Here is a 54,119-nt window from a genome sequence, read left to right as displayed (position 1 = left end):
CCGCCGCCTTAGCCCTGGCCGCCAGATCGGGATCGGCCCGCGTGCCGATGATAATAGGGACCGTTCCGCCGTCTGGGAGCTGCACTTCCAGCCGGGTCTGCCACTCGGCTTTCAAATCGCGGGCGGCCCAGCCGAGTTCTGGGGCGTTTCCGATGAGCTTGAGGCCCAGCCCTGTCAGCGGCAATGTTCCGGCGGGAAACTCAACCTTTTGCGGGGCCGGAATCAGCACCTTGCCCGGCACGGCGGCCAGCGCGTCCGGCACGGCAGTCAGGGGTGCTGCGGTCAGCGCGGCGGGCGCGGCCAGGGCGGGGGAGAGCAGCAGGGCGGTGAGGAGAACGGCTTGCCTGCTCCTGTTCCAGCTCACAGACTGGCGTTCCACGCCTTCACGATGTCGTCGAGCGCCGCTTTGGCCGTCTTCTGGCCCAGCATGGCTGCCTCGACATTGTCCTTGAAGACCTTGTTGAGCTTGGAGGCGTCGGGGTAAATCAGCGTCAGGTCCTTGGCTTTTTTCAGCTCCTTGCTGCTCACCAGCCGTCCCTGATCGGTGGCGTTGGGGCCGCCCGCCTTGAAGTACTTGTCGCCGCTGGCCTTCACCGTCGAGGGAAAGGTCGTCTGGGTGACCTTGGAAAAGGCCAGCTGGTTGGCGTCGTTGGTCAGAAAGAGGGCCAGTTGCTGCGCCAGCGCCTTATCTTTGACGCCTTTGGGCACCACCATGCCCATCAGCGGCGTGTGAATGACGTTTCCAGCGATATTGATCGGATACGGCGCGACTTTGGTGAGGTCATACACCGCTTTGTTGTCGTTGGCGACCCGCAAAATAAACTGTGGCCCGGTGATCAGCATGGCCAGCTTTCCCGCCGAGTAGAGTTCGGTGGCCCCCACATAGCCCCGGCGCAGGGTATCTTCAGGAATGTAGTCTTTCTTGTAAAGGTCAATGTACGTTTGCAGCAGCTGAATGTGTTTGTCGGAATTGAAGACGGCCTTGGCCTTGTCAGGACTCAGAATTGGTAGGCCCGCTTCCTGAAACAGAGACAGCAGACCGGTGCCGTTGATGTTGGGCATGAAGCCGTACATCCCGGTCTTGTCCTTGATCTGCTTGGCGGCGGCGATCATGGTCTGAATGGTCAGGGGGGGTTTGTTGGGGTCGAGTCCAGCCTTCTTGAAGATGTCTGTGTTGTAGGCGACGACTTTGGGTGCCCAGTACCAGGGCGTGCCGTAGACCTTGTTGTCGAAGGTGAAGGTCGAGAGCGGCGAGGCGAAGTAGAGCTTTTTCTGGGTGTCGCTGAGGGTCATGGCTTCCAGCGCGCCCTGCTGCACCATCTTGACGGCCATGTCGCTGCTGAGATTCACCACGGCGGGCGGGCGGCCAGCGGCGACGGCGGCCAGCAACTTCTGCTCGATGGCGGTGGCGGGCACGTCCACCCATTTGACGTCCGTATTCGGGTTGGCCTTCTCGAAGGCGGCGGCCAGGCGGTTCATCTCGTCGTTGAAGAGCGGCGCGAGCGAGATCGTCCAGAATTCCAGGGTGGTTTTCTGGGCACTGGCGGCGGAGATGCCCAGCAGGGCGGCGGTCATCAGCAAGGTCTTGGTCATTTCGGCTCCCCCGGACAAGGCCGGACTGTACTTGGCTCAAAGTTTCTGAGGAGTCAATTTAGCCTGTCTTTAGCTGGCAATGGTAAGAGGCTCAGTCAGCTGTCCCAATGAAGCCGCACTCACTGGGGAGGGCTGGCCGTCAGGTGCCCGGCTTGCACGGCGCTGTATTCCCTCATCTGTCCGGTCTCGGGGTCGAGCGACACTATGGTGTAGGCCGTGTTGCCGTGACGAAACAGCCCGCGCCGCATTGCCTCGCGCGGCGAAAGACCGCTGAGGGCGCACAGCAGGGCGCTGAGGGTCAGGCCGTGCGACACCGCGATGACCAGCTCGCCGCCGCGCCGGGGCCGGGCGTCCCCGAACCAGGCCATGGTCCGCGCCGTTGTCTCGGCAAAGCTCTCGCCGCCGGGCGGGTGCAGTGCGCCGAAATCCTGGGTCCAGGCCTGCTCGAATACAGAATTCTCGGCCAGCAACTCGCTCAGGAGGCGGCCCTTGTAGTCGCCGAACGACTGCTCACGCAGCCGGGCATCGGTCACCACCGCTGTGCCGAGCGCCCCGGCCACCGCGCCTGCCGTCTGCTGGGCGCGCGTCAGATCGCTGGCCCAGATCTGGCTGGGAGGGCGGGCCAGCTGCCCGCTCCGAAACTGATCAGCGAGGTGGTCGGCCAGTTGCCGCGCCTGTGCCTGGCTTTCCTCATCAAGCGGCACCTCCGAGCGGCCCTGAATTTTCCCGGCTCGGTTGTGGGCGGTGCGGCCATGCCGGATCAGCAGCAGGGTGGCCGCCTGGCTCTGGGTGGTCCGAGGCTGAATGGTCTGGAGCTGGGGTCCGCTCACGGCACGATCCGCGTTCCGGCCTCGCCCGCTGCGGCCTGGCGCAATACGCCCGCCTGCATGCCGCTGGCGATGGTGGCGTAGGTTGCCCCGCGCGTGAGGGCCTCCAGGGCGGCGCGCACCTTGGGCAGCATTCCGCCCGCGATCCAGCCCTCGGCCATACCCGCCTCGGCCTCGGCGCGGCTGAGCTGCTCCAGCCGGGAGGCGGGGTCGGGAAACCGGCGGTATACCCCGTCCACGTCGGTCAGGAAGATGACGCCCTCGCCCAGCGCCCCGGCCACCGCGCCTGCCGCAGTGTCGGCGTTGACGTTGAGCGCCTCGCCGTGTGCGTCTACGGCCACGCAGCCCACCACCGGCGTCAGGTTCACACCGATCAGGGTCCGCAGCAGTTCGGCGTTCACGCTGACGATTCTGCCGACCCGGCCCAGCTCGCCGCCCAGCGGTTCGGCCACCAGCAGCCGCGAGTCGTGGCCGAGCAGCCCCAGCGCGCCGCCGATCTCATACGACAGCTCCTTGTTGAGCTGGCCCAGCGCCATTGCGATGATCTGCATGGCGGCGGGCGTGGTGACGCGCAGGCCGCGCACGAACTCGCTCTTGATGCCGCGCAGGGCCAGCTCGCGCTCGATGACCGGGCCGCCGCCGTGGACGACCACCAGCGGCTGCTCGCGGCCCAGGGCGGCCAGTTCACGCGCCACCGTCCGGCGCAGTTCGGGACTTTTCATGGCGTTGCCGCCGTACTTGACGATCATGCCGCCCAGGATAATGCGCCGCTGCCCGTGACTGACTGATGGGCTTTTGGCTTGTGAGTTACTTGCCGGACGCCACAGGCAGCGGCTGGTCTGGCCGCGCCTGCCTGTGCAGCGGCTTGGCGTACCAGGTCATGACCGGGCGGGCGTCGGTGGCGAAGGCGAAGCCCAGGCGCTCCCAGAACTTCACGGCCCGCTTGTTGTCGCCCAGCACACTGGCCAGCAGCCGCTCGCTGTGCGGTAGGCGCTTCTCCAGGTCGCGCACCACCTGCCGCCCCAGGCCGCGCGACTGCGCGTCACCCCGGATCATCAGCAGGTTGATGGTCACGTCGCCCGCCTGCGGGTAGTCGAGCTTGTAGTCGAGGCTGCCCACCAGTTCTTCTCCCTGGTAAAGCAGTTCCAGGCGGCGGCGCGGATCGTAGAGCGCCGTCTCGATGTCGCGGGTGACTTCCTGCAGTGACGGCACCGGACAGCCCAGCAGGGCGAAATAGCCGGGGGTGGCCCGGTACAGGTCGTGGAGGAGTGGTGCGCTCGGCAGCGCCATCGGTTGAACCTTCAAGGAATCATACCTTCCCTTTCCGCGCAGGCTTTTGAGGTGGCCGCCGCAGAAGATGTGTGCTTCGTTCTCTTTGATGCTTCCGTCAGCATACCTGCCCCCACCTGACAGAAAAGTGAACCGCCCTGCCAGACGCTGGGGCGGCAGCGGTCTCGCCATCCGGCAGGTCCGGCGTGGGCCGTGCTGAACTGAACAAAGCTGCTCCCCTGCCCCTGCTAGCATCCCGACATGACGGCCCCGCTTGCAGACATACCGACCCCAGATCCCTCCGACCAGCGCGGCTTTTATGCCCGCCGCCTCGCCGGGCGCACCCCCGAGCATCCCGGCGCGGTGCTGGCCCCGATGGCCGGGTACAGTGACGCCCCGATGCGCCAGCTTTCCGCTGAGGCCGGGGCGTTGTGGACCGTGTCCGAGATGATCAGTTCGCGCGGCCTGGTGCTGGGCAACGAGGACGAGGACCTGATCATCGGTAAGCCCTACCCCGGCGAGCAGGGCCGGGTGGTGCAGCTCTTCGGGGCCGACCCCGGCATTCTGGCCGAGGCGTCGCAGCGGGTGGCTGGGTGGTTTAACCCCGCTGCGATTGACCTCAACATGGGCTGCCCGGTCCCCAAGGTGCGCGGTAAGGGCGGAGCCTGCCTGCTGCAAACGCCGGAAGTCGCCTACGAACTGATCTCGGCCATGCGCGCCGCCGTGCCGCTGGACGTGAGCGCCAAGATCCGGCTGGGCTTCGACACCAACCGCGCCGTGGAGGTCGCGCAGGGCCTGGAAGCAGCGGGGGTCAGCCTGATCACCGTGCACGGCCGCACCTCCAAACAACGCTACGCCGGCGAGGCCGACTGGGACGCCATCGCCGAGGTTGCGGGCAGTGTCGGGGTGCCGGTGATCGGCAGCGGCGACGTGCTCAGTGCGGCTCAGGCCCGAGAGCGCCTTCGGACCGGGGTGGCCGCCGTGATGATCGGGCGCGGCGCGGTGGGGCAGCCCTGGGTGTTTACCGAACTCAGTGACCCCGCTTTCCGGCCCCCCGACGCGGCCTGGCGGGCGGCCACGGCGCTGCGCCACACCCGGCTCAACGCCCAGTGGTACGGCGAGTGGCGCGGCATCAAGCAGATGCGTAAGGTGCTGCCACGCTACCTGGCAGGCACCGCGCTGATGGAAGGCGAATTGCGCGACGCCCTGGTGCGCCTGGAAACCTTGCCCGAGGCGGAGGCGCTGCTGACTCCTCTGACTGACCAGCTTCTCACTGACCGGCCTCTGGCTGACCGTAGGGTCGCCTCACGGCCCGGCGCGGGCGAGTATGCTCTAATTACTCCATGAATGTCCGCGAATATTACACCTACCTTGCTGCCGCCCGTGAGCAATTGTGGAATTTTCTGCGGGCCTTGCCTGAGCAGGATCTGAATGCCGCCCTGATCGACGGCGACCGTTTTCACAACATCAAAGACCTGCTGCTGCACGTCATCGATATCGAAGACCACTGGGTCCACGTCATCGCACGCGGCGACGGCCTGGAGGCCAGCGCCTTCAAGCACGACTGGGTCAGGCCGCAGGCCGAGCAGTACCAGCTCGGATGGATTCTGGATTACGGCAAGGCGGTGCAGCGGCGCACCCAGCAGTTTCTGGAGACCACCCCGGACCTGAACGAGGCCATCAAGCTGGTGCAGGACGACCCGGCCTCGGCCACCGTCACGCTCGACCAACTGATGTGGTATGTGATGACCCACGAGGTGCGCCACACGGCCCAGATCGCCCTGCTGGTTCGTCAGCTCGGGCACATTCCGCCCTGGCTCGACTACCTGCGCTTCGTACGGCCCCAGACGCCGGAAATCGTGCTCAGCGACGAAGGCCTGGGCCTCGACGACGAGTAAAGCTCGAATAAAACGACGGTCGCAGGCTGATCTCCCGGCCAGAGACATTCGGCTGTGCAGGGGCCGCAGGCGAGCGGTATGCTGATGGGATGTCGGCCACGCTGAATCCCGAACCGCTGCAATCTCCATCCGTTTCAGAGTGTTCCGCCGCGGCCAGTGATCATGCCGCCAGTGCCACCGCGCCGATCAGCCCGGCCACCGGCCCGGCCCGGCGTGGCCTGCTGATCGTCATGACCGGCGCTTCGGGCGTGGGCAAGGGCACCCTGCGCGAGAGGTGGCTCAGGGATCAGAACGTCTTCTACTCGATGTCGTGGACCACCCGCGAGGCGCGGCCCGGCGAGCGCCCCGGCCTCGATTACCATTTTGTCAGCGCCGACCAGTTCGAGGCCCACGCCCAGGCGGGCGGATTTCTGGAACACGCCGAATTTGTCGGCAACCGCTACGGCACTCCCAGAGGTCCTATCGACGAGGCGCTCTCGCGCGGACAGGACGTGATTCTGGAAATCGAGGTGCTGGGGGCCATGCAGGTGGCCGACCAGTCCAGCGAGGCGGTGCTGGTGTTCATCATGCCCCCGAGCCTCACCGAGCTGCGCCGCCGTCTGGAAGGCCGGGCTACCGAAACGCCTGAGCGCATCGAGCGGCGGCTGGAGCGTGCCCGTGAGGAAATTCTGGAGGCCCGCCACTTCCGCTATGTGGTGGTCAACGACGACCTGGACCGGGCGGTGGACGATTTGCGCGCCATTCAACGCGCCGAGCGCCTCAAGGCTGAGCGCCTGAGCGACGCGGTGTTGCAGGGCATCGTGGCCGAGTGAGGGCCGCGCGGGTGATGCGGTGAACGGGTGACGCAGTGAAGTTGCTGATTCTGGGCGGCACCCAGTTTATCGGGAAACACCTGACCCAGGCGGCGCTGCTGGCCGGGTATCAGGTGACGGTGTTCAACCGGGGCCGCTCGCCCGACGATCTGCCGCAGCAGGTCGAGCGCCTGCGCGGTGACCGTGACCAGGGTGTCGCGGGTCTCAGCGCCCTGATGGGGCAACACTGGGACGCCTGCTTCGATGTCAGCGGCTACACACCCCGCCAGGTGCGGGCCAGCGCCGGGGCATTGCAGGGGCGGGTGGGGCGCTACGTCTATGTCAGCTCGCGGGCCGTCTACGCCGAGCCGTGCGGGCTGCCGATCACCGAGGCCAGCCCGTTGCAAGCTCCCGCCGCCGAGGACATCACCCAGATTGACGGCGAGACCTACGGCCCGCTCAAGGTCGCCTGCGAGGAAATCGTTCAGGGTCTTTACGCTGACGCCTGCACGGTCCTGCGTCCCCAGATCGTGGTGGGGCCGCACGACCCCACCCGGCGTTACCCGTACTGGGCCGAGCGGGCCTTGCTGGGCGGTGTGATGCTGGCTCCCGGCGACGGCACTGATCATCTGCAAGTCATTGACGTGCGCGATGTGGCCCGCTTTGCGCTGAGGGTGGTGGAGGCAGACCTTGATGGTGTCTTCAACCTGGCTGGCCCGCGCCTGACCTGGACCGACTTTTTGCGGATTTGCGGGGCGGGCCAGCCAGCCACCGCTCAGGTGCGCTGGATCGACATTCAGATGTTGCGTCAGCACTTCCCGGATGCTGAGGAACTCAGCCTGTATGTGGCTGAGAATGGCCCCCACGCCGGGCGCATGAACGTCAGTAACGTGCGGGCCGTGCGGGCGGGCCTGACCCTGACCGACCCGGCCACCACGGCGCGCGACACACAGGCCTGGAGTTGCCACCAGAAGTTGCCGTATGCACTGACGCCCGAGGGCGAAGCGGCGCTACTCGGCCAGCTCTGACGGCAGAATCACCGTTACTCCATCTTCATCGCCATGACGCTGCTGCCCGCGTCCACATACACGACCTGCCCGGTGATGCCGCTGGCGAGGTCACTCAGCAAGAAGAGCCCCAGCTTGCCGACTTCCTGCGAGGTGGCGTTGCGCCCCAACGGCGCGGCCTTGGCGGCCTGGTCGTACATGGTCGAGAAGCCGGGGATGCTGCGGGCGGCAATGGTCCGCATCGGCCCGGCACTGATGGTGTTGACACGCACACCCCTCCCGCCCAGCTCGGCGGCGAGGTAGCGGGTGGCAGCTTCCAGGGCCGCTTTCGCCACGCCCATCACGTTGTACTTGGGCACCACCTTCTGCGAGGCGTGGTAGGTCAGGCTGATGACGCTGCCGCCTTCATTAAGCAGCGGTTCGGCGTGGCGGCAGATGCTCACCAGGGTGTAGGCGCTGACCGACAGGGCGGTGTTCCAGTCTGCGGGCGTGGTGTCGAGGAATCTGCCCTCCATCGCCTCGCGCGGCGCGTAGGCAATCGAGTGGACCACCGCGTCCAGCGTGCCGAACTCTGCCTTGACGGCGGCAAACAGGGCGGTCAGGTCGTCCTCGCTGGTGGCGTCGGCCTGCCGGAGCAGCGTGCCGGGATAGTCCCTGGTCAGCTTTTCGAGTTCGGGTTTCAGGCGCTCGCCCTGGTAGCTGAAGGCCACCCGAGCGCCCGCCGTCAGCAGTTGCTCGGCAATCGCCCAGCCGAGGCTGCGGGCATTGGCGACGCCCATCACCAGTGCCGTTTTGCCGCTCAGATCAATTGAAATCATACCCAGAGTGTAGCGGGCCAGACACAGTTCAGGAGCGTAAGTGTTTTGGCAGACGCGCCCCGCTAGGCTGGAGGGATGAGTGCCCTCCTCCGGCCCGCCCACTCCCGCCGTCCATGACCCGCACCCTGTCCAGTTTGAGCCGTGCCAGTGCTGAGGGCGGCGTCGGCCAGCCGGATGCCGGACTGAGCGCCCTGGTTGCCGCCACCCTGGCGCAGCTCGACCGGGTGATTCTGGGCAAGTCCGGACAGGTCAGATTGTCGCTGGCCTGCTTGCTGGCGGGCGGTCACCTGCTGCTCGAAGATGTGCCGGGCGTCGGCAAGACCACCCTGGCGCAGGCCATCGCTGCCAGCCTGGGGCTGCATTTCTCGCGGCTGCAATTTACCAGTGACCTGCTGCCCGCCGATCTGCTGGGCGTCAGCATCTACGAACCCGCCGCCCGCGAGTTCCGCTTTCACGAGGGGCCGGTGTTTACCCAGCTGCTGCTGGCCGACGAGATCAACCGCGCCACCCCCAAGACCCAGTCGGCCCTCCTGGAAGCGATGGAGGAGCGGCAGGTCAGCGAGGGCGGCACCACCCGGCCGCTGCCCTCGCCCTTTTTCGTGATCGCCACCCAGAATCCGGCCTCGCAACTCGGCACCTTCGCGTTGCCCGAGTCGCAGCTGGATAGGTTTTTGATGACCGTCTCGCTGGGCTACCCCGATCCCCGTGCTGAGCGAGAGCTGCTGCTGGCCGGGGGCCGCCGCGACGCCGCGCGTGAACTCAGCGCCGTGCTGACCCCGCACGCGCTGCTGGCCGCCCAGGAGTCGGCGGCGGCGGTGCACGTCTCGGGTGCGCTGGCCGACTACGTGCTGGCGCTGATCACCGCCTCGCGCGCCCATCCCGATGTGCAGGCGGGCCTGAGTCCGCGCGCGGCGCTGGGACTGCTGGCGGCAGCGCGGGCCTGGGCCTGGCTCGCAGGGCGCGCCCATGTGCTGCCCGAGGACGTGCAGGCGGTGTTCGGCAGCGTGGCCGCCCACCGCTTGCTGGGCCGCGCCACCGGAGCGCCGAGTCCGGCGGTGGCTGCGCAACTGCTGGGCGTGGTGGCGATTCCCTGAGCTGCCGGGCCGCCTGGATGATGAAGCGGTAGCGGAGGCTGGCTGCACCGGCTTTCATCCGTCTTTGCTTTGATAGTGCTTATGAACCGGGCCGCGCACCTCACCTTTCCGGCCCGCTCAAGGAGCTAAACACCATGACCGACCACCCACCCACCCCCGACGCCGAAACGCTCGCCTTCCTCCAGTCGGTCTTTGAACTCGTCCGCGCCGGGGATGCCGATCAGCTTGGGCCGCTGCTCGACCAGGGGCTGCCCGCCAACCTGCTCAACCAGAAGGGCGACAGCTTGCTGATGCTGGCCAGCTATCATGGCCACCTGGAGGCCACCCGGCAGCTGCTGGAACACGGGGCCGACCCCGAACGCGCCAACGATCAGGGCCAGACCCCGCTCGTCGGCGCGGCGTTTAAGGGCAATCTGGAGATGGCCGAGCTGCTGCTGGATCACGGAGCCGACACTGAGACGGCAGGTCCTGGCGGCAAGACCGCACTGATGATGGCCGCCATGTTCAACCGCACCGAGATGGTGGGCTGGCTTCTCTCGCGCGGCGCGAACCTGCATGCCCGCGACGTGGGCGGCCTGTCGGTGGCCGACGCCGCCCGGCTGATGGGTGCGCAGGACACGGCTGCCCAGCTCGACGCCTTGCTCAGTCAGGCTCCATAACCCCGATCCCCCACCGAGGATGACCCCATGACCCCGACCCTATGACGCAGCGCCCCGCTTCTCTCCCTCCGTCCAGCGGCCTGCGCGAACGCCTCAGCGGGTGGGCCAGTGACGACGGCAACGCCGACCAGGGCCTGGGCATCACGGTGGCCCCCGCCACCCACTTCTCGAAGGGGCCGCGCGTGTACCCGACCCGCTTTGGCGCGGGGTTTCTGTTCACGGCGCTGCTGACCCTGATCGGCTGCGTCAACTATCAGCTCAGCCTTGGGTATCTGGTGACCTTCCTGATGCTGGGGCTGTGGGTGTCAGGTGCGGTGGCGGCCTCGCGCAGCCTCAGCGGCCTGAGACTCAGTGCCGCGCCGCCGGACACCGCCTGGGCCGGGGAAGAAGCGGCCTTTGCGGTCAGGGTGCAAAACCCCTCGGACCAGGCCCGTGCCCGGCTGCGCCTGCGTGCCCACCGCCCGCGCTCGGCGACCATCACGCTGCTCGACGTGGCGGCGCAGGCCGAGACCACCGCGCCGGTCATGATCGCGGCTCCCCGGCGCGGCCCGCTCACGTTGCCGCGTCTGCGGCTGGAGGGCCGCGACGCCCTGGGCCTGTGGCGCGGCGTGACCTACCCGCTGCTGAGCGCCGAGGCGCTGATCTACCCGGCTCCTGAAGCGGACGCGCCGCCGCTGCCGGGCACGCGGGCCAGTGAGGGCAGCGGGGCGAAGCGGGCGGCGGGCCAGGAAGAGTTTGCGGGTGTCCGGCCCTACCTGCCCGGCGACGCGCCCCGGCAGGTGGCCTGGCGGCACTCGGCCCGCACCGGCGACCTCCATACCAAAGTCTTCGACGTGCCGCTCAGCCTGACCCTGTGCCTGGACTACGCCGAGTTGCGTGGCCTGGACCCCGAGGCCCGCTACTCGCGTCTGAGCGCCTGGGTGCGGCAAGCCCGCCAGCACGACGTCCGCTACCGCCTGGAACTGCCAGACCGGATGGTGGAGGAGGGGAGCGGCGAGGCCCACTCGCGCCGCGCCCTGAATGCCCTGGCCCTCTCGCAACCGTCTGTCTCACAAGCGGCCCGGCAAGGCGATCAACCGAACGGCCTGCCCGAGCGTCTGGCGGGCCGACCATGACCTTCAGCGTTCAACTGCCGCGCAACCGGGCGGCCCAGCCGTCTGCGCCCGCGCCGCTGCCGCTGCCTGCCCTGCTCGCCATGCTGGCGGCGCTGACGCTGTGCTCGCTGCCCTACGTCACGCGGCTGCCCTGGTGGGCCAGCTTGCTCACGGCGCTGCTGCTCGCCTACCGGGTGGGGGTGGCCCTGAAACGGGTGCCAGGATTGCCCGTCCTCGCCCAGTCCTTACTGCTGCTGTTGATCGCGCTGACGGCAGGCTGGGGTCTGCTGGCAGCCTTCGACACCTTACTGGGGCGCGACGGCGGTACGGCCATCCTGGTGGTCCTGATTGCCCTCAAGGCGGTGGAAACCCGCAGTGGGCGCGACATTCAGACGCTGGCGCTGCTCGGCTTCTTTCTCACTGTGACGCACTTCTTCTATGCCCAGGACACCCTGACCGCCGTTCACGCGCTGCTCTCGGTCACGGGGCTGTGCGCGGCCCTCACGCTGTGGGAGCGGCCCGGTGGTTTTGCTGGCGGTCTGTCTGGGGCACCTGCGGCGGCCACGTTCGGGTCGGCTCTGGCCCACTCCGTGCCGCTGCTGCGCTCGTCGGGCGGCGTGCTGCTGCGGGCGCTGCCGCTGGCCGCCGCGCTGTTCGTGCTGTTCCCGCGCCCCGACAGCCCGCTGTGGCAGATGCCGGTCAGCGGCAGCAGCAGCGCCTCGGGCCTGTCAGATACGGTTAATCCGGGCGGCATCAGCAGCCTGGCGCTCAGTGACGAGGTCGCCTTCCGGGCGCAGTTCGACGGCTCGGCACCGCCTGCCGACCAGCTCTACTGGCGCGGCCCGGTGATGGAGTTCTTCGACGGCGAGACCTGGCGCTTGGGCGGCAGCCCCCGCCAGTTGCCTGATGTGACTTTGCGCGGCCCGGTGCGAACCTACACCCTGACCGTCGAGCCGCATCAGCGGGCCTGGGTGCTGGCCCTGGACGCGCCCGCTTCGTTGCCCGACGGCACCTTCATCACCCAGAATCTGCAAGTCATCAAGCCCAGCCGGATCGGGGCGCGTACCCGTTTCAAGCTGAGCGCCGCCACCGACTACAGTTACGGCATCAACGCCGATCCGGCCTGGCTGATGCGCAACCTGCAACTGCCCGAGCGCTCCAACCCGCGCCTGCGCGACCTGGCCAGGAGCTGGCTCAACCTGCCGCCCGCCGAGCGGGTCCAGGCAGGCCTCAAAGTGTTCCGGCAGGGGGATTTTGCCTACACCCTCAATCCGCCGACGCTGCCCACCGTCAACGGGATGGACGCCTTCGTGTTCGGCACCAAGCGGGGATTTTGCGAGCACTACGCCAGCGCCTACGCCATCATGATGCGGGCGGCGGGCGTTCCGGCACGGGTCGTCACCGGCTACCAGGGCGCGGAAGCCAACGGCAATTACCTGATCGTGCGCCAGGCCAACGCCCACGCCTGGACCGAGGTGTGGCTGGCCGGGCAGGGCTGGCTGCGGGTCGATCCGACGGCCACCGTCTCGCCGGACCGCATCGAGCAGGGCGTCTCGGCGCTCAAAGGTGCGCCGGGGCTGGCGGCGGGCCAGGGCGGGCTGCTCTCGGGCCTGAGTCTGCGCCTCGACGCCCTGCAAAACCTCTGGAACACCTGGGTGATCGGCTACGACGGCGCGCAGCAGCGCCAGCTCTTTGCCAAACTCGGCCTCGGGCAGCTCGGCGACTGGCGGCTGACCCTCTTCGGCACGGCGGTGATCGGGCTGGCCTTCGTGCCGCTGCTGCTGCGCCGCCGCCCGCCCACTGAGCCGCTGGCCGCCGCCTACGCGCTGCTGGCCCGCCGCCTGGGCCTGCCCAGAGAGCCGCACGAACCCGGCAGCGCCTACGCCGAGCGGGCCGCCGGGCAGCACCCCCGTCAATCCGGGCGCATCCATGAGCTGATCGGCGAGTACCAGCGTCTGCGCTACGGCACGGAGCCGACGGCGGAGCAGGTGCGGGCCTTTGTGCAGGCGGTCCGGAGCTTCCGGGTGCGCTGAAGCTCCCAGGTTGCCCCATCAGCGCTGCCGCGCCCACAATGTCGGTATGAAGCCGATGTTTACGACTGTGTTGATGCTCGCCCTCGCTGCGCCTGCCGGGGCCAAAGACGCGCCGTTCGTCTTCCAGGCCGACGCCGTGACCCGTCACAACACCAACCTGCGGGCTGGGCCGTCGCTCAAGGCCAGAGTGCTGACGGTGATTCCTGGTGGTCAGACCGTTCAGGTGGGCCGCTGTGACGAGTGGTGTCCGGTGAAATATCAGGCCGGGAATAAGACCTACGCCGGATACCTCTATGCCGAGTTGCTCAAGCGCCAGTTGCTGCCGATCATCACGCCGCAGAACCGACGGTGAAACGCGCCCTGCTGGTGGTGGCGACGGCGGGCGAGGCCAAGCGCCTGAGCGCCCTCGCGGTGGGCAGTGTCGAAGTCCGGGTGGTGATCAGCGGGGTCGGCCCGGTGGCGGCAGCGCTCTCTACCCAGGCGGCGCTGGCCGATCTCAGGTGCGATCTGGTCGTCAGTGCGGGCATCGGCGGCGCGTTTGCCAGCAGCGGTCTGAAGGTGGGCGACGTGGCCCTGGCCTCCGAGATCGTGCAGGCCGATCTGGGAGCCTGGGACGGTGAGCAGTTTCTGCCGCTCGCCGGGCTGGGGTTGGAAGTCGCGCCGGGCAATGCGGGACGCTTTCCATGCTGGCCCGCTGGACTTGGGCTGGACTTGCCCTGCGGCCCCTTCGTCACCGTCAGTAGCGTGACCGGCAGCGCGGCGGGAACAGAGGAACTGCGGCGGCGGGTGCCGGGCGCGCTGATTGAGGGCATGGAGGGTGCGGGAGTCGCCCACGCCGCTCTGCTCGCGGGCGTGCCGGTCACCGAGGTGCGCGGCGTCAGCAACTTCGTGGGGCCGCGTGACCGCGCTGCCTGGCGTATCGGGGAGGCGTTGGCGGCGCTGGACGTGGGCTTGCGGCGGGTGCTGGAACGGCTGGCGGCGGGCTGAGTTGAACTCCCTCCCCGACCTCACCCTGCGTTCCCGCCTGCCCGAAGACCTAGCTACCCTCTACCGCTGGATGTACGCCGAGAAAAATCCCGAATGGCAGCGCTGGGACGGGCCGTACTTTCCCAAATCCAACGCCGCACTCAGCTTTGAAACTTACGCTGAGCGGGCCGTCACGAATCCCTGGGACGCTGATCAGCGAATCATCGCTTTGGATGGCCAGTGCATCGGCAGTGTCAGCCGCTCCGAGGAAGAACCGGCGGGCGGCGGCTGGTTTGAGCTGGGCATCGTCATTTTCGACCCGGCCCACTGGGGCAGCGGCCTGGGGAGACGGGCGCTCAGGCTCTGGACGGCCCGCACTTTTGGGGAAACGTCCGCCCATGTCATCACCCTGACCACCTGGAGCGGCAACCAGCGCCTGATCCGCGCCGCCGAGCGCAGCGGCTACCGCGAGTGCGCCCGCATTCCCGAGGCCCGCACCTGGGACGGCCAGCGCTGGGACAGCGTGAAGCTGGCGGTGCTGCGGCGCGACTGGCGTTGATTGTTGCGGCTCAGCTCTTGAACGCCGGAACCTTGCCGTCGTAAATCTGGTGGGCGTCGCACAGGTCCTGCAAAATGCAAACCCCGCATTTTGGGCGGCTGAAATGACACACCTGCTGGCCGTGCCTGAGCAGGTTGATGTGCAGCTCATACAGCAGCGGTGGGTCGGGCGGCAGCAGCCCCAGCAGCACCTTGTGGGCCGCCTGTTCGCCCATTTTGGCAATGGCCCCGATGCGCGAGGTGATGCGGTGAACGTGGGTGTCCACCGGGAAGACCGGCTTGGCGTAGTTGAACAGCAGCACCAGTGAGGCGGTCTTGACGCCCACGCCCGGCAGCGCCGTGAGCCATTTCAGCCCCGCTTCCGGCGTCATGTCCAGCAGAAAATCGAGGTCGTAGCCGCCACGCTCGGCCTTTACCGCTTGCAGTGTGGCCTGAATGCGCGGGGCTTTTTGTTCGGGGTAATTGCTGCGCCGGATGGCGTGGGCCACCGCCTCGGTCGGCGCGGCCACGATGTCGTCCCAGTCGCCCAGGGTGCGGAGTTCCTCGTAAGCCGCATCCTCGTCCTGCGCGTTGGTGCGCTGCGAGAGGATGGTGCTGATGAGTTCGTGCATCGGCTCACGGCGTGGGTCGAGCGGCCGGTCGCCGTACTCGGCCCGCAAGCGCCCGTAAACCTCCAGCAGCAGGGCTGCGCGCTCCTCTGGGGAGCGGTTGACGTTGAGATCGGCATTGGACTCGGTGGGCAGCTCGGGCATCGGTTTTCAGCTTAGGACTGAAGGGAGCGGGTGTGGTGGGCCGTCCGCTTTCGAGTTTCTCAATATGCCTTCTGTGACTCCTGCCAGCACCAAGAAAAACCCCGGCCCTGCCTGTTCGTAGGCGGGGCCGGGTCAAGACGCTGAGCGAACTACTTGCGGCCGCTGCCCTCAGCGTTGCCCGCCGCGCTGCTGAGGTTCGCGCCCTCGCCCGGCACCTCGTCACGGCCCCCCTCGGCAGGGTCGGCACGGTCAGCGGTGTCCACCCCGCCGGTGCCCTTACCCCTGTCCTCGGCAGGAATGGGGTGGCTCTGGCCCTCGGCAGGAGAGGTGTCGCCGGGGTCGCTGCTGATCTGGGTCGATTGCTTAAGTTCGTCGGTCATGTTCCCATCATGCGCGGGAGCCGAAGCCAGGAAGTTCAAGGCAAGGTGAAGAGGACTTGGGGTTCGCGTCGCACCAAAAAAGCCGCCCCCGGAATCGGAGACGGCCTGATCTGGTGCTCCATTCAGCCTTGCAGTACGCCCCTGACCACCTTGCTGATGTTCGCCACGCTGAAGCCGAATTTCTCGAACAGGATCTTGGCTGGGGCAGAAGCGCCAAACGTGGTCATGCCCACCACCGCGCCGTCCAGGCCGACCCACTCGTACCAGGGTTGCAGGGCCGCCGCCTCGATGCCGACCCGCTTGACGCCGGGCGTCAGGATGCTGTCCTTGTAAGCCTGGTCCTGCTGGCGGAAGGCTTCCATGCACGGCATGCTGACCACCCGCGCCCCGATACCCTCACCCGCCAATGAATCAGCGGCCTCAATGGCGAGTGAAACCTCGCTGCCCGACGCCACCAGAATGATCTGGGCGTTCTCGGCGTCCTTGACCACATACGCGCCCTTCTGGACGCCGCTGTAATTGCGCGGCAAGATCGGCAAATCCTGGCGGGTCAGGATCAGGGCGGTGGGGCCATCGGTGCGCTCCAGGGCCACCTGCCAGGCGGCGGCGGTCTCGTTGGCGTCGGCGGGGCGCATGACGTAGCTGTTGGGCACGGCCCGCAGCATGGCGAGCTGCTCGATGGGCTGGTGGGTGGGGCCGTCCTCGCCCAGTCCGATGCTGTCGTGGGTCAGCACATAAATCACCGGCTGCATCTGAATGGCCGACAGGCGGTAGGCAGGCTTGAGGTAATCGGCAAACACCAAAAAGGTGCCGACCATCGGACGCAGGCCACCGTAGAGGCTCAGGCCGTTGGCGATGGTGCTCATGCCGAACTCGCGCACCCCGAAGTAGATGTTGCGCTCGCCCAGGTCGTCCGGCTGCATGGCTCCGGAAGCCTCGATGGTGGTCTTGGTGCTGCCCGACAGATCGGCGCTGCCGCCGAGCAAGCTGGGCACCTTGGCGGCAATGGCGTTGATGACCTTGCCGCTGGCCGCGCGGGTCGCCATCGGCTTGCCGCCCGCCTCGAAGCTGGGCAGGGTGTCGGCGAAGTCGGGGGCCAGCTTGCGGGCGATCATGGCGTCGAGTTCGGCGGCCTCCGCTGGGTAGCCCTCGCGGTACTTGTCCATGATCTCGTTCCAGGCCGCTTCCTGCTTGGCCCCGCGCTCGGTGGCGTCCATGTGACTGGCGACTTCCTCCGGCACCGTGAAGGGCGGGTAGTCCCAGTGCAGCGCCTTCTTGGTCTCGGCCACGCCCTCCTCGCCCAGCGGTTCGCCGTGCGCTTTGCTGGTTCCGGCCTTGGGGCTGGCGTAGCCGATGATGGTCTTGACCTTGATCAGTGTGGGGCGGCGGGTATCATTGCGGGCCGACTCCAGGGCACTCCTGATGGCGGTCAGGTCGTTGCCGTCGTGGACTTCCAGCACCTGCCAGCCGTAGCTCTCGTAGCGCAGCGCGGTGATGTCGGTGAAGGTCTTGGAGGTGCCGGTGTCGAGCTGCACGTCGTTGTCGTCGTAAAGCCAGATCAGCTTGCCGAGTTGCAGGTGGCCCGCCAGTGAGGCGACCTCGTGGTTGACGCCTTCTTCGAGGTCGCCGTCACTGACCATGCCGTAAACGTAGTTGTCGAAAATCTTGAGGCCCTCTCTGTTGAACCGGGCGGCCAGATGCGCTTCGGCCATCGCCATGCCCACCGTCATGCCCGCACCCTGGCCGAGCGGCCCGGTGGTGGCGTCCAGTCCCGGCGTGTGGAAGAACTCCGGGTGGCCGGGCGTCTTGCTGCCCCACTGCCGGAAGTTTTTGAGGTCGTCGATGCTCAGGTCGTAGCCGGTGAGGTGCAGCAGCGAGTAGATCAGCATGCTGGCATGGCCCGCCGACAGCACGAAGCGGTCGCGCCCCAGCCAGTCGTGGTGCTTGGGGTTGTGGCGCAGGAAATCCTGCCACAGCACGTAGGCCATCGGAGCCATGCCGAGCGGCGCGCCGGGGTGGCCGCTGTTGGCCGCCTGCACGCCGTCGATGCTGAGGGTACGGATGGTGTTGACGCTCAGTTGCTCCACGGACTGCTGGGTTGTCTGGCTTGTCATGGCCCCAGTTTACCGCCGCTTGCCGCTGCGGGGCCGCGCTGTCTACCTTGAACAACCATGCCGGGACGCGCTTCCGGGCCGTTTTGCCCGCACCAGACTTTGCCCGCAGCAGATACGAAAAAACCCGCTTGCTGGCGGGCCGCTGTTCTCGGTTATCTGAACTTGATGTAACAAAGAATAGCGCGGTATGCGGGCGAAGTCAAATTCATGCACTGAAATGCGGACGAAACGTTGCATATTCAGTCCCCAGAAAGCGGCTCCAGGACTTCATTTTGGCCGTGAGCCAGCAAAACCCCTGGACAGCTGGTGTTGGGAACGGCGATATTCCTTCAGATCGGAGCAGATGAGTATGCAACGTCTCCCCTGAACAAGGCTCAAGGCGCATCCAAAAACACCGGTACAGACGAATTTTTTTCTTGGCAGAGTTTTGTCCGCATTTCAGTACACTCCGGATTCTGCCGGGCAAAGGAAAGCCGCCTGCCTCGCTGGGGCAGGCGGCTTCCAGCTTCGGCTCAGCCCTGCCCCTGCGAGCATTGCAGCGGGTAGGTGTTGCCGCGCCAGATGGTGTTGCCGGTTGCCACGCCAGTATTCGGGTCGTAGCGTAGAAACCATCGGGTGTTGTCGCCGGTGTAGGTAAAGCGCAGGTCTGATCCCGAGGCGCTGCGGTTGACCAGCTTGACCCAGGGGCCGCTGCCGTCCTTGAACCAGCCGCGCACTGCCACGCCCGATGAGCTGGAGCAGACGTTGCCGCTGCAACTGGTCTGCGGATCGTCCACGACCTGCCAGACCATCCGGGCAGCGCGGTGGTCGATGACGCAGCTCCAGTTGCCGAAATACCAGGCGCTGGCGACCTGTGAGGCGTGCGAGGTGGCGGTGACCGTCAAGAGGGCCAGGGCAATCAGGGTGCGTTTCATGGGGGTGCCTCCTGAGCGCGGAGGCTGCTGGCGTCGCTGAACTGGGCCGCGCCTCCTTCGCTCATGCCCAAGAGTGTGCGGCCCGCCCTGTCCTGTTGTCTTGAGGCCAGCTTGTCCCGGCGACTGGGACCGCCCAGCGGGACAGGGCGTGGCAGCCCGGCTACGGCAGCGGCTTCAAGTCGAACTGCCACTCGAAGGACCGGTCCCAGGGAAACGAGGCGTCGGCCAGGGCGTAGGTCTGCGCGAAGTGAATGGGGAAGTCCTTGCGGGCCAGCGCCAGGGCCACCTGCGAGGCTTTTGGGGTACCGAGTTCGGATTCCGGCAGCGCCTTCCGGATTTGGGGGCGGAGCTGGGCGCTGTAGATGACGTCGTTGGTGTACTCGCGGGCCAGCAGGGCGTCCTGCTTGAGGGGATCGGCTCCGCTCAGATCGAGCTTGGCGTGGGCCAGGGCTGAGCCGAGGTTGTTGCCGGGGGTGCCCCAGGCGGCCAGCGCCGCCAGGTTCTCGGGACGGCGCAGGGTGGTCAGGTCAGTCCAGAGGGCCGGGCTGCCCTGGTTGACGGCGTTGACATCCACCACCGCCACCTTGCCCTGCCTGAGCAGCGCTGAGATTCGCAGGGCCGCCTTGCGCGTATCGCCGCCGTTGTAGACGTACAGCGTCAGCGGCGCACTTTCCCCGGTGGCGGCCAGCGTGAAGCCGGTGGCCTGGGCGTGCAGGGCCACGCTGCGCGAGAGGGCGATGCCCTCGTACTTGATGACCGCGTCGGCCTTGTCAGGCGCGCTGTACTCGACCCGCACCCGCGCCGGTTCGGGCGAGAGGGCGCGGGCCACTAGGCTGCTGAGCACCTCGTCCGCGCCGGGATAAACCAGCACGTTGGCAGGCGCGCCCTTGGCCAGCGCCGCGCCTTCCTGCGGGGCGGGTGAGCCGGGCAAAGCGTCGTCCCAGGTAATGTGCAGCTCCTTGAAGGTGCCGTCGGCGGCCCACTGGAGCATCACTTTGGCCACCGCCAGATTGCGCGCCCGATCGGTGGCGTCGGGCGCACGTGGCAGGGTGATAAAGGCGTAGATGGGCTGCTTCTGGGCGGCCTTGGTCCGCAGCACTGCCAGCCGTGCCAGGGCCTCCTCAGCGCTGATTGGTGAGGTGCGCGACTGCACCAGCCCGCCGTAGGCCAGCGCGTCGAGTGAGACGATCAGCGGCAGGCCCTGCGGCGTCGTCTGGGCTGCCAGCCAGGCTTCTAGGGCCGCTTCGTCCGCGCCGTGCTTGGCGACCCCCAGCAGCCACTGGGGGGCCAGCCGCACGTCCGGGCTGATCAGGCCAGCAATGTCGGCGGGCAGGGTCGAGGTGGCCGGGCGCGAGTCGAGCGGCAGCAGAATCTGGGCCGGGGCCAGCGGAGTACCCAGCAGGAAGGTGGCCAGGAGAGGCGTCAAAAAGCGGCGGCGGATCATCCGTCTACGCTAGCGGGGCAAGGTGAGGAGCAGCCCAGGCGGGCGCATTTTATTCGCTCAGCCAGCTCTTTTTCAGCAGCGGGTACGGGTTGACGGCCCCGCTGCCCTCGTAAATACCGTAATGCAGGTGCGTTGGTGTGCCCGCTGCGTTGCCGCTGTCGCCGACGTAGCCCACCACCGCGCCCGCCTTGACCCAGTCGCCGCGCTTGAGTTTGGCGTAGCGCTCCAGATGGGCGTAGTAGTGCCGCGCCCCGCCCGGTCCCAGGAGCATGACGGTGCGGCCTCCGAGGGTGTCGGGGCCGACATTGAGCACCTTGCCGCGTGTGGTGGCGCGAACCGGCGTGTTCCTCGGCGCGAAGATATCTACCCCCTCGTGCCGCCGCCCCTGGCTGCGGGCCCCGCCCCAGGTGTCGGCAAAGCGCACGCCCGGCAGCGGCAAGGGCAGACTGGAGGGCGTCGGCAGAGGAGCCGAGAGCAGTGCCGCGTAGCGCTGGGCCTGCTGCACCAGGGGCCAGACAAAGTAAAGGCCAGCGGTGAGCAGAACCAGCGTCAGCAGCCAGCCGAGAAGACGGCGCATAGAAGACGAGTCTGGCCTGCAGGCGTGAGGCGGGCTTGAGGGCCGGCTGGGAGGGGGTGGTTGGCCCTACTCTTCCGGGCTGTTCTCCACCACCTTTTTGACCAGCGGCATGATGGTGAGACCCTGTACGGCGATCGTAAACAGCACAATCAGGTAGGTGGCGGTGATCAGGGCGCTGCGGTAGCTGCTCGGCGGCAAGCCCAGCACCAGGCTGATGGCGATGCCGCCGCGCAGACCGCCCCAGGTCAGCAGCCGCACAGTGTACGCGCCGTAAGCCGCCTGCCCGCGAATCAGCCAGAAGGGCAGCGCCACGCTGAGGTAGCGGGCTGCCAGCGCCACGGCGATCAGCAGCGCCCCGGCCACGAACTGTGGCGCGCGGCCAGGGTTGAGCAGCACGTTCAGCCCGATGAAGGCGAACAGCACGATATTGAGTACCTGCTCGATGGTTTCCCAGAAATTGATGACCTGCTCGCGGGTGTTTTCGGTGAAGATCTTTTCCTTGTAGGCCGAGATGATGAGTCCGAAGACCACCATCGCCAGTGGGCCGCTGACGCCGAGGCCCAGCGCCAGCACGTAGCCGCCGATGACCAGCGCCAGGGTCAGCAGCACCTCCACCGCCGCGTTCTCGATGGTGCGGGTCAGGTACAGCCCGGCCACGCCCAGCACCCCGCCCAGCACCACTCCGCCCAGCGCCTCGCGGGCAAACAGGCCCAGCGCGCCCATCAGGTCGGCGCTGACTGCGTGGTCCACATTGATGCTGCCGCCGCCTCCGGCCAGCCCGCTGAGCACCAGAAAGATCACCACGCCCACCCCGTCGTTAAAGAGGCTCTCCCCGGCGATCAGGGTTTCGATGCGCGGCGGCACCTTGGCCCGCTTGAGGAGGTCAAGCACCGCCACTGGGTCGGTGGGCGAGATCAGCGCGCCGAACAGCAGCGCCCCGATCAGCGGCACGGCCAGCCCCAGCACCCCGAACACCAGATACGCCCCGAAGCCCACCAGCACGGTGCTGATCAGGGTGCTGAAGACAGCCAGGGTCAGGATCGTGACGCGCTGCTTGAGCATCTGCGCGGCGTCGAGGCTGAGTGCCCCGCCGAACAGCAGCAGGCTGAGGATGCCGTTGAGCACGAAATCGGTAAAATTGAGGGTCTTGAGCATCAGGCGGGCGTAGTGTCCGACCATCGGCAGCGCCAGCGCGTCCACCGCCACCAGCAAAATGCCCGCCAGCGCCCCCGAGAGGGCCACCCCCACGGTGGTCGGGAAGTGAAAAAACCGCTCGTTGAGGTACGCCAGCAAGGCGGTCACGCTGAGCAGCACGGCAAAAGCGGTCAACATACCGGGCAGTGTACCCGCCCGGCCAGGCGCGGCTGAACGTAGAATGCCTGCATGGACGATCTGGCCGACATGGACGACTTTCAGCATCAGGACCTGGCCGAACCCTATTTCGAGCACCTCAACGGAGCCGATCTCTACTTCGAGGTCGTGGAGCCGGATGAGGGAGAAGAGGTCCAGACCCTGATCTACCTGCACGGTGGCCCCGGCTACAACAGCCTCACCTTCCGCGATCTGGTGGGCGAGCGCCTCTCGGCCTACCGGGTGATCTACCTCGACCAGCGTGGAGCGGGCCGCAGCGGTCCCCTGGACGACACCGAGCAGGGCAGCGACACCCTCGACCTCGACACCCTGACGGCAGATGTGGAGGCGGTACGAGAATTTTTAGGTCTGGAGAAGCTGACGCCGCTGGGCCACGGCTTCGGCGCGCTGATCGCGCTGGAATATGCCCGGCGCTTTCCCACGCACACTGACCGGGCCGTCGTCATCAACCCCTGGGTGCATTTCCCCGATCTGGCTCTCACCCTGCTGGAAGAAGCCAGTGCCCGCCGGAATACCCCGCTCGACGATCCCAAAACAGAGGTCGTCAAGCGCACACCCGAAGGCCAGCACCCCCAGGTCGGCGCGGCCCGTATCGAGGCGGCCTTTGCGCTGCTCAACGCCCGCGACCTGCTCAACGCCCTGCATTTCAAAGATGCCCCCAGCCGGATGCGTCTGGAGTTTGCCGATGTGGAAGGCCAGCTGATGGGCGGAGCCGAGGTGCAGCAGGCGCTGGTCAATCAGGGGCTATGGGAATTCGAGTACCCGCCGTTCCTGAGCGAGATCAGGCGGCAGGTGTACGTGATCGCCGGAACGCACGACGCCACCAGTTACCCCGCACAGGTGCAGTGGGTTCAGGACCTGGTGGACGCCGACGTGACCCTGCTCGACGCCGGGCACTACCCCTGGCTCGACGACGAGGACGAGTTCATGGAGGCGCTGGAGGAAGCGCTGACCCGCTGAAGTGAAGCGGCCTTACAGCTCGCAGCGTACGTCCTGGCCGAAGTATTTCTTGCTCAGGGCTGTGTAGCTGCCGTCGGCCAGCATCTTTTTGAGGGCGATGTTGATGGGGGCCAGCACCTCGTTGTTGGCAGACAGTTCGGTGCCGCTGCTGCGGTTCATGACCAGCGTGATGTCCTGCGACCACAGCAGTGGGCTGACCTGAATGACCTTCGCGCCCGCCGCCTTGAACATCTTGAGGGCAGCGTAACGGTCCATCACCAGGGCGTCCAGCTTCCCGGTCAGAAAGGCCAGCAGCGCTTGATCGTCGCTGGCAAAAACGTTGATCTGCTTGTCGAACGGCAGGTTTCGCACGTAATAAAAATAACTGCTGCCGGTCACGACGGCGACGCGCTTGCCCTTGAGTTCATTGTCGTAGGTGGGGCCGCCGGGCCGGGCCAGAATCACCCCGCCGGTGCAGGCCAGCGGCTTGCTTAGAGTTACGTCGGTCAGCGGCTGCGGCAACTGGCTGTCGATGACCGCGTCGTAGTTGCCTGAGCGCAGACCATCCATCAATGCCTGGGGCGTGCCGATTTTGCGCCAGGTGATATTGCTGACCTTCATCTGCTTGCCGATGATACTCAGCAGTTCGGTGGCAAAGCCCTCGAAGGCGGTTCCATTCTGGTTGATGAGGGGGGGCTGGGCCGTGCTGAAAGCCAGTTTGAACTGCCCCTTGCCCTGAATTTGGGCCAGGCCAGCGGCCTGAACCGGACTGGCCAATCCGGTCAATGCGCCGAGCAGGGCCAGAGGAGCGAGATGAATGCGGAATCGTAGCAAGGTAAGAGCCTCCTAGACAGATCATCCTCGCCGTTCGGGAAGGTGCCGGGCCGGGGAAGCCGTCAACAGACTGACCGCTCTGAAACCAACTGGCACATCCCTACTTGAAGATGTGCCAGCCTAAAGTTTCCTTTCTTTTTAACTTCTGACAAACCGCTCCGGAGCGTCTCGGCCCCGTCTGCGACTACATATTGTGCAAAACGTTCATGATGTCGCCGTCCTTCATCACGTACTCTTTGCCCTCGGTGCGCACCCAGCCCTTGCTCTTGGCGGCGGTCCAGCCTCCGGCCTCCACCATCTTCTGCCACTCGATGACCTCGGCCCGGATAAAACCGCGTTCCAGGTCCGAGTGGATTTCTCCGGCGGCCTCGGGGGCCTTCTCACCGTTGTGAATGGTCCAGGCGCGCACTTCCTTTTCGCCGGAAGTGATGAAGGTGATCAGGCCCAGCGTTTCGTAGCCCACCTTGACCAGTTGGTCCAGCCCGCTCTCCTCGACGCCCAGGTCGTGCAGAAAGGCGCGGGCATCGTCTTCCTCCATCTCGGCCAGTTCGCCCTCGATCTGGGCGCTGATCTTGACCACGTGCGAACCGTCACGTGCGGCAAACTCACGCACCTGCTTGACAAGGTCGTTGTCGCCCGCCAGATCGTCCTCACCGACATTCGCCACGTAAATCACCGGCTTGATGGTGATCAGGCCGAAGTCTCTGGGCACCGGGCCTTCGATCCGGGCGGCGCGGGCGGGCTGGCCCTCGCCCAGCACCTTGAGGATGACCTCGGCAACTTCGAGCTGCTCTTTGGCTTCCTTGTCGCCGCCCTTGGCTTTCTTGCTGAGGCCCACCACCCGCTTTTCCAGGCCCGCCAGGTCAGCCAGAATCAGCTCGGTGTTGATGGTCTCGATGTCGTCCAGCGGATTGACCCGGTTGGCCACGTGAATGACGTTGCCGTCTTCAAAGCAGCGCACGACGTGGGCGATGGCGTCCACTTCCCGGATATTGGCCAGAAACTGGTTGCCCAGGCCCTCGCCTTGCGAGGCTCCCTTGACCAGCCCGGCAATGTCCACGAACTCCACGAAGGTCGGGATGATCGGCGGGACCCGCTCGCCCTTGGTAAAGACCTTGCTCAGCGCGCCCAGGCGTTCGTCCGGCACATTGACGCGGCCCACGTTCGGCTCGATGGTGGCGAAAGGGTAATTGGCCGCCAGCGCCCCGGCGCGGGTGATGGCGTTGAACAGAGTTGATTTGCCGACATTGGGCAGGCCGACGATTCCGATACTTAAGCTACTCACGATAACGATTCTCCTTACGCGCTCGCAGGCGCAATGGGGGAGAGTTTAGCGCATCAGAAAGTTGCCCACAGTCCTGGGCGCGGGCTGTGGATAACTTCTGTGTTGGGTAATCGGTGGTTGGAGGATCTTTTCGTGCTCAGTTCAAAAGAATCGCCCCGGTTTCGGTACGGGGCGATTGTTCTCCAGTTTGGGGTAGTGGTTCCTCCACGCAAATAAGCTAAAACAGCTGGCCCGTCCCGAACCTGGGAACTCGGACAACGAACCTACTCCAGCTTTCCGAGATCTCCCGCATCGGCCAGCCGGATCACCTCGGGCGGGCCGGTCTCGTTCCAGATCAGTTCGGTCACGGCAGCATTGGCGTGGCGGTAGGTATCGGAGCGCCAGGACTCGCGCGGGTCTACCGCCAGCAGTTTCGAGAGGACAGAGACCAGCGCCGCGCCGTGTGACACGATGAGCACGGTTTCGCCCGGCTGAGGCCTGATCTTGAGCAGCGCCGCGTGAAAACGCTCGCCCGCGCCGACCAGCGAGTCCCCACCTGGAAAGCCGTAGTGGCCGTCTGGCGCAGTCATCTCGTCCTCGAATTCGTTCATGTGGGCGTAGGAGCGCCCTGCGAACGTTCCGGTGTCGAGTTCTTGAACGTCCTCCAGCGTTTGCTGGGGCACGTCGAGCGCCTCCGCAATCGGCTGGGCGGTTTGCTGCGCCCGCAGGTACGTGCTGGCATACACGCGGGGACTGGGCAGGTTCAACGCCTTCAGCCGGTGTGCCAGTTGCTGTGCGTGCCGGAAACCTGCCGCATTCAGCGGAGCCTGGCCACCTTCCGGACCACGAAAGATCTGGGTAACGTTGTTTTCGGTCTCGCCGTGGCGAATGAGCAGCAGGCGGGCAGGAAGGAGTGAGACAGCAGTGGGCATGTGTCTAGGATAGCGGCCCACAACATCAGCCCAGGCGGGCGACTTTCGCACCTTGGGTCAGTGGGCGGCTGAGTGGCGTGCCGCCCGCTCCAGATTCAGCGCCAGCCGCCGCGAGCGCACCTCGTTCTCGGAGAGCGGACAGTCTCAATTTGAGTCCACTCCGAAGATGCTTCCCGGATCTCCGAAACGCACGCACCAGAATTTCGCCTTCATGCTCTCCAAGGCAGTGGGCGCTTCACGAAACCTGGAAACCCATGCCCTGTCCACCCGCCCACAGGCAGCTCTACTGCAAATTCAGCGGCAGTCAGTGAGGGCGGGAGTCAGGAAAATTCAAAGGTCTTCGACAACAGTCCAGTGCTCCAGCAACGCCTGCAACGCCGCCGCCTTGAAGACCAACCCGTCACTTTCCAGGCGTTGAAGTTCTCAGAGTGGTGGCAACTGGATGTACAGGTCAGGCAACCCGAGACGCTCTGCCACCAATTCTCTGATCCACTTGGTGTAGGCGATGGGATAGGTCCGCCGAGAGATACACAACGCTTGAAGGAATTCCTGAAACGCTTTATAGAACCGGTCGAAGGCTTGAAAATGCAAGCCTCGGTGGGTGTAGAACGCCACATGCTCAAGATCATAGGCGCACGCATCCCGCACCATCTGAAGGCGCTTGCGGCGCAGCGCTTCATCGTAATAAGGCAGCCACTGCGCCCGCAAGTGTGCCATGGCATCGGCGGCCTGCCACAGGGGAAAGCTGTAGGCCACCTGATTGCCGATCTCCAACTCGAAGCTGTCCGGCCCACCCGCGTCGTCCAGGTCGGTGGGCTGGTACTGGCCGGTGATCAGATCCAGATGGATGCCAGTAAACCGCCCGGAACGCCGGAACGCCTCGAACACGGGCTGCTGCTGGTAGTGCGCTTGCCAGGCCTGTTCCAGCGCTGAGAATCTGGACGCTTCCAACTCGGCCTCGATCAGGATTGCGAAGTCCAGATCGCTCTGTGGCGTGGCTGTGCCGCGTGCGCAGGAGTTGACCAGGAGGACGCTCTGAACGTATGGCTGGGCGCTAAAGAACCCGGTGACGGCCTGGGCCGCCGCTTCATGAAGATCGCTGGGGAAGTAAGTGCGGATGGTCGACTTTGGCATGTACAGTTCTTAGAGAAAAGGGCGTCATCCCCCGTCCTTGAGGGCGGGGATATAAGCCCTCGGCACCGCAGGTGCCGCAAAGCTAAAGCACCACACGGGCTAGAAATCTAGTGGTTTATCTGCTACCATGTGCATATGGCCGGAGAGCGTTCAACACGACATGCACACTTCAATTTGAACTACCATCTGGTGTTCACGCCGAAGTACCGCCGTCGTTCGTTCTTCGGCCCGTCCCGTGACCGCCTGATGGAGATTTTCACGGCTACCTGCGCTGAACGGGATTGGCTCATCCGGGGCATGGAGGTCATGCCGGACCACGTGCATGTGTTCGTGTCCTGCCCGCCGAAATGGGCACCGTCCGACATCGCCAAGATTCTGAAGGGCGTCTCAGCTCGGCTTCTCCTTCAGGAGTTCCCCGAGCTGAAGCGGCGCGGCCACCTGTGGACGAATGCCTACTACGTCGGGTCGGCGGGCAACATCTCCGCCGAGGTGATTCAGCAGTACATCGAAGGGCAGCGCAAAGGGCAGGTGGAAGACGATGGGGTTTAAGGCCATGAAATATAGGCTTTTCCCGAACGTCACGCAGGAGAAGGCGTTGGATACCACGCTGTACCTGTGCTGCCAGTTGTACAACGCGGCCCTTGAGGAACGCAGGGGAGCCTACAAGAAAAGCGGCGTCTCGGTCCGCTACTACGAACAGAAACGCGCCCTGACTGAAATCAAGGCCGACCTGCCGGAGTACAAGGGAATCCACTCCCAGGTGTTGCAGGACGTCATAGAGCGGCTGGACAAATCCTTCAAGGGATTCTTTCGGCGGGTCAAGGCAAAACAGACTGCCGGGTATCCGAGGTTCAAAGGGCGCAACCACTACGACTCCTTTACTTACCCGCAAGCGGGTAAGACGGGGGCGATGCCCCTGGAAGATTCTGGGAAGGTCGACCTCTCCAAGATTGGGAACGTGCGCTGCACGTTCCACCGTCCGCTTGAAGGGCAGGTCAAGACGGCCACCGTCAAGCGGGAGGGTGACAAGTGGTTCATCGTGTTTGCCTGCGAGGTCGAAGCTGCACCCCTCCCCGCGACGGGTGACGTGATTGGGATTGACCTCGGCACGAATCCAAACTTCCTCATCACGTCGGACGGCGAGTTCGTTCCGGCTCCCCGTCACTTCAAGAAGTCGGAGCGCAAAATTGGCCTGCTTCAGCGGGCCGCCAGCAAGAGGAAGCGGGGCAGCCGCCGCCACAAGGCGCTGAAGCGTCAGGTCGCTGCTGAGCATCGCCGGGTCGCCAATCGTCGCCGGGACTTCCACCACAAGACGGCCCGCACTCTGGTGAATCGCCACGACACCGTGTTTCACGAAGACCTCAACATCATCGGGCTGGCCCGTTCCCGTACCGCCAAAGGTGTACTGGACGCGGGTTGGGCCAGCTTCATCAACATCCTCTCCCTCAAAGCTGCGAACGCTGGTCGGAGAGTTCTCGGGGTTGACCCGAAATATACGAGTCAGGACTGTCACCAGTGTGGGCATCGCCAGAAAATTAAAATCGGCCATGCCTACCTGTGTGCCAACTGCGGACTGGACATGCACCGCGATGTCCATGCCGCTTTGAATATCCTGAATCGGGGCAGGGATGCTGCCTTCTGCGAGAGCGTGCAATCTCCGGCGCTTGCTGACCAGAGAAGCCTCGCCCTTTAGGGCGGGGAGTCATCACCTTAGAACGTTTCGAGCTGTGATCTACAGCTTGGGCGTGGGCCTGTGCACAACTCCTGGGGCCGACGCACGGCTCCATGCGCCCTGTGAATCAACGAGCTGAACGCCCGGCACAGTTCGCCGACAGGCGATCACTGGCAAGCCCCAGCAGTGACCTGAGCAAATTCAGGATGGGCTATCCCCCCAACCATTAAGAGGACACGACATGCTCTGGCGACAATTGCGCATTGACCCTACCGCTGCCCAGCATACTGAGAAGGGTATGTACCACTCCGCGTTTAAGTTGAGGGCATGAGGCCACGAGAACAGCGGGGCTGGGAGCGACAAGGCTTACCTACTGCCTTTCGTTGGTGGCCCGCCAGCATCTTTTGGGTGTCCATGCACTTCCTCTTGGGCTTCTGGCTCTTTGGACGTGCCGAGAAGCCGAACTTAACGTCAGTTTCGAGTCTTCCCTTTTTTATTCTGGCTGCCGCCATCATTTTTTTTATTTCGTGGGTGCTGGGCGCGTTCCGTTTGCCGCGTCAGGTCGTGCCCCCGCTCGTCCTATTGACTACCGGCATCCTCTTGACCTGCATTCAGGAAGGCTTCTTCCCATTGACGACGACGTCCAATCCGGTATGGCGCATCGTCTTGCTGTTCATGGTGGCTTCCGGATTTGTCTGGCTGATGGCCATCAACGTTCAGAGCATGCTCCAGCGCTTCAAACTCCAGCAGCGTTTGGTCGACCAAGACAGCTTGACCGGACTCCTGAACCGTGCGGGCACGCAGCGCATCTTGAAACAGCTGACGCCGCAGCAAAACGCCGTGATGGTGATGATGGATTTAAATGATCTCAAAGCTGTCAATGATCTCGGCGGTCACAACGCGGGTGACCAGCATATCCGGTCGGTCGCCCAAGCCATAACTGAAGTTCTACCGCAGGGGGCCGTTGCCAGTCGCTGGGGCGGAGATGAATTCTTGGTGTTGCTTCCCCATTCCAGCGTTGCGGAGGCCAACAACTTTGCCCAGCAGGTCATCGACCACGCACCGAAGATTCGCCTGACCCTTCCCGCCTTGGCCTTTGGCAGCGCCCAGGTCCATTCCTACGAAGATGTTCAGCGGGCGCTGGCCGTTGCGGATCAGCGAATGTACGAAGACAAGGAAAGGGTCAAACACACCCATATTGGTACCCTTGAACGGCATGTCCCGAGTGCCGAAGAGATCATGCGGCTTATTGAAGGTATTGACAACACGGCTGATCTGCTTCACTACGGCTTTGATAACTTACGGCTCATTTTGGGCTTTGACGCCAGTGCCTACTACGAAAAGAGAGACGGGTGGCTTGAGGCGGTTTACATTTCCAGTGATGACGAGCAGCGGGACGTCCCGCTGCACAGCTTGAAACGTGAACTGTCGAGTGGATTGATGGGGCAGGCGATCTTGACCAATCGCACCGTTGGCACTGCCGATTATCCTTCGGAAATGAAAGCGTTGCCCGGATGGAAGGACTCTGGACTTCGCAGCTTTCTGGTGACGCCAGTCCGCGACGCTGGAATGATCGTGGGCACATTGGCGCTCATGAGTTACCACAACTGGCGACCTATCACGCCTCAAGCCCGCCGTCTGCTCGAAGCCGTGGCGCTGAGATTGGGCTACATCTTGGAGCGTGAGCGCGTTCTCAAGCAAGTTGAACTCACGCTGGACGGTGGCTTGATGGCGTTGGGTCTGGCGCTTGAAGCGCGTGATGTGGAATCTTTTGGTCACACCCAACGGGTGGTGACGTATGCAGAAGCCCTCGGGAAAGCGTTAAACCTTCCCAGTGCTGCCCGAATAGAACTCAAGCAAGGTGCGTGCCTGCACGACCTCGGCAAGCTGATGGTGCCGGACTCGCTCCTTGGAAAGCCGGGGCGGCTGACCGCCGAAGAGTTTAAAACGATGCAGCAGCATGTGTCGCAGGGCTTTGCACTGGCTTCAAGGATTCCAGATCTGTCCCAGGGGGCCTTGGACGTGATTTTGTATCACCACGAAGATTGGGACGGTAAGGGCTATCCATCCGGACGGTCTGGATTGCAGATTCCGCTTTTGGCCCGCATCTTCACGGTGTGTGACGTCTACGAGGCCCTCATCAGCGTGCGGCCCTACAAACCCGCCTGGCCCCCCTCAGTGGCCCTGAGCGAAATTGAAGCGCAGGCGGGGAAAAAGTTTGATCCGGGTATCGTCACCGTTTTTCTCCAGATGATGCAGCACCACCAACCGGCGGGCATCGACGAAGAAGCGGATCCGCTGAGGTTGCCCTGAAGATCACGACCGACAGTTAGGCTTTATCACCGTCTTGACGGTTGCCCGGCACAACAATGTCGCGTCCCCCGACTTCAACTGTTGGAAACCGCCTGCACGGACGCCTTGATCAGTGACACCGTGATCTGCCCGCTCTTGAAAGCAACGTGGTCACGGCTCCCCCAGTGGCCCCAGAACTCTTGCGGCACCTTGCTCGGCACGTTGTAACGCAGGTACAGGTAGCCTGGCTCGCTCTCCTGCTGCACGGCATTGACCTCGGCGCGGCTGAGGGTCGGGTTCGCAAGCGCCTGGAAGTGCGGGTCTGCATTGAGCAGCCCCTGCACCAAGGTCAGGAGCTGACGATCACGCGCACTCGGCTCGGCACTACTGCCGTCAGGCTTGATCACGGTCATCTGGATATCGCTCATTTGATCCCCCGGTAGCCTGCCGCCTGCGCCGCCGCTGCACTCGCAAAGCAGGCTTTGGCCTTGGTGCGCTGATAATTGCCGTCGCCCGTAGGCAGGTGGTAGATGCCCGACTTGCTGACCTTGATCGGTGCGGTGCTGGGACAGCTGCCATCCGTATTGGGCAGTGCCGAATCGGTCGCGCTGCCACTGCCCTGTGCGGTGTTCTGAATCGGCACCGGTGAAGGCGTTGGGAGCACCGGCACCTTCACCGTCGATGCCGTGCTTCCGAGGACCTGTGCGCCGCCGGGGAGTGGGCCGACGTACTTGACGTAGGCCGCCGTCCAGTTGCTGGCGATGGCCTGCTGGGCGTCTTGCATGCTGATCTGCCCACCGCAGGCCAGGGCGTGCAACTTGTTTTCGAGGGTGTCTTTCACATGGGCGTTCAGGGGCTGGGTCTTGTAGGACTCGGGAAACAGATTCCTGATGCTGTTGGAGCCGCCGAGTTCCAGCGAGACGATGTGGTCGATCTCGTACTCGCCGGACTCGCGGGAGGTGATGCCGTATTCCTTGTAGACCTGCTCCTTGAGGCTCTGCGGGACGTTGCGCACCGTCTTGGTGTATCCGGAGACGCAGATGATGGCTTTGTCCGAGGTCAGGACGTCGCCGGGAGAGAGCTTGGGGTCCGGCAGGATAGGGGCGTTCTGGTTGTAGGCCAAGCCCATGCCCAGTCCGGCCAGCACCAGGGTCAGCAGCAGCGGTTTCATCTGCTCAGTCTGGCAGATGAGGTTGACGCGGGGCTGAAGAACGTGAGGTCAAACTAGAAGGAGGTTCATCTGGATTGAGCTTTCCACTTGACCGTTTGACCTGAAATGCGAATAAGTCCGCTGGCATCCACAACTGCACGTCGTTGGCCTCGACCAGTTCACGGGCCGACGCCGTTTGGCCCAGCCCAGATGCGAAAATCACCACTCCAGAAGACTTAGTCAGTCCAGGCAAGATATAACAAGACTCTGATCTTAAATTTTACTGATCAGTTTCTAGACCAGCGAGAAATTCTTTTATCAGTCTTGCCTCTACTGAATCTTCATCTAATTTCCCGCCTCCAGCTTTCTTTCGTAGAGTTAGTCTATAACCCAAAAAATCAAACAGCTCCTGCCACGTCTTGGCTATATTTCCCATACTCCAATTTGAGTTAGGATTAAGCATAGAACTGGTCTTGTTCCGGCCAATTCCAGTTTTCCTGCCTACTTCTCCTATGGACAGATCTCTCGTTTCTATTTCTACCCAGAGTATCCCTCTAATTTCGTCGTTCATTTTATACCCTTGCTTTTCTTAACGATGACCAGTTCGTACCCAAAATAGTCAAGCATCCTTAACCAACTGGAGCCCACCTTCCCCTTCTGGACTGGAGCATCGTCCCGAGCTAACATCTTATAAATATAATTTGGAGACTTTGATATTTGTCGGGCGAGTTCGGCCTTTGACCAACCAAGGCGTGTAAGTTCAGCGTGAATTTCTTCTCTAATCCTGTCGTTCATACTCACCAAAGACCCCCGGAAGCCCCGCCCTTTAGGGCTGGGGAGGTAAGGGGGTGAGCGCCAGGGGCGCTCCTAGAAGCTGTAGCCATAGCCATCTCCTTTGTGTAGCGTTATGAAGAAGCGGTGATGGATGCCGTCCACCTGCGGAAGTTTGAAACTGCCAGTCGCCCGCACAGAAACCCGCCCGATGTACGTCCCCACCTTCTTGCCCGTTGTGACCACGGCCCGCACCATGTCTCCGGTCTGAAAGCCAAAGAACACTTTCTGGCGCGTCCGGTGCCGAATCGGGAAGCCGTACTTATTTGTGCCGCACACCTGACGATTGCCGCGCCCCATGCAGGCGACCTTCAGGGGCTTCAGGGGCCGGAGGGCAACGCTCTCGCCCGAATCCCCAACGCAGGCCGCATCAATCCAGTGCGCTTTCTCGTAGCCCTGCTCAGTGCGGTTGAAGCTGGTCTGAGCGCCGCTCCCGGTTTCTACGGGGTATCCGAAGGTCTTGAGTTCGTCCAGTAGGCGGTACTTGGTGGCGTTGACGGCAGCCGAGTCGTGGAGGGACGCCTTCTGCTGCTCCTGAATCTTTCGCAGGACGGCGGGCTTCCTAGCTAGGAACTCCTCCAGGGTGAGGTTGTCCTTCTCCTCGTTGCACTTGCGGCAAGACCACACGAGGTTGTTGATGCGATTGGAGCCGCCACGAGAGCGGGGGACAAGGTGCTCGACCTCTTCGCCTTTTTTCCCGCAGTAGGCGCACTTGTCGTCCCATTTTTGACGCAGGTAGGCCCGCACCTCCGTACCGAAGAGCGTTCCCTTCTGATACTCCTCGCGTTGGATGTCAGGATTCATCATCTTCTGCGTGTCGAACGACACCAGCTCCATCGAGAAGGCATCCAACGGCGTGAGGCGATCCAGCCGCTTCGCCCACGACTTGATGGTGAGGACGCGGTGCATCAGGGATGGCGGCAACCACCCGGCAGGCTTGGTGCGGTTCAGGAAGCGGGCCGGGCGATGGCGCAGCTTGCGATTGCGGCGAGCTGAGCGCAGTGAGCGGCGGGCGAGTAGTTTGAGCTTGATCGCCATACCCCGGTGCGCCAGTTCCGCGCCCCAGATGCATTGCTTCCCCGTCTTGCCTTTCAGTACGAGCGCCATACCAGTGGTTTTGGAGCCAGGATCGAGCTTGAGGGCGAGGGGTTGGGAGAGGTTCGGAGACGCTTCTTTCAGGATGACTGTGAACGGATAACGCCGCCACACAGCGGCCTTACCGCCTTCCAGCATCTTCCTGGCCCGTTTTGCCGTACACGGCATCAATGGGGATTTATCTGGGTTGAGAACAAAAACTCGGTGACTCATCGTGTGTCCTTGTTGCGCGTAAGCGCCGTGTAAAGTTCGCCTAGACGGGCATCTTCAAGTTTGTCGCTCTACATTCAGAGGCGCGAGGTTTTCCCTTCCCGGCTTTCTTTGTTTGTAGACACAGAGCCAAAAACTGGCGAGGCATTCTTGGGTGTGATGGCTTGAACATCGTTTACCCTTACGGGTCGTCGGGTAAGCAAGTGGGGCCTTAAAAGCCCCGGCCTTTAGGCCTGGGGTTGCTTACACCTTATGCATCATGTCTGACTTCACGAAAAGGATGGGATTTTGAGGGGAGCGCGGAGTGGCTAAGGCCACCATGCGGGAAGCGAGCATTTGGTTGCGGCCTGCTCAACTGCCGACTGATCCAGATTTAGCATCGTCGGAGTTGCTCGGCCCGCTACGAAGTCTCGCGCCGCTACGGGTGAAAACAAGGTCGAATGCGGCAATATAAATGGAAGAAATCAGCGAACAAAATATACGGTTTTTGATCGTGTGAGTGCGAACTTTACCTTCTCTTGGCCACCCAGTATTCAGCTTAAGTTTATGCATATCGCTTTGCTTTGCCTGCTGTGTGAAGCTGAGTTTTGCAGGTCGCGCAAATGGCCTCTCGATGCGGTAGCAGTTTGTGGTTGGCCTACCCCCATTCAGGGTGAGTGCTAGGCGAGAGGGTAGCTTTTATACTGTTAAGTGAAATGATAGAAGCCGTTCTTGGAGCGTGTTTAGATTCCAGCCCTATCTGCAATCGCTGATTGCGTAATCTCCTTTTCACGGTTTAAAACGCTGGAGAATGCGACATCTTTCCGAACAGTTCCTATAAATAACGGTCGATTGCAAAATGTTCCATTATCGCCGCACTTTGAGAGATCAAGTCAAACCCGCTTGACTCGGTCAGTCCGCCAGCTGCGCTCAGAAAACCGTAAGAGAAGCTGTGCCATAAGGAGAACATGACTTTTGCCGTCCACAAAAACCAAGGCTATACCATCTTTGAACTTCTGATCGTGATGGCCATTCTGGGAGTTTTGTTCTCCTTCGGGGTGCTGAGCGTCAAGGGCCTGAACAACGATGCTGGAAATGCAGGATCAATTATCAGGGCCAGCTTTCTGGAGGTCCGTGCTCAGGCCCTGAGTACCAGCAGTGGTCGGCAAGTTTCCCTGAACGCCGGCAAACTCATCTTCCGGCGGGTTGATGATTGCGCCAGTCTGGCCAATCCCCAGACCCTGCCCACTCCTGAATTGCCGAGTGGAGTCACCCTGAGTGCTCAAGGCTCCAATTGGAACGTTTGTTTCGTGCCGCGTGGCACGCTTCAGACTTCCCCCATTGGCCCCCTTACCGTCATGGATGGGCGGGGACGCACCAAAACCCTCACGCTCTATCTGACAGGAAGTGTGATTCTCCAGTGAAAATTGTTCAGAAGAATGATGCCAGAGCTAGCTCCTACCCACAGGGTGTTCAGTCGCAAGCAGCCAAGTGCGAGCAAGGCATGTCCTTGATTGAAGTACTGGTGGCCATCTTAATTATCGGCATCGTGTTGAGCTTCGTGACGAGTGGTCTGCTGAGTAATGCGACCCTCAACAACCAGAATGAATTGAGGAGTGCCGCAGCCGTCGCGGTGCGCCGGGTGCTCGACAATACCCGCGCCATCGATCCGAGTACCTTGCCTGGCATTGGCGCGGCAAGCGGTGTCGAGTCTGTGACCGTCAACAACCGGACGTTCACGGTGTATACCGATTACTGCTTGCAGCCACTTTACTGCACCACCAACGCCCGCAGTATCCGGGTACGTGCCCGTTTTGGCGCAGGTGCCACCACCGATCTGGTCAGCACCGACACTGTATTCACCAGCGTCAGTAGCCAGAGCGCGGCGGGAAGCTGATGAAGCGTTCAACAGCAGGTCTGACCATCATCGAGCTATTGGTCGTCATGGTTATTTTGCTCCTCATTCTGGGAATTATCCTGGGGTTTACCACTTCTTCTCTGTCACTTTTCCGTGCTGATCAGGCCCGCAACGGCGCAGAAGGCAATGCCCGCAGCACCTTCGATGTGCTCGGGGCAGATATCCAGCAGACTGGAGAACGGTTGACCAGCGATTTTCCTGCACTGACGATCACTCAGGACGCTAACGGGAATGCAGTGCTGACCTTGCGCCGGGGTCTGGCTGACGGTCCACTGCCGCTCTGCGCACAGACTGCTGGAAGTATCTACGTCAATGGGAATGTTCCTGTGGGTTACAACACTCTGTTCACAGGGGGCATCAGTCAACTTCCGAGCGCATGTACAACGACGTTACAAGATGTAAGTACCTGGAGCACGGCAGCTGGTGCAGTGGGTTTCGTCATCGACATGAGCAACATGAGATACGATTATCTGACCCTGCTTTCGCCTGCGATCATCACAACGGGAACGATTCAGACGGTCAATGCTGTGAGTTCACCGTCCAGCGTATACGATCCCCGAAAAGTGACTGTTGGTGCAGCCGACAAAGATATTCGGGTCTATCTGCTCGAAAATCGCGTTTATAGCGTGTCAAATGGCCAGTTGATGCTCTCACAGAATACAGCCACTGCCCAGCCTGCCACACCCAACGTGGTTTCTTTTAAAATCACACCATACCTCAAGCCTTCCACTGGCGTGACCAAAACCACACCGGCTATTGCTACAACCTTGCCGTTTCCACCATCACCCAATCCTAGCAACCTGAATTGGAAAGCTCTGGCATTCCTCGACGTGAATTTGACGGTCAAAGACACCAGCGGCAGCAAAACGGTCACCAGAACGTTTAACGAGCGTCTCACGCCCCGCAACGCCAACAGTGCTGATCGTTAAAGGAAATCATGAAAAAATATAAAGACCAGGGCATCGCGGTTGTTAGCGTACTGATCATGATGGTGGTATTGATGGCTATTCTCACGGCTTACTTCACACTGACCCTGAGTGAGCTGAAAACTGGCCGCTACAGTCTGGCAGCCCAGCAGGGATTCTACGCTGCTGAAGGTGGATTGAATCTGCGGGCCGAACTGGTTCGTGCCACATTTGTTGGGTACCAGCGTCCAGTAGGCAACAGCCCGACCGTCCCAGGTCCAAGCAACCCTACCGGCCCGTTACCATGTACTGGGAGCAACTTAGGAAGTGGGGATTTTATTTGTACCCCCTATACGATTGGTGGACGCACAGTCAGAACTTACGTCACTGATATTACTAAGTACGTTGCGGGTCAGCCGGAAACTGGCACTGTCCAGCCAGGTGACGTTTATGTAGGCCTTAATTACCAACAATACGCTTATCGGGTTCAGAGCGATGCCTATAATACTAAGACTGGTGAAAAGGAAGCATCTCTTTTTATGAACTTCCAATCGCGATTGGTACCTCTTTTTCAGTTTGCCGCATTTTACACGAATGATCTGGAATTTCACCCTGGACCGCCGATGACATTGAATGGACGAGTACACACCAATGCTAATCTTTTTCTGAATTCTGGTGCCCCACTCACAATCAATGGTAAAACGACAGCAGGGCAGAGTATCTATCGCTTTGGCAAAGATGGACGCTCTTGTGATACAGCTGGCAGTGTCGTCATCTCTTCGGTGACTATGCCATGCAAAGGTGCAAGCAGAGATCTTGTTAATGATAAAATAACCGGCTCTCTTTTGACTCCATTCAACAAGAATGTACTCGATCAGCAGCAGGCACTTACTGTACCAACAATTAGTAGCTTGAGGCCGGATCCGGCCAACGAATTATGGTCAAAGGCCGATCTGCGGATTGTGGCTTATAAGAATGGTAGTACCTTTAGTCTCCAAGTCGTTAATGCCGATAAGTCAATTAATTACCCGGCTACATTGAGATTGGCGGCCTGCAATCCAGCTCCAAGTCCGTCAGTGCCAATTCCAAGCCAAGCAGTAGCAGTCAAAGTCGGCGGTCTGTATGATGGCCGTGAACAAAAATCTATGACTGTGATTGAAGTGGATCAGAAGAAGCTGATGGACTGCATTGCTGGGGGTGGCTTTACCAATGGAGACAATCTTCCGCTCACTATTGATGATGCTACTGGCGGTGGCCTCGTCTGGAACTTCAGCTTCGGCGATAGTAATGCAGCACAAGACGCCAACATCAATGGGACCACTGCATTTCCAACAGCTTACGGCGTGAAGATCATTAATGCCGATGCACTTGGGACGAGCAGCGGAGCGACGGCAATTAAAGGACTGACCATTGTTAGTAATCAGCAAGTCTATATCAAAGGAAATTACAATACGATTAATAAAAAGCCTGCTGCTGTCTTGGCCGATGCTGTAAATGTGCTAAGCAGTGCTGTCAATGAACCACTGACAGCCACTATCAGTACTGGTAAAGCAGTGCCAACAACTGTCAACGCGGCTTTTCTCAGTGGTATCGATGTTACTACCAGTAGCAATTATAACGGTGGTCTTCAGAATTATATTCGGTTCCACGAAAACTGGGATACAGTCAGCATGACTTATTTGGGGAGCTTTGTGAGTCTTGGTACAAGCCTTCATACTCAGGGTAAGCAAAGCGGCACGGGTGTAGCCGGATACTACAATGCTCCTAACCGTAATTGGGGTTACGACACCGATTTCAATAATGCCACCAACTTGCCACCGCTAACGCCCAGATTCGTTTATCTCAGGCAGCTTTTGTTCGCCCGCTCCTGGTAAACAGACGATTGTCTTGTCTCAACTTGATCTGCAGAAGATAGAGGGCGGGGGTAGCTTGAAGTTCAGGGAACCTCTGCCACGACTATCGATCACGTTTGAAACGCTCGTTTCTGGCTGCTCCTCGACTTACTATTGATACCGGCAGAAGTTCAGTTGGAAGACTTCAGGACAAGTACGTAGACTTCCTGATCGTGGAGCGCGGGCCCTACCGGCCAGTGCTGGGGATCGGGCTGGACGAAGCTTCGCACGACAACGATAAGCAGCAGTACCGCGACGCTGTCAAAGACACCCTGTTCGCCAGCGCCCGGCTGCCGCTGATCCGCCTGGACGCCCAACAGCGTCACCAGCCCGCTGAGCTGCGCGCGATTATCCAAGGCCATGTCGCGGCAGCAACTCACTGAATCTGTCGACTGACAAATCCCCTGTACTCGCCACCAAAGGCAGTGCAGGGGCTTTTGTTAACCTAGATTTTGCCCGTGCTCAGGCGGTATGGAAGGTGATCACGACTGCTCGGGCTGAAAGACGATCTCCAGGCCCAAAGCGTCGAGGATGGCAGGCCAGAGGCTGCGCCCAGGACGCCCAGACGTGGCAGGGCAACTGCCGGACGGATCCAACGCCGCGCGCTACGACCAGGCCCGCACGGTCTGCCGCAGACGTGATCGTCGTGCCGATGCCCGAGGGCGAAACACAGGCCGCTGAACGGGCACACCAGTGTGAGTTCTTCGGGGTGCTCGACGCCGTGGCGCTCGGACTGGCGACGGCAGCGGAAGCGGGACTGGGGTTCGTGATTGACGCGCGGTAAGCTCCTACCTCTCAATCCTCAACAGTGGAGGCGTGCCATGCCGGCCCTGTTGTCCGCTTCCAGTCGCTGCCCAGAGAGTGGCTGAAGGCTTTGATGGGCATGAGGGTGAGCGACAGGCCTTTTTGTGACGGAGCTGTGCGGCGGGCCGACAGAGAATAGCGGTAAGAAAAGCAGGTGCACGCCCTCACCCAACTTTATTTGAACCTCGTCTCAGGGATTACTGCTGGAGTCACCCATCTATGACAACGACTGGAACTTCCTGCGTGTCCACCCTGCCCACTGTGCTCCCCGACAGCCGAGATTTGACAGCCCACAACGTTCTGGCATTGATCCGGGTGGCCCTTGAAGCGCCCGATCTGGGATCGGGCGTGGTGCCCACCCTCAACGAACTGATCGACCACACCGCCGCTGTGGGTGCGGCGTACTTCCAGGCCACCACCGAAGACGCCTCTGCTCCCCTGATCTATCAAGTGCGCGCAGCCGCTGGTGAGCTGCCGGACACGCCTGGAATGCAGGCCATTGCCGCCCATGGTCTCCCCGCCGACACCCCACTGATGCGCGCCCTGTTGGCGCGCCGCACCCCGATGTTCTTCGACGACACCGCCGCTCAGCCCCAGACCGCCGGGTTTCCTGAGCTGGGTGTGCTCAGCCTGGCTGCCGCGCCGGTCGTGGGCAAACGGGGTGAGTTGCTGGGTGCCTTTCTGATGCATACCTTCGTGCCTCACGCCTGGAGCGAAGCGGAAGTGCAGCTGTTCAGCAGCGTGGCGGGCATCATCGCTGCACTGATCGTTCGACTGGCGGCGGAAGAGCAGGCGAACGCTACGCGCGAAGCGGCGCTGCGGGCGCTGGGTCTGGCCCTTGAAGCACGCGACCGTGAAACCCAGGGCCATACGGACCGGGTGACCCAGATGGCCCTTCAACTGGCCGAGCAACTTGAGCTTGACGAGACTGAAACTCAGGCACTGCGCTGGGGCGCGTACCTGCACGACATCGGGAAGATCGCCATTGCCGATGCGGTTTTGCATAAGCCCGGCAAGCTGAGCGAGGAAGAATTCACGCTGATGCAGACCCACGTCGTCTTCGGCCACCAGTTTGCCAGCGCGTTGGGTTTTCTGCCGTCCGAGGCGCTGGCCGTGGTCTTGCAACACCATGAGCGCTGGGATGCTCAGGGCTATCCAGCGAAGGTGGGCGGCGAGGAGATTCACCTGCTGGCCCGAATTTTGCGCTGTGCGACGTGTACGACGCCCTGATCAGCGTGCGGCCTTACAAGCGCGCCTGGACGCAGGCAGAAGCGCGTGGTGAGATCGCGGCGCAGTCAGGCCGGCATTTTGATCCGCAGGTGGTTTCTGCCTTCCTGCAACTGCTGGATGTTGGATGATGACAGAGAATCCCAGCAATGGCCGTCACCCGATACGAAATCCATTCCCGCTTCCGTGTCGGAACCGAGGCTGCTCGCTGCCCTGAGCACCGCCGAGCGTGATCTGGTGCGCGAGTACGCCTACGGGCAGCTTGGGGCTCATGGTTGGGGGGTAGGCGGCATGAATTACTTCGCCGCATTGCAGGCCCAGCGTCACGAAGCCCTCTTTGCCGAGCTGTTCGCTGAGCCTGGCTCGCCTGAGCCGCCGCCTGGGCTGGCTGGTGCAGGACGTGCGGGCCAGGATGGTCGGCGAGTCCGTCAGCCCTTGCGAAGATGAGGCCGGAGCGTGACCCGGCAGCAAAGTGCCTCCGCGAGCGAAATGGAGGTTCCAGGCGGAGGCAGGGTCAAGTCTACCTCCGCCTTCGCCCGCCTCCGCACCCTCTCCCAGGCTCCCGAGGGCCGTGCCCAGATCGCCGTCTGCTCTCCACCCTCGCGCCCAGACTGGCCCCGGCGGAGGCGGCGGCTTACCTGGGCCGCGTTGAAGCTGCACCTGGGGACTGGCAGGTTCACTTCGAGGCGGCAGGGGACGCGCTCAAAGAACTGGCAGCGAAGCAGTGGGACGCGGCACCGGTGCTCAAGGGGGCATTCGGGTCGCCGCAGTGGTACGCCGAAGGGGACGCGCTCAGCGCCCAGATTGACGCCGCGTTGAATGGGCTGCTGGATGAGGCGACTGCTGGGTGAAACGACAAACGAAAAAAGCCGCCGCCCTCCAGTTACGGAAGGCGGCGGCTTCTTCATTGCGGACTTGTGGCGCTTACTCCTGCTCAGCCGCTCGCTCCAGATTCAACCCCAGCAGCTTTGAGAGCACCTTGTTCACAGGCTTGAGCAGGGGCCGGTGGATAACCCTTGATGAATTTCTTTAGCTTTTAGACCCAATCCCAGGTCAACGGTTCAGTGTCTGAGCCATTAACTCGCGCATGGTGATCGGCGCACGCCCCAGGAGTTGCTCCAATGCCGGGTTGGCGGGGCCAAATTCATTGGCGCGGCTGGCGACATACAGGCCCAGGCTGAATCTGGCTGCACCCGCCGGAATACCCATTTTGGCGGCCAGTTCGTCGTCAGGGAAGGTCTCATGCCGAATGGACCTCCCCAAAATGTCTGAGGCGATCGCCGTCAGATCAGTGAAATCAAGCGCCTGTGAGCCGGTCAGCGGTGGTGTGGGGCCGTCGTACTGGCCCTCGTTCACCAGGATGACCGCCGCGCCTTCCCCAAGGTCAGCATGCGCCGTCCAGGCGATCTTGCCGTCCACCGGCGTCGCCATCACGCCCGTCTCGAACGCTTTGCTCATCATACCCAGCGCCGTCGAGGCGTAAAAGCCGTTGCGAAGTGAAGTCCAGGCCTGGCCCGATTCACTCAGCAGCTTCTCGGTGGCGGCGTGGTCTACACCCGGCCCGAAAGCCGAGGTGGGGCTGGTAGAAATCTGACTGGTGTAGACGATCCGCCGCGCCCCAGCCGTGCGGGCCGCGTCGATAACCGCCGCGTGCTGAGCTAAGGGGTCGCCGCCCTGTGCCCGCGCGTTGGAGGACACCAGCAACAGCTGTGTTACGCCTTCAAAAGCGTGCGGTAGGCTGGCGGGATCGCTGAAGTCGCCCTGCCGCACCCGCACGCCGAGGGCGGTCAGGTCAGCGGCCTTACTGGGGTTGCGCACACTGACGCCGATCTGGTCAGGAGAAACGCGTTTGACGAGCTGCTGAACGATGATTCGGCCAAGTTGTCCGGTGGCTCCAGTAACGATGATCATGGATGACTTCCTGTCTTGCTGAGGTTGAGTAACGGAGTTGGGGAGCGGGCTCGGAGCAACAGCAGGGGGTGTGGGCAAGGGAGCATCTTGATTTTCATACCACCCCATTTGTTACCATAGATAACAATAATCTGTTTCCTTCGTTTTTTCAAGTCTGCTACCACTTCTGCGTTATCATCGTTAGCATGACTGAGAAGAGCTTGGAGGTGCGTGAACGCATTGTTCAGGCCACCGCTGCACTCTTGGCTCAGGGCGGACGAGAAGCGGCGTCCACCCGCGCCGTCAGTGCCGCCGCCGGAGTTCAGCCCCCCGCCATCTACCGACAATTCGGCGACATGCAAGGGCTGTTCAGTGCGGTGGCCCGGGAGACCTTCGCGGCGTATGTCCGGCAAAAATACGCTGACAGGGCGACGGCTGACCCCCTGGAGGACTTACGACGCGGCTGGGACACCCACGTGGCATTTGGGATAGCGAATCCAGCGGTGTATCTCTTGATGTATACCTCCGGAGCGGATCCTTCTGCGCTTCGTGACGGTCAGGCAATCTTGTCTCAATTGGTGAGTCGCTTGGCTCAGGCGGGACGGCTGCGGGTCAGTGTCGCCCACGCCACACACCTGATTGCCGCTGCTGGAGAAGGCGTGACGCTCTCGCTCATTCGCACCCCATCGGAGGCAAGAGATCCCTCCCTCTCAGCGTCGATGTTCGAAGCGGTACTGAGGACAATCATCACGGATCAATCTCAGGACGGGGTTTCTGAAACCTGCTCTGTTTCAGACCAGGTGGCTGCCCGCGCCGTTGCTCTTCAAGCTGTTCTTCCTGAGGGTCCAGCAGTCCTCTCGGTGGGCGAGCGGCAGCTGATGGGTGAGTGGCTGGAGCGATTGGCGAAGACAGGCCTCATACTCTCTGCTGAATCCTAAATCCTCGTCCTCATTTTCTCGCTCCAAAAAATCGTGATCCAATCAGGAGGAGGAAGACGAGGTGTACCAGGTTGAGGTGGATCTGCTGGAGGAGTCAACGTAAAATTTCCCGATCTGGCGTCACGCCATGCAGTCACCCGGACTACTGAGGCCTAGACTGCCCCATGCGTCCTCTCTTTGCTCTGCTCATTCTGAGTCTGGGATCAGCCACAGCGGCTTCCGGTATGCTCACGCCCCAGGAACTGGCGACTGCGCTCAAGCACAAGTCGTTTACCTTGATCAATGTGCATGTGCCCTTCGAGGGTGCAATCCCAGGGACGAACGCCTTCATTCCCTTCGACGCAATCAAGGGCAGCGCCTTGTTGCCACGCAATCATGCGGCCCAGATCGTCCTGTACTGCCGTTCTGGGCGGATGAGCGCGATTGCCCGCGCCACCCTGAAGACACTGGGCTACTCGAACGTGCGCGAGTTACAGGGCGGCTTCGACGCCTGGAAACAGGCGGGCTTTCCGCTCATCCTCACCCAGCGCTGAAGCCAAGCAACCAAAAAAAGCCCCTGCGCCTCGCCAGTCACGGCGAGGCGCAGGGGCTTTTTTGTTGCGGACTTGTGGTGTTTGGACCGTGAACGCCTACTGGGCGGGTCCTCTTAGCGCAGCAATGCCACTCGGCATCCAGAGCTTAGGCATTCACGGAGGCGATCATTTAACTCGTTGCCGCGCGCGACAGTCATCTCGGTGGCATGGTCAACTGAGACATATTTGAAGCCATCACGCTCGATCACACTGCTTGCATCCCGATTCTTGATCCAGGTGCGCTGTAGCGTCCGCAAGGTATTCTTCGCGCTGCCCGGCAAGGCAGCCATCAGTTTGCCGTAGACGGTGTTCAGGTCTTTGTCTGCCTGCACGAAGACCTTCTGGTAGCAATAGACGGCATCGAAATCAGTCAAATCGCCCTCGCATTTGTTCTGTGCCTGCGACATGCTGGGGAGAGTCATAACGGCCCAAATCATGCAGCTTGCGGCCATGCGAGTGAGATGATGTCGATTCACCCTTACATTGTGCGCGCCTGACCGAGTCAGTGCCAGACCTGCCCGCCAACGATCGTCACTGTAAACGTCAGTGCGGCCATCGGCGTGCCCTACAGCCCCGCGCCGAGGCCCAGCCTGGGAGTCTCCAGAAGCTTTTCGCTTCCTCTATCTTCGGCCCATGCCCAGCTCATCGACACACACACTGGCGAGATTCTGGAAGACCTCGGCGTCTACGAGACGGCCAACCCAGCGCGCACGGCCTGCGGTAGGCACGCGGAGCACTTCTTGGTTTGGGGATACAGCCCAGGTGGTCTGTGGGTCACGCAAGAAGACGATGAGGTGTATCAGGTCGAGGCGGACCCGGCCGAGTAATCCTTGCTACGATTACGTCATGTCCAGAACTGTGCTGATCCGTTTCGTTCCATCCGCATCTCTCAAGGTTAAGACTGGCAAGGCGACCACCCACGTCCGCGAGTGGGACGGCGAGAAGATGGCCACCTTCCTGCAAGAAGGCCTGGAGATCTGGGCAGGAGACAAGTACCCGACTTCGAGATGAGGGTGGACGTGTCGGGTCAGGCCGAGATCCGCTTCGAGAACTGGAAGCCGGAGAAGAAGGAAGCGGAAGAGCTGCGCGCCGAGATTGGCGAGGAGGTCAGCCAGGTCATGAAAGGCATCGAGCCGGAAGATTATTTGAGCGAGTGAACGAAAACAAAAGGCCGCCTACACCCGCTTCGGCGGTCGTGTAGGCGGCCTTTGCGTTGCAGACCTGTGGACTGCGCACTTTGTCAGAAGAGGCAACACTCCCTGCTTCATCACCGCCTGTATTTAGCCCTACTTCTCATGTGGTCGTCGGGTGACAAAGGCGATCAACCCCGTGACCAGCGCGACCGGCAGCCCAATGAACCAAGGTACCAGCACATCGAGGCCATCAGCTGGCGGCACCTTCCCCTGAAGCGCCTTCCGCTCGAACAAGACCGTCCGCTCATCGACCAGGACGCCGGATGCACGCAGGTTGTGAACCTGATTTGTGGACAGGCCTGGTGAGCTGACCTTCCCTTCCATCACTGGGTCGCGCAGGTTGAAGGGGTGCCGTGCCTCATTCACGTCGCCCGGCAGGATGGTGATGAACGACAGGACCGGAACCCGCTGGGTTCCAGGGTGGGCGCTGTCGAAGAGCGGCACGAAGTGATCTACACATCTGAAGCTACGGCAGTAGTGATCTTCGACCACCATCTTGGTGAAGTCGGGCGTCACCCCTTGAAGATGGACGTACCCGGGCGCGGTCTGAGCATGCGCGATCAGCTGTGCCAGGGTCAGGATCGGCAGAGGCTCACCGGTGTGCCTGGATTCACGCAGATACACCGACGCACTCCAAGTGAATACGAGACTCAGGGCGATAAGGCCAATGAGGAGGAAGACGCGGCGAAATTGGGCGGCGGGCTGTTGCATGTTTCAGAGTTTAAGACCGACAAGCTGTTGCTTTCCCAACCGAACACACCCCGCACACCTTCACGCCGCGAGCCGAAGCTAGAACACGGGTATGAACGAAACCTTGAAGACCGCCCTGGCCACCGCCCTCACCGCCGCTACCGAAGCCTTTGACGCCGCTCAGCAAGGCCAGTTCACTGAAGCCCGCCAACTGCTGACCATCGTGGCCGAACAGCTCGCCCTCGGCGAAGGCGGCAACGCGGCTGCCGCTGCCTGCCGGGGGAAAATCCTGCGCCTCGAGGTCGAGACACAGACCCTGCTCGACGCCGCACCGGTGGACCTGGAACCGGCCAATCTGCCCCTGCCCGCCCCCCGGAAGGCGGCTGCGCCGGTCTACCTGACCGCCGAGGCCTGGAGCCGGGTGCGGGCCGCGCTGGTGGCGCTGGGGGTCGATCCACTGAAACGCGACGCGGTGGCTGCCGAGCAGGAGCAGGCCGCGCAGGCGGCTGCCATCGGGCGCAACAGTTACGCGGTCAAGGTGGCACAGCGCCTGACCCTGGTCGCCCGCGTCGAGGCGGCGGCGCTACGGGGTGAGGTGGACGCGGCGAATACCGCCTGGGACCGGCTCTTCGATATCGTGACGGCCCTGCGGATCAGTGAGTTGAACGCCCGGCGCAAGAACGCGGACGAGGCCGAGCGGGCATTGAAGCTGGCGAATTACACCGCTGCGCGCGAGGACAGTCTGCGCATCCGGCAGTGGGCACGGAGCGTGCAGGCCACCTGACCCGCCTGAGGGCAGCGCAATGGCGTAGGCCATCTGAGAGATGCGCTGCGCCTGATCCGGCACCTACCCTGAGACACACCCGTGGGATCACCGGCATGACCTGCCTGTGCCCCTTACCCGGCTGAGGACGGCCCGCAACGAAAAAACGCCCCCGCTGCCGGCACTTGGCCAGGGCGGGGGCGTTTGAGTTGCGGACTTGTGGCGTTTATCTGCTGTCTGCTGCCGAGTGCGATCTGGTCCGCGAGTGACGCCGAGCGCCTCAAGCTCATTCAGATCTCAGTGGGCGGCTGGGCCGAGCGGATGCCCTGTGCTTTCCACGCCTTCCAGACCCACGAGGCTTACATCAATGAAGATGGCCTGGGGCGCTTGCCCCTCAACTGGCCCGCGTGCCGCCTGCTGGGCATGCCCGCCGACTGCATGCTGCCCTCCGGAGCCGTGATCGTCGTGCCGATGCCCGAGAGCGAAACACAGACCGTCGAGCGGGCGCACCAGTGTGAGTTCTTCGGGGTGCTGGATGCGGTGGCGCTCGGACTGGCGACGGCAGCGGAAGCGGGACTGGGGTTCGTGATCGACGCCCGGTAAAAGTAATCAGCAAGAGAACGTCGTGCCTATCCCACGGACGTGCTCTTGCTGGTTTTCTACTTTTCAGAACAAGTCAAATGACTAAGCCAAATCCATCGTTCAGCACGCGCTTATCTCAGCGAAGCATTCTATTCAGGCAAGTGGACTTGACCGCTGGCGCAGGCCAGCGATCAGCAGGTGGACAAGGCGGCGGGCGTCGTAGTGGGGATCGTCGGCTGCGCCGATGCACAGATTGCCCACGCCGCGCATTAGCTCCAGCGCCTGAATGTCGCCGCGAATCTCGCCTGCATCGGCAGCCGCGCTCAGCAACTCCGCACAGACTGGTACCAGGCAAGCCAGAAAATAGGCGTGGAGCGCATCGAAGCCAGTGCGGTCAGCGTGCATGGCAGCCGCGAGGCCATGTTTGGTAACCAGAAAATCCACAAACAGATTGATCCATGCTTCCAGCGCTGCGTGTGGACTAATATGGCTCGCCATGAGGGCTGGCCCAGCCTCGGCGCAGGCGTCCACCTGATGCCGATACACCGCGATGATCAAGTCGGCCCGCGTCGGGAAATGACGATAGATCGTGCCGGTGCCGACGCCTGCCCTGGCCGCAATCTCGCGCACCGGCACCTCGACTCCGGAAGTCACGAACAGCGCAGCAGCAGCGTCAAGCAGCATTTGCTCGTTGCGCCGGGCATCGGCCCGCTTGGGTAGGGTCGTTTTCTCTGGGTGTTGACTGCTCTCAGTCACGTCTCTCCTGGCCTCTCTGATGTGTTTGACAAACGGAACGTTGTTCCGTATTATTTAGGAACGACGTTCCACTTAGTCACCATACCTAATTGGACGCCCGACGATCAAGCCACCCCACGCCTACCCTTTCCCCTTGGAGAGCCCTATGAAAACAGTTTTGATTACCGGAGCCAACAAGAGCATCGGCTATGAAACCGCCCGCCAACTGCTGCAACAGGGGTATTCCGTTTACCTGGGCAGCCGCGATCTGGAGAACGGTCAGGAAGCCGTGGAGAAACTCAAGGCCGAAGGGCTGAACCAGGTGGAGGCCATCCAGATCGACGTTGGCAACTCAGATTCGGTCAACGCCGCCCGTGCGACACTCGGCCAGAAGATTCAGAGCCTGGACGTGCTGATCAACAACGCCGGGATCAGCGGCGGGATGCCGCAAGCTGCCCTCACGGCCAGCATCGAGCAATTTCAAAACGTCTTTGACATCAATCTATTCGGCGTGATCCGCGTGACCCAGGCGTTTATTGATCTGCTGCGAAATTCACCCGAACCGCGCATTGTCAATGTCTCATCCAGTCAGGGTTCGCTGACGCTAGCAAGTGACCCCGCCAATCAGTATTACCACCATAAGGGTGCGGTGTATCAGCCGTCCAAATCGGCCCTGAACATGTACACCATCGCCCTGGCCTATGAGCTGCGCGGGCTGCCTTTCAAGGTCAACGCGGTGGACCCCGGTTTTGTCGCCACCGATTTCAACAACCAGCGTGGCACGGGAACAGTCCAGGAAGCCGGGACGCGGATCGCCAAATACGCCATGATCGGTGCCGACGGGCCGACGGGGAAATTTATCAGTGAGGAATACAACCTGGAAACGGGTGAGGTTCCCTGGTAAACGGCGTGCGATCTGGTGCCAGTGCTAAGAGTGCCCATGCTGAGCGTTCCAGTGCCGATGGCGGCCAGACTCCACAGCTTCGTAGCGCCAATCTGAGTGTTGTAACCAAAAAAGCCCCCGCTCCCGGCATCAGCCAGGGCGGGGGCAACTTGCCTGACTTTATTCCCACTATTCGACCGCAGAAGCCACTCGGTCCAAGGTAAACACAATGGGGGTGTGTGGTCCCCACACTGTTAAAGAGAGCCCACCGGTCTGAGTATTGCGGCTAAAGTTCAAGCTACTGTTCGATCCAGAGATGGTTCCTACATCCACGCCATTCTGCTGGAGCTTGCCTTCCCAGACGATGGTTGGCGGAGGGGGCAGACTCATTTGCGGTTTCAAGGTGACGTTGTACTCACCCGTCGCCGTACCCGAGAGCGCATACGTTTCACCGCGAAAGACCAGCGACCCAGTAAAGGTGTAGGACGTCGGCGTCTCGTAGCTCGCGTTCGCTGTCAGTTGGATGGCCTCATCCGGCCCCCTAACAGGGCGCACCGCAAAACCGATACCCGCCCACTGACCCTGGAGAATGTGTGGATCGCTTGGTACCGTGAGGACAGCCTTCTCAGGAATATAGGTGGTGGTGGTACACGCTGAGAGCGTCAGAGTCAGGAGAGCGAGACCGAATGTATTTCGCATCACTCTACTCTAGAGGCTGGGTGAGAGGGGATCGAAGTTTGGCTGGATGATTTTGCCACTGGCAAACTGGAGAGATGGATCGCCGTGCGTACCCAAGTGATGTGGATGACGAGACATACCACTTTTTATTGCCGTACCTGGCTTTGACCCCAGAGGATGCCCCGCAGCGGAAATTTCCGCTGCGGGAGGTCTTGAATGCGTTGTTGTGGATGAGCCGAACTGGGGCACAATGGGCATTTCTGCCGCATGATCTTCCACCAGCAGAAGTGGTCCGCCGCCAGGCGAAGCGGTGGTTCGAAGCCGGGTGCTTTGAGAATGCCGGACACGACTTACGGATGCTCAGTCGCGTTCAACAGCAACGTGCCGGCGAGCCCACGGCGATCATCATCGACAGCCGCACGCTCCAAAGCGGGCAGGCCCCATACGGGTGCCGTTCTGCCCAAGACGCACCCCGGAACGTGGTCACCGTGCCGGGTTCGGTGGCGCGAAGAAGCGCAAGGGCACGAACGTCCATCTTGCGGTGGATACGCTGGGTCACCTGTTGACCTTGACCACGTCCCCGGCCAACGAACAGGATCGGGCGCAAGGAGAGGCGCGGTGTCACAGCGCCCAAGAGCTCGCAGGTGGGATGCCAGAGGTGGTGTTTGCCGATCAGGGCGACACCGGCGAACAAGCGCAGAATGCGGCGCGCAAAAGCACTATGGAGTTGATCGTCGTGAAACGTCCGGACGCTTCACGGGGATTTGTCCTGCTGCCAAAACGCTGGGTGGTGGAACGTTCGCTGGCGTGGTTGTCGCAGTTTCGTCGATTGGGGCGTGATCTGGAGCGGCTGTCCTCGACCTTGATCGGCTTCCATTTCGTCGCCGCCTACGTTCTGTTACGGACCAAACTCAAGCCTGTTCTTGGATAGGCAGTCCACTAGCCTCTAGATGAAATCAAGTGGACGTGCTGAAGGAGTAAAAAAAGCGCCCCCGCACCGGCCTGAGCCGAGCAGGGGCGCTTTCGCGGGTGTCCGCCCGTGACATTCGGTGGAACCGGGTGGGCTGCGGGGAGTTGCGAGCAGGCCCCGAGGATGAGTAGGCCGGTCAGCATCAGCAGCGCGTATTTCTTCTTCATGGCGACTCCTTGAAATAGCATCGACCCGCCGAATGTTACGGGCGGGCCGACAGGTGAAGAGGTGGGCTCAGGGTGCGGTCAGCGTGTACGTCTTTCCATCAGCTCGGCTGTAGCTGGCCGTGACCCTACTGACACCCCGGCTGGGCAGCACGTAGGTCCGGGTGGCCGGAATAGTCGGCAACATGCAGACGATCTGGCGATCCTGGGCCGTGCAGCTCTTATCATTCACGGCCAGGGCGTCGCCGGTCAGGGTCAGCGTGGTGGCCAGCGCGTCCACACTGCCTGCCTTGAAGCTGATGACCTGCGATGCGCCCTGCTGATCGAGACTCAAGGCCGCGCCGCTGGAGTCGATCAGCACAGCGGGCGGCGTGGTCGGGGTGAGGGTCGGGGCGCAGCTCGCCAGGCCCAGCGCACAGCCCAGCGCGAGAAGCCAGCGCTTCACGACAGGCCTCCCTGGGGCAACGTGCTGTCATTCGTGACTGGCGGCGCGAAGGTGGTGTCGGGCACGCTGGGCACCACCGGGCCACTCGGCAGCGGATCAGGCGCAGGCGTGGCAGCGGGCGGCGTGGTCGCCTGCTTCGTCCAACCATCCAGGGTGCTGGACACCAGGCTGTACGCCTCCTTGACGGCGGTGGTTAACACCTGCCGCACCAGCATGTCATCCAGCGTCGTGGCCGCCAGAATTGGCACGGCCAGCTCGAACACCTGGTACAACTCCATCGCCTTGTCCACCGCGATCTTCTGCTGATCGGCCCCGGCCAGCGTGCCGAGGTTGCGGTTGGCAATCTCGATGGCCTGGAGGCGGGCGTAGGCCACACCCTGAAGCGCGTAGAGCTTGGCCTTGGCGATCAGGGCCGTGAAGTCCAGGTTGCTGGCGCTGAAGAGGCCCAGGCTCTGGTGAATGTCGGCGGCAGGAGCGGAGGTGAGGGTCAACTGGGCGGTCACTTGATCGGTCGGGTTCATGGGGACTCCAAAGAAATGCGGCCCCCAAACAGAAGGGCCGGAAGAAGGTGAATTGTCAGCGCGGTGAAGCGCAGCGGACCAGATTAAACGGGCACGAAGATCCCCAGGTGCAGGTGACCGGCCCAGCCGCAGTCGTGCGTGATGGGCGCGTCGAAACTGAGCGTGCGTGCGTCGAGGTCGCCGGACTCACCGTGAAACTGGCGCGGCCCTGCCGTGTAAATGCTGAGTTCCGCACCGCAGCCGGGGCAGCTGATCAGGTAACCGACATGCTGCGGCTGCCCGGCGGCCAACTCTGAGAGGGGCCGGACCTCGCCGGGGTTGAGCACGTTCACGCCGCCCAGCCCGCCTTCCACCAGGTCGCGGCGGGCGGGCACGCTGCGCCTGGGATCAATCTTGGTCATATGGCCACCTTCGGCAGCACCTTGCGGTAGGCCGCCAGCATGTCATTCAGGCCCAGCATGGCCGCGCCGTTCACGGCCCGGCGGGTGCCCACGATGTCGCCCCGCACGGCGCAGGCGTTGGCGCTGCTCATGCGGCTCCAGTAGGCACATGCCACCAAAGCGGAAATGCCGATCTGGTCGATCAGGGCAGGCTGATCGGTCAGCGGCTGGCCGATCAGGCGCTCAGCTGCCGCGAAGTTGGCGCGGCCCGTGAGCTGCGGGTAGCAGCCACCCCGAAAGTTCCAGCTGTCGCCACTCTCCGGAGAGCCGTTGCCCAGCCGGTAGGCGTACACCAGATTCGCCAGCGCCTGCGGGTTGCGGACGTACTGGGCCGGATCGTGGCCAGCCCCCGGTGCGAATTTGGACGGGTAAACGGCAGCCAGGCGCGATGGGGTCGTGTAGTAGAGGTTCTCCCGCACCGCCACCAGCCCGCTCTCGACGAAGCAGTTTGCCAGCAGCGCCGCCTGACTTCTGGGGTCGGTGATGCCAAAGAGAACCGCCGCGTTCTGGAGCTTCGCGGCGGTCACCTGGGCAGTGGGATGGGCAGGGGCGAGGGTGAGGATCGAGGCGGTGGTGATCATTCACCCACCCTCTCTTTCATCTCAAGCGCCTTGATTCGGTCGGTGTCGTTTGGCCGGACGATCACGCGCACTGGCAGGACGCACAGCGTGATCAGAATGACGAGGTAGCCCAGGCTGAGCGGCTCGTGGGTGACCTGGGTGATGCCCAGCCGCAGCAGCAGCCCGACGCAGCTTGCCAGCAGTCCGAACCCCACCAGGGGCGTGTACGAGCGCACGAACACCAGGGCGTACAGCGAGAAGATCACCACGGTCTCGCGCACCATGATGAACACCCGCCAGTCAGCCACGACCACGCTGCCAATGTCGGCCAGCACGCCAGGCGCACGAATCGCCAGTGCGCCCAGCGCCAGGACGGACACCAGCATCAGGGTGTGCCACCAGCGCAGGGGTGGGTGGTGCAGGTCAGTGCTGGGGGTTCTGAGCGCCGTGAGGTTACGGCTAACTCGCGGAGTCGTCTTTTCCATCGGTTTTGCCATCATCCTGACCGTCCTTTTTTTGGACCAGGGCCGTGGTGACGCCGCCCGCCATCGTGCCCGCGTACCTCAGCAGCACCCCGATGCCCTTGTCTCCCCACCAGTCGGTGATCTTCGGCCCGAGGACCGCAAAGCCGCCCGAGAGGAGCGTGGTCCCGACGAACCCCCCGAGGGGCTTGTAGAACTGCGGCACGATCACGGCAGCCATCGTGCCGACCAGGCCGCCGAGCAGGGTGTCGGGAATCAGGGCGGTCCAGGGCGAGAGGGGCTTGCCGAGCAGGCGCTGGGCGTTCCTGGCCCGCCAGGTGGTGAGGATGCTCATGGCGGTGGCGAGCGCCAGGGCGTACCCGATGGCCCGCCAGTC

General features: G+C 62.7%; 62 protein-coding genes and 1 pseudogene (2 of these 63 running past the window's edge). 31 read left to right on the top strand and 32 right to left on the bottom strand.

The features are described 5' to 3' along the window. The 5 genes from N0D28_RS00880 to N0D28_RS00860 form a co-directional block, all read right to left on the bottom strand. A protein-coding gene (locus tag N0D28_RS00880; protein WP_260560540.1) for a beta-N-acetylhexosaminidase crosses the window boundary here: on the bottom strand, positions 1-379 show its start. Its footprint begins 1,703 nt before the window's first position; the window shows 379 of its 2,082 coding nt (coding positions 1-379); it begins with the start codon at positions 377-379; its stop codon lies off the left edge, out of view. Next, the gene (locus N0D28_RS00875) at positions 361-1,593 is read right to left on the bottom strand and encodes an ABC transporter substrate-binding protein (RefSeq protein ID WP_260560539.1); all 1,233 of its coding nucleotides are present in this window, start codon (positions 1,591-1,593) and stop codon (positions 361-363) included. Before N0D28_RS00875 ends, N0D28_RS00880 begins: the two co-directional genes overlap by 19 nt. 119 nt (positions 1,594-1,712) lie before the next feature. Next, positions 1,713-2,423: a histidine phosphatase family protein gene (locus tag N0D28_RS00870; protein ID WP_260560538.1), complete on the bottom strand. Its 711-nt coding sequence runs from the start codon at positions 2,421-2,423 to the stop codon at positions 1,713-1,715. Continuing rightward, positions 2,420-3,169 carry an acetylglutamate kinase gene (argB, locus tag N0D28_RS00865; RefSeq protein WP_260560537.1) on the bottom strand — a complete coding sequence of 250 codons (750 nt, stop codon included), beginning with the start codon at positions 3,167-3,169 and terminating at the stop codon, positions 2,420-2,422. Before argB ends, N0D28_RS00870 begins: the two co-directional genes overlap by 4 nt. Before the next feature lie 58 nt (positions 3,170-3,227). Then, positions 3,228-3,725, bottom strand: coding sequence for a GNAT family N-acetyltransferase (locus N0D28_RS00860; protein ID WP_260560536.1), 498 nt, complete (start codon positions 3,723-3,725; stop codon positions 3,228-3,230). 225 nt (positions 3,726-3,950) lie between these two features. Between N0D28_RS00860 and N0D28_RS00855 the strand changes: the two genes are divergently transcribed. The 4 genes from N0D28_RS00855 to N0D28_RS00840 all read left to right on the top strand — a co-directional run bounded on the left by N0D28_RS00855 (position 3,951) and on the right by N0D28_RS00840 (position 7,406). Further along, a complete protein-coding gene (locus tag N0D28_RS00855) occupies positions 3,951-5,036 on the top strand; it encodes a tRNA dihydrouridine synthase (protein ID WP_260560535.1) in 1,086 nt (361 codons plus the stop codon). Beyond that, a complete protein-coding gene (locus tag N0D28_RS00850; RefSeq protein WP_260560534.1) occupies positions 5,033-5,587 on the top strand; it encodes a DinB family protein in 555 nt (184 codons plus the stop codon). Before N0D28_RS00855 ends, N0D28_RS00850 begins: the two co-directional genes overlap by 4 nt. 89 nt (positions 5,588-5,676) lie before the next feature. Next, positions 5,677-6,399, top strand: coding sequence for a guanylate kinase (gmk, locus tag N0D28_RS00845; RefSeq protein WP_260560533.1), 723 nt, complete (start codon positions 5,677-5,679; stop codon positions 6,397-6,399). Between the two features lie 35 nt (positions 6,400-6,434). Next, positions 6,435-7,406 carry an NAD-dependent epimerase/dehydratase family protein gene (locus N0D28_RS00840; RefSeq protein WP_260560532.1) on the top strand — a complete coding sequence of 324 codons (972 nt, stop codon included), beginning with the start codon at positions 6,435-6,437 and terminating at the stop codon, positions 7,404-7,406. Between the two features lie 14 nt (positions 7,407-7,420). Here N0D28_RS00840 and N0D28_RS00835 read toward each other — a convergent pair whose 3' ends face one another. Further along, positions 7,421-8,203 (bottom strand): enoyl-ACP reductase FabI, encoded by a 783-nt coding sequence (locus N0D28_RS00835; RefSeq protein WP_260560531.1) that lies wholly within the window; start codon positions 8,201-8,203, stop codon positions 7,421-7,423. 113 nt (positions 8,204-8,316) lie between these two features. On the opposite strand from N0D28_RS00835, the gene N0D28_RS00830 reads away from it, so the two are divergent. The 7 genes from N0D28_RS00830 to N0D28_RS00800 all read left to right on the top strand — a co-directional run bounded on the left by N0D28_RS00830 (position 8,317) and on the right by N0D28_RS00800 (position 14,608). Further along, positions 8,317-9,297, top strand: coding sequence for an AAA family ATPase (locus N0D28_RS00830; protein ID WP_260560530.1), 981 nt, complete (start codon positions 8,317-8,319; stop codon positions 9,295-9,297). Between the two features lie 134 nt (positions 9,298-9,431). Next, positions 9,432-9,956, top strand: a complete 525-nt coding sequence (locus N0D28_RS00825) for an ankyrin repeat domain-containing protein (RefSeq protein ID WP_260560529.1) — start codon at positions 9,432-9,434, stop codon at positions 9,954-9,956. 41 nt (positions 9,957-9,997) lie between these two features. Then, entirely contained in the window at positions 9,998-11,071 is a 1,074-nt protein-coding gene (locus N0D28_RS00820; protein WP_260560528.1) for a DUF58 domain-containing protein, read from the top strand. Next, complete coding sequence (locus tag N0D28_RS00815; RefSeq protein ID WP_260560527.1) at positions 11,068-13,083, top strand: transglutaminase TgpA family protein; 2,016 nt, start codon at positions 11,068-11,070, stop codon at positions 13,081-13,083. The genes N0D28_RS00820 and N0D28_RS00815 overlap by 4 nt, the downstream gene beginning before the upstream one ends. 46 nt (positions 13,084-13,129) lie before the next feature. Continuing rightward, positions 13,130-13,435, top strand: coding sequence for an SH3 domain-containing protein (locus N0D28_RS00810; protein ID WP_260560526.1), 306 nt, complete (start codon positions 13,130-13,132; stop codon positions 13,433-13,435). Then, complete coding sequence (gene mqnB, locus N0D28_RS00805) at positions 13,432-14,070, top strand: futalosine hydrolase (protein ID WP_260560525.1); 639 nt, start codon at positions 13,432-13,434, stop codon at positions 14,068-14,070. Before N0D28_RS00810 ends, mqnB begins: the two co-directional genes overlap by 4 nt. A 1-nt stretch (position 14,071) precedes the next feature. Next, a complete protein-coding gene (locus N0D28_RS00800) occupies positions 14,072-14,608 on the top strand; it encodes a GNAT family N-acetyltransferase (protein ID WP_260560524.1) in 537 nt (178 codons plus the stop codon). Positions 14,609-14,618: 10 nt separating this feature from the next. Here N0D28_RS00800 and N0D28_RS00795 read toward each other — a convergent pair whose 3' ends face one another. The 7 genes from N0D28_RS00795 to N0D28_RS00765 form a co-directional block, all read right to left on the bottom strand. After that, positions 14,619-15,359, bottom strand: coding sequence for a monofunctional DNA glycosylase (locus tag N0D28_RS00795; protein WP_260560523.1), 741 nt, complete (start codon positions 15,357-15,359; stop codon positions 14,619-14,621). Positions 15,360-15,508: 149 nt separating this feature from the next. Continuing rightward, a complete protein-coding gene (locus tag N0D28_RS00790; protein ID WP_260560522.1) occupies positions 15,509-15,739 on the bottom strand; it encodes a hypothetical protein in 231 nt (76 codons plus the stop codon). A gap of 122 nt (positions 15,740-15,861) precedes the next feature. Further along, positions 15,862-17,853, bottom strand: a complete 1,992-nt coding sequence (tkt, locus tag N0D28_RS00785; protein ID WP_260560521.1) for a transketolase — start codon at positions 17,851-17,853, stop codon at positions 15,862-15,864. Between the two features lie 512 nt (positions 17,854-18,365). Beyond that, positions 18,366-18,767 (bottom strand): DUF6006 family protein, encoded by a 402-nt coding sequence (locus N0D28_RS00780; RefSeq protein ID WP_260560520.1) that lies wholly within the window; start codon positions 18,765-18,767, stop codon positions 18,366-18,368. Between the two features lie 160 nt (positions 18,768-18,927). Continuing rightward, on the bottom strand, positions 18,928-20,211 hold the full coding sequence (locus tag N0D28_RS00775; RefSeq protein WP_260560519.1) for a DUF4127 family protein: 1,284 nt from the start codon (positions 20,209-20,211) through the stop codon (positions 18,928-18,930). Between the two features lie 49 nt (positions 20,212-20,260). Beyond that, positions 20,261-20,788, bottom strand: coding sequence for a M23 family metallopeptidase (locus N0D28_RS00770; RefSeq protein ID WP_260560518.1), 528 nt, complete (start codon positions 20,786-20,788; stop codon positions 20,261-20,263). Between the two features lie 66 nt (positions 20,789-20,854). After that, positions 20,855-22,120 (bottom strand): cation:proton antiporter, encoded by a 1,266-nt coding sequence (locus N0D28_RS00765; protein ID WP_260560517.1) that lies wholly within the window; start codon positions 22,118-22,120, stop codon positions 20,855-20,857. A gap of 51 nt (positions 22,121-22,171) precedes the next feature. On the opposite strand from N0D28_RS00765, the gene N0D28_RS00760 reads away from it, so the two are divergent. Continuing rightward, positions 22,172-23,119 carry an alpha/beta fold hydrolase gene (locus N0D28_RS00760; RefSeq protein ID WP_260560516.1) on the top strand — a complete coding sequence of 316 codons (948 nt, stop codon included), beginning with the start codon at positions 22,172-22,174 and terminating at the stop codon, positions 23,117-23,119. 12 nt (positions 23,120-23,131) lie between these two features. On the opposite strand, the gene N0D28_RS00755 is transcribed toward N0D28_RS00760, so the two are convergent. The 4 genes from N0D28_RS00755 to N0D28_RS00740 all read right to left on the bottom strand — a co-directional run bounded on the left by N0D28_RS00755 (position 23,132) and on the right by N0D28_RS00740 (position 27,262). Then, on the bottom strand, positions 23,132-23,932 hold the full coding sequence (locus tag N0D28_RS00755; RefSeq protein WP_260560515.1) for a substrate-binding periplasmic protein: 801 nt from the start codon (positions 23,930-23,932) through the stop codon (positions 23,132-23,134). Between the two features lie 184 nt (positions 23,933-24,116). Next, a complete protein-coding gene (gene ychF, locus N0D28_RS00750; RefSeq protein ID WP_260560514.1) occupies positions 24,117-25,217 on the bottom strand; it encodes a redox-regulated ATPase YchF in 1,101 nt (366 codons plus the stop codon). A 263-nt stretch (positions 25,218-25,480) separates the two neighbouring features. After that, complete coding sequence (locus N0D28_RS00745) at positions 25,481-26,128, bottom strand: histidine phosphatase family protein (protein WP_260560513.1); 648 nt, start codon at positions 26,126-26,128, stop codon at positions 25,481-25,483. Between the two features lie 423 nt (positions 26,129-26,551). Next, positions 26,552-27,262 (bottom strand): nucleotidyltransferase domain-containing protein, encoded by a 711-nt coding sequence (locus N0D28_RS00740; RefSeq protein ID WP_260560512.1) that lies wholly within the window; start codon positions 27,260-27,262, stop codon positions 26,552-26,554. Between the two features lie 129 nt (positions 27,263-27,391). Between N0D28_RS00740 and tnpA the strand changes: the two genes are divergently transcribed. The 3 genes from tnpA to N0D28_RS00725 all read left to right on the top strand — a co-directional run bounded on the left by tnpA (position 27,392) and on the right by N0D28_RS00725 (position 31,247). Then, a complete protein-coding gene (gene tnpA / locus N0D28_RS00735; RefSeq protein ID WP_446681961.1) occupies positions 27,392-27,811 on the top strand; it encodes an IS200/IS605 family transposase in 420 nt (139 codons plus the stop codon). 4 nt (positions 27,812-27,815) lie between these two features. After that, positions 27,816-28,955: an RNA-guided endonuclease InsQ/TnpB family protein gene (locus N0D28_RS00730; RefSeq protein WP_260560510.1), complete on the top strand. Its 1,140-nt coding sequence runs from the start codon at positions 27,816-27,818 to the stop codon at positions 28,953-28,955. Positions 28,956-29,348: 393 nt separating this feature from the next. Next, the gene (locus N0D28_RS00725; RefSeq protein ID WP_260561944.1) at positions 29,349-31,247 is read left to right on the top strand and encodes an HD domain-containing phosphohydrolase; all 1,899 of its coding nucleotides are present in this window, start codon (positions 29,349-29,351) and stop codon (positions 31,245-31,247) included. Between the two features lie 74 nt (positions 31,248-31,321). Here the strand turns inward: N0D28_RS00725 and N0D28_RS00720 are convergent, their stop codons facing one another. The 4 genes from N0D28_RS00720 to iscB all read right to left on the bottom strand — a co-directional run bounded on the left by N0D28_RS00720 (position 31,322) and on the right by iscB (position 34,470). Next, positions 31,322-31,654, bottom strand: a complete 333-nt coding sequence (locus N0D28_RS00720; protein ID WP_260560509.1) for a hypothetical protein — start codon at positions 31,652-31,654, stop codon at positions 31,322-31,324. Then, entirely contained in the window at positions 31,651-32,397 is a 747-nt protein-coding gene (locus N0D28_RS00715) for an HNH endonuclease signature motif containing protein (protein WP_260560508.1), read from the bottom strand. The genes N0D28_RS00720 and N0D28_RS00715 overlap by 4 nt, the downstream gene beginning before the upstream one ends. Positions 32,398-32,656: 259 nt before the next feature. After that, positions 32,657-32,947 carry a hypothetical protein gene (locus tag N0D28_RS00710; RefSeq protein ID WP_260560507.1) on the bottom strand — a complete coding sequence of 97 codons (291 nt, stop codon included), beginning with the start codon at positions 32,945-32,947 and terminating at the stop codon, positions 32,657-32,659. 296 nt (positions 32,948-33,243) lie between these two features. Further along, on the bottom strand, positions 33,244-34,470 hold the full coding sequence (gene iscB / locus N0D28_RS00705) for an RNA-guided endonuclease IscB (protein WP_260561912.1): 1,227 nt from the start codon (positions 34,468-34,470) through the stop codon (positions 33,244-33,246). Between the two features lie 989 nt (positions 34,471-35,459). Here iscB and N0D28_RS00700 point away from each other — a divergent pair. The 8 genes from N0D28_RS00700 (at position 35,460) to N0D28_RS00665 (ending at position 41,368) form a co-directional block, all read left to right on the top strand. Next, positions 35,460-35,915 (top strand): pilus assembly FimT family protein, encoded by a 456-nt coding sequence (locus N0D28_RS00700; protein WP_260560506.1) that lies wholly within the window; start codon positions 35,460-35,462, stop codon positions 35,913-35,915. Between the two features lie 80 nt (positions 35,916-35,995). Next, a complete protein-coding gene (locus tag N0D28_RS00695) occupies positions 35,996-36,388 on the top strand; it encodes a type IV pilus modification PilV family protein (protein WP_260560505.1) in 393 nt (130 codons plus the stop codon). Next, positions 36,388-37,338, top strand: coding sequence for a hypothetical protein (locus N0D28_RS00690; protein ID WP_260560504.1), 951 nt, complete (start codon positions 36,388-36,390; stop codon positions 37,336-37,338). Before N0D28_RS00695 ends, N0D28_RS00690 begins: the two co-directional genes overlap by 1 nt. Positions 37,339-37,346: 8 nt before the next feature. Further along, complete coding sequence (locus N0D28_RS00685) at positions 37,347-39,188, top strand: pilus assembly PilX N-terminal domain-containing protein (protein WP_260560503.1); 1,842 nt, start codon at positions 37,347-37,349, stop codon at positions 39,186-39,188. A gap of 191 nt (positions 39,189-39,379) precedes the next feature. Next, on the top strand, positions 39,380-39,589 hold the full coding sequence (locus tag N0D28_RS00680; protein ID WP_260560502.1) for a DUF2726 domain-containing protein: 210 nt from the start codon (positions 39,380-39,382) through the stop codon (positions 39,587-39,589). Between the two features lie 254 nt (positions 39,590-39,843). Further along, the gene (locus tag N0D28_RS00675) at positions 39,844-39,990 is read left to right on the top strand and encodes a hypothetical protein (protein WP_260560501.1); all 147 of its coding nucleotides are present in this window, start codon (positions 39,844-39,846) and stop codon (positions 39,988-39,990) included. Positions 39,991-40,253: 263 nt separating this feature from the next. After that, the gene (locus N0D28_RS00670; protein WP_260560500.1) at positions 40,254-41,240 is read left to right on the top strand and encodes an HD-GYP domain-containing protein; all 987 of its coding nucleotides are present in this window, start codon (positions 40,254-40,256) and stop codon (positions 41,238-41,240) included. Next, positions 41,225-41,368, top strand: a complete 144-nt coding sequence (locus N0D28_RS00665) for a hypothetical protein (RefSeq protein WP_260560499.1) — start codon at positions 41,225-41,227, stop codon at positions 41,366-41,368. Before N0D28_RS00670 ends, N0D28_RS00665 begins: the two co-directional genes overlap by 16 nt. Before the next feature lie 922 nt (positions 41,369-42,290). Here N0D28_RS00665 and N0D28_RS00660 read toward each other — a convergent pair. Next, positions 42,291-43,148, bottom strand: coding sequence for an SDR family oxidoreductase (locus N0D28_RS00660; RefSeq protein WP_260560498.1), 858 nt, complete (start codon positions 43,146-43,148; stop codon positions 42,291-42,293). Between the two features lie 185 nt (positions 43,149-43,333). Here N0D28_RS00660 and N0D28_RS00655 point away from each other — a divergent pair, with 185 nt between their 5' ends. Continuing rightward, positions 43,334-44,065 (top strand): TetR/AcrR family transcriptional regulator, encoded by a 732-nt coding sequence (locus N0D28_RS00655; protein ID WP_260560497.1) that lies wholly within the window; start codon positions 43,334-43,336, stop codon positions 44,063-44,065. 164 nt (positions 44,066-44,229) lie between these two features. After that, a complete protein-coding gene (locus N0D28_RS00650) occupies positions 44,230-44,598 on the top strand; it encodes a rhodanese-like domain-containing protein (protein ID WP_260560496.1) in 369 nt (122 codons plus the stop codon). A 113-nt stretch (positions 44,599-44,711) separates the two neighbouring features. Here N0D28_RS00650 and N0D28_RS00645 read toward each other — a convergent pair whose 3' ends face one another. Beyond that, the gene (locus N0D28_RS00645) at positions 44,712-45,044 is read right to left on the bottom strand and encodes a lysozyme inhibitor LprI family protein (protein ID WP_260560495.1); all 333 of its coding nucleotides are present in this window, start codon (positions 45,042-45,044) and stop codon (positions 44,712-44,714) included. A 439-nt stretch (positions 45,045-45,483) separates the two neighbouring features. Between N0D28_RS00645 and N0D28_RS00640 the strand changes: the two genes are divergently transcribed. Together N0D28_RS00640 and N0D28_RS00635 are read left to right on the top strand one after the other, a co-directional pair. Next, positions 45,484-45,648, top strand: a complete 165-nt coding sequence (locus N0D28_RS00640; protein WP_260560494.1) for a hypothetical protein — start codon at positions 45,484-45,486, stop codon at positions 45,646-45,648. Next, a complete protein-coding gene (locus N0D28_RS00635; RefSeq protein WP_260560493.1) occupies positions 45,645-45,794 on the top strand; it encodes a hypothetical protein in 150 nt (49 codons plus the stop codon). The genes N0D28_RS00640 and N0D28_RS00635 overlap by 4 nt, the downstream gene beginning before the upstream one ends. Before the next feature lie 129 nt (positions 45,795-45,923). Here the strand turns inward: N0D28_RS00635 and N0D28_RS00630 are convergent, their stop codons facing one another. Next, on the bottom strand, positions 45,924-46,541 hold the full coding sequence (locus N0D28_RS00630) for a hypothetical protein (protein ID WP_260560492.1): 618 nt from the start codon (positions 46,539-46,541) through the stop codon (positions 45,924-45,926). 91 nt (positions 46,542-46,632) lie between these two features. On the opposite strand from N0D28_RS00630, the gene N0D28_RS00625 reads away from it, so the two are divergent. Both N0D28_RS00625 and N0D28_RS00620 read left to right on the top strand, forming a co-directional pair. After that, positions 46,633-47,304, top strand: coding sequence for a hypothetical protein (locus N0D28_RS00625; RefSeq protein ID WP_260560491.1), 672 nt, complete (start codon positions 46,633-46,635; stop codon positions 47,302-47,304). 198 nt (positions 47,305-47,502) lie between these two features. Beyond that, on the top strand, positions 47,503-47,886 hold the full coding sequence (locus N0D28_RS00620; RefSeq protein WP_260560490.1) for a hypothetical protein: 384 nt from the start codon (positions 47,503-47,505) through the stop codon (positions 47,884-47,886). A 132-nt stretch (positions 47,887-48,018) separates the two neighbouring features. Here the strand turns inward: N0D28_RS00620 and N0D28_RS00615 are convergent, their stop codons facing one another. Then, on the bottom strand, positions 48,019-48,621 hold the full coding sequence (locus tag N0D28_RS00615; protein WP_260560489.1) for a TetR/AcrR family transcriptional regulator: 603 nt from the start codon (positions 48,619-48,621) through the stop codon (positions 48,019-48,021). Positions 48,622-48,766: 145 nt separating this feature from the next. Between N0D28_RS00615 and N0D28_RS00610 the strand changes: the two genes are divergently transcribed. Continuing rightward, positions 48,767-49,504, top strand: coding sequence for an SDR family oxidoreductase (locus tag N0D28_RS00610; RefSeq protein ID WP_260560488.1), 738 nt, complete (start codon positions 48,767-48,769; stop codon positions 49,502-49,504). A gap of 168 nt (positions 49,505-49,672) precedes the next feature. Here the strand turns inward: N0D28_RS00610 and N0D28_RS00605 are convergent, their stop codons facing one another. Next, on the bottom strand, positions 49,673-50,182 hold the full coding sequence (locus tag N0D28_RS00605) for a hypothetical protein (RefSeq protein ID WP_260560487.1): 510 nt from the start codon (positions 50,180-50,182) through the stop codon (positions 49,673-49,675). A 74-nt stretch (positions 50,183-50,256) separates the two neighbouring features. Here N0D28_RS00605 and N0D28_RS00600 point away from each other — a divergent pair. Then, positions 50,257-51,092 (top strand): annotated as a pseudogene (locus N0D28_RS00600) (IS5 family transposase). A 273-nt stretch (positions 51,093-51,365) separates the two neighbouring features. On the opposite strand, the gene N0D28_RS00595 reads toward N0D28_RS00600, so the two are convergent. The 6 genes from N0D28_RS00595 to N0D28_RS00570 all read right to left on the bottom strand — a co-directional run. Continuing rightward, positions 51,366-51,740 (bottom strand): hypothetical protein, encoded by a 375-nt coding sequence (locus N0D28_RS00595; protein ID WP_260560486.1) that lies wholly within the window; start codon positions 51,738-51,740, stop codon positions 51,366-51,368. After that, complete coding sequence (locus tag N0D28_RS00590; RefSeq protein WP_260560485.1) at positions 51,737-52,261, bottom strand: hypothetical protein; 525 nt, start codon at positions 52,259-52,261, stop codon at positions 51,737-51,739. The genes N0D28_RS00595 and N0D28_RS00590 overlap by 4 nt, the downstream gene beginning before the upstream one ends. A gap of 83 nt (positions 52,262-52,344) precedes the next feature. Then, positions 52,345-52,662: a hypothetical protein gene (locus N0D28_RS00585; protein ID WP_260560484.1), complete on the bottom strand. Its 318-nt coding sequence runs from the start codon at positions 52,660-52,662 to the stop codon at positions 52,345-52,347. Then, positions 52,659-53,282 carry a glycoside hydrolase family 19 protein gene (locus tag N0D28_RS00580; RefSeq protein ID WP_260560483.1) on the bottom strand — a complete coding sequence of 208 codons (624 nt, stop codon included), beginning with the start codon at positions 53,280-53,282 and terminating at the stop codon, positions 52,659-52,661. The genes N0D28_RS00585 and N0D28_RS00580 overlap by 4 nt, the downstream gene beginning before the upstream one ends. After that, the gene (locus tag N0D28_RS00575) at positions 53,279-53,746 is read right to left on the bottom strand and encodes a hypothetical protein (RefSeq protein ID WP_260560482.1); all 468 of its coding nucleotides are present in this window, start codon (positions 53,744-53,746) and stop codon (positions 53,279-53,281) included. The genes N0D28_RS00580 and N0D28_RS00575 overlap by 4 nt, the downstream gene beginning before the upstream one ends. After that, on the bottom strand, positions 53,721-54,119 hold the 3' portion of the coding sequence (locus N0D28_RS00570; protein ID WP_260560481.1) for a hypothetical protein. 30 nt of this gene lie beyond the right edge of the window; only the last 399 of its 429 coding nucleotides appear in the window; its start codon lies beyond the right edge, outside the window; its stop codon occupies positions 53,721-53,723. The genes N0D28_RS00575 and N0D28_RS00570 overlap by 26 nt, the downstream gene beginning before the upstream one ends.

The organism is Deinococcus rubellus, assembly GCF_025244745.1.
Taxonomy (GTDB): Bacteria; Deinococcota; Deinococci; order Deinococcales; family Deinococcaceae; genus Deinococcus; species Deinococcus rubellus.
The sequence above is the reverse complement of the archived record's forward strand: the minus strand, read 5'-3'. Positions and strand labels throughout refer to the sequence as shown.

What these genes read in the sequence shown, in the direction of transcription:
- N0D28_RS00875 (WP_260560539.1), bottom strand. Translation starts at nt 1,593, where the DNA reads ATGACCAAGACCTTGCTGATGACCGCCGCCCTGCTGGGCATCTCCGCC.
- argB (WP_260560537.1), bottom strand. Translation starts at nt 3,169, where the DNA reads ATGATCGTCAAGTACGGCGGCAACGCCATGAAAAGTCCCGAACTGCGC.
- N0D28_RS00855 (WP_260560535.1), top strand. Translation starts at nt 3,951, where the DNA reads ATGACGGCCCCGCTTGCAGACATACCGACCCCAGATCCCTCCGACCAG.
- N0D28_RS00850 (WP_260560534.1), top strand. Translation starts at nt 5,033, where the DNA reads ATGAATGTCCGCGAATATTACACCTACCTTGCTGCCGCCCGTGAGCAA.
- gmk (WP_260560533.1), top strand. Translation starts at nt 5,677, where the DNA reads ATGTCGGCCACGCTGAATCCCGAACCGCTGCAATCTCCATCCGTTTCA.
- N0D28_RS00835 (WP_260560531.1), bottom strand. Translation starts at nt 8,203, where the DNA reads ATGATTTCAATTGATCTGAGCGGCAAAACGGCACTGGTGATGGGCGTC.
- N0D28_RS00830 (WP_260560530.1), top strand. Translation starts at nt 8,317, where the DNA reads ATGACCCGCACCCTGTCCAGTTTGAGCCGTGCCAGTGCTGAGGGCGGC.
- N0D28_RS00825 (WP_260560529.1), top strand. Translation starts at nt 9,432, where the DNA reads ATGACCGACCACCCACCCACCCCCGACGCCGAAACGCTCGCCTTCCTC.
- N0D28_RS00820 (WP_260560528.1), top strand. Translation starts at nt 9,998, where the DNA reads ATGACGCAGCGCCCCGCTTCTCTCCCTCCGTCCAGCGGCCTGCGCGAA.
- N0D28_RS00815 (WP_260560527.1), top strand. Translation starts at nt 11,068, where the DNA reads ATGACCTTCAGCGTTCAACTGCCGCGCAACCGGGCGGCCCAGCCGTCT.
- N0D28_RS00810 (WP_260560526.1), top strand. Translation starts at nt 13,130, where the DNA reads ATGAAGCCGATGTTTACGACTGTGTTGATGCTCGCCCTCGCTGCGCCT.
- N0D28_RS00795 (WP_260560523.1), bottom strand. Translation starts at nt 15,359, where the DNA reads ATGCCCGAGCTGCCCACCGAGTCCAATGCCGATCTCAACGTCAACCGC.
- N0D28_RS00790 (WP_260560522.1), bottom strand. Translation starts at nt 15,739, where the DNA reads ATGACCGACGAACTTAAGCAATCGACCCAGATCAGCAGCGACCCCGGC.
- tkt (WP_260560521.1), bottom strand. Translation starts at nt 17,853, where the DNA reads ATGACAAGCCAGACAACCCAGCAGTCCGTGGAGCAACTGAGCGTCAAC.
- N0D28_RS00780 (WP_260560520.1), bottom strand. Translation starts at nt 18,767, where the DNA reads ATGAAACGCACCCTGATTGCCCTGGCCCTCTTGACGGTCACCGCCACC.
- N0D28_RS00775 (WP_260560519.1), bottom strand. Translation starts at nt 20,211, where the DNA reads ATGATCCGCCGCCGCTTTTTGACGCCTCTCCTGGCCACCTTCCTGCTG.
- N0D28_RS00770 (WP_260560518.1), bottom strand. Translation starts at nt 20,788, where the DNA reads ATGCGCCGTCTTCTCGGCTGGCTGCTGACGCTGGTTCTGCTCACCGCT.
- N0D28_RS00765 (WP_260560517.1), bottom strand. Translation starts at nt 22,120, where the DNA reads ATGTTGACCGCTTTTGCCGTGCTGCTCAGCGTGACCGCCTTGCTGGCG.
- N0D28_RS00760 (WP_260560516.1), top strand. Translation starts at nt 22,172, where the DNA reads ATGGACGATCTGGCCGACATGGACGACTTTCAGCATCAGGACCTGGCC.
- N0D28_RS00745 (WP_260560513.1), bottom strand. Translation starts at nt 26,128, where the DNA reads ATGCCCACTGCTGTCTCACTCCTTCCTGCCCGCCTGCTGCTCATTCGC.
- N0D28_RS00740 (WP_260560512.1), bottom strand. Translation starts at nt 27,262, where the DNA reads ATGCCAAAGTCGACCATCCGCACTTACTTCCCCAGCGATCTTCATGAA.
- N0D28_RS00730 (WP_260560510.1), top strand. Translation starts at nt 27,816, where the DNA reads ATGAAATATAGGCTTTTCCCGAACGTCACGCAGGAGAAGGCGTTGGAT.
- N0D28_RS00725 (WP_260561944.1), top strand. Translation starts at nt 29,349, where the DNA reads ATGCACTTCCTCTTGGGCTTCTGGCTCTTTGGACGTGCCGAGAAGCCG.
- N0D28_RS00720 (WP_260560509.1), bottom strand. Translation starts at nt 31,654, where the DNA reads ATGAGCGATATCCAGATGACCGTGATCAAGCCTGACGGCAGTAGTGCC.
- N0D28_RS00715 (WP_260560508.1), bottom strand. Translation starts at nt 32,397, where the DNA reads ATGAAACCGCTGCTGCTGACCCTGGTGCTGGCCGGACTGGGCATGGGC.
- N0D28_RS00710 (WP_260560507.1), bottom strand. Translation starts at nt 32,947, where the DNA reads ATGAACGACGAAATTAGAGGGATACTCTGGGTAGAAATAGAAACGAGA.
- iscB (WP_260561912.1), bottom strand. Translation starts at nt 34,470, where the DNA reads ATGCCGTGTACGGCAAAACGGGCCAGGAAGATGCTGGAAGGCGGTAAG.
- N0D28_RS00700 (WP_260560506.1), top strand. Translation starts at nt 35,460, where the DNA reads ATGACTTTTGCCGTCCACAAAAACCAAGGCTATACCATCTTTGAACTT.
- N0D28_RS00695 (WP_260560505.1), top strand. Translation starts at nt 35,996, where the DNA reads ATGTCCTTGATTGAAGTACTGGTGGCCATCTTAATTATCGGCATCGTG.
- N0D28_RS00690 (WP_260560504.1), top strand. Translation starts at nt 36,388, where the DNA reads ATGAAGCGTTCAACAGCAGGTCTGACCATCATCGAGCTATTGGTCGTC.
- N0D28_RS00685 (WP_260560503.1), top strand. Translation starts at nt 37,347, where the DNA reads ATGAAAAAATATAAAGACCAGGGCATCGCGGTTGTTAGCGTACTGATC.
- N0D28_RS00660 (WP_260560498.1), bottom strand. Translation starts at nt 43,148, where the DNA reads ATGATCATCGTTACTGGAGCCACCGGACAACTTGGCCGAATCATCGTT.
- N0D28_RS00655 (WP_260560497.1), top strand. Translation starts at nt 43,334, where the DNA reads ATGACTGAGAAGAGCTTGGAGGTGCGTGAACGCATTGTTCAGGCCACC.
- N0D28_RS00650 (WP_260560496.1), top strand. Translation starts at nt 44,230, where the DNA reads ATGCGTCCTCTCTTTGCTCTGCTCATTCTGAGTCTGGGATCAGCCACA.
- N0D28_RS00645 (WP_260560495.1), bottom strand. Translation starts at nt 45,044, where the DNA reads ATGTCGCAGGCACAGAACAAATGCGAGGGCGATTTGACTGATTTCGAT.
- N0D28_RS00640 (WP_260560494.1), top strand. Translation starts at nt 45,484, where the DNA reads ATGTCCAGAACTGTGCTGATCCGTTTCGTTCCATCCGCATCTCTCAAG.
- N0D28_RS00635 (WP_260560493.1), top strand. Translation starts at nt 45,645, where the DNA reads ATGAGGGTGGACGTGTCGGGTCAGGCCGAGATCCGCTTCGAGAACTGG.
- N0D28_RS00630 (WP_260560492.1), bottom strand. Translation starts at nt 46,541, where the DNA reads ATGCAACAGCCCGCCGCCCAATTTCGCCGCGTCTTCCTCCTCATTGGC.
- N0D28_RS00625 (WP_260560491.1), top strand. Translation starts at nt 46,633, where the DNA reads ATGAACGAAACCTTGAAGACCGCCCTGGCCACCGCCCTCACCGCCGCT.
- N0D28_RS00610 (WP_260560488.1), top strand. Translation starts at nt 48,767, where the DNA reads ATGAAAACAGTTTTGATTACCGGAGCCAACAAGAGCATCGGCTATGAA.
- N0D28_RS00605 (WP_260560487.1), bottom strand. Translation starts at nt 50,182, where the DNA reads ATGCGAAATACATTCGGTCTCGCTCTCCTGACTCTGACGCTCTCAGCG.
- N0D28_RS00590 (WP_260560485.1), bottom strand. Translation starts at nt 52,261, where the DNA reads ATGAACCCGACCGATCAAGTGACCGCCCAGTTGACCCTCACCTCCGCT.
- N0D28_RS00585 (WP_260560484.1), bottom strand. Translation starts at nt 52,662, where the DNA reads ATGACCAAGATTGATCCCAGGCGCAGCGTGCCCGCCCGCCGCGACCTG.
- N0D28_RS00580 (WP_260560483.1), bottom strand. Translation starts at nt 53,282, where the DNA reads ATGATCACCACCGCCTCGATCCTCACCCTCGCCCCTGCCCATCCCACT.
- N0D28_RS00575 (WP_260560482.1), bottom strand. Translation starts at nt 53,746, where the DNA reads ATGGAAAAGACGACTCCGCGAGTTAGCCGTAACCTCACGGCGCTCAGA.